This is a genomic window from Streptomyces poriticola (genome assembly GCF_036689765.1).
In the GTDB taxonomy this organism is placed as follows: Bacteria; Actinomycetota; Actinomycetes; order Streptomycetales; family Streptomycetaceae; genus Streptomyces; species Streptomyces poriticola.
The window spans coordinates 1-57,671 of the sequence record NZ_JBAGKH010000032.1 but is presented as its reverse complement, the minus strand read 5'-3'; the positions used below and the strand labels follow the sequence as shown (position 1 = coordinate 57,671).

The window sequence follows — 57,671 nt, the reverse complement described above, 5'->3', positions numbered from 1 at the left end:
GCAAACACAACTGGTCAGGCGGAGACACCAACCTTGATCGCCTCGCTCACCGATGTCCGCGTGAGCGCACCCCGAAGGCCGAAGGCCTCACCAACGGCGCGTCACTGCTCGTGATGTCCCTCGTGCGACTCCGTAGGCGTGCCGCGTTCTCCGCGGAGGCTGTCGGCACCGGTTCCTGCTCCTCGTACACGCTGTGCAACTCCTCCGGGCACAGGTCCGAGGCATACCCCGAGGACCGTGGAGGGCCGTTGACGACGGGGTGACGCCGCGCTGACGGCCGCTCCGTAGCGTCGGACGTGGCGACGAACCTCGACGAGGCCCCGGAACACCTCTACGCCACCAGCACGGCCTCCTCCGGAGTGGAGAACGCCGTGTGGCCCGGAGGCAAGCTCGCGCAATCCGCGGAAGAGCACTCCTGACTACTACGTCAACGACCACGTCGACCGAGTGTCCGGCCCGCAGCATCTGCACGCCGGTTCTTGATCGACCAGGAGGCCCCGATGTCCTGGCGAGTCGCGAACAGCCTGGAGACGCTGAGACGTCAGCTCGACGCACGCTTCCCGGGCCGCAACACCGCCGCCGACGGCAGCATCGGCGACGCGGCCCATCAGGCGCGTGGGAGCGCCAGCGACCACAATCCCTGGTACGGGCCCGGCATCGTCACCGCCCGCGACTTCACCCACGATCCGGCGCACGGTCTCGACATCCAGCAGGTGGCCGACCGGCTCCTCGACAGCCGCGACCCGCGGATCAAGTACGTCATCGCCAACCGTCGCATCGGCACCAACCGCAACTGGCAGTGGGAGCCGTACGACGGCGCCAATCCGCACGAGGCGCACTTCCACCTGTCCGTGGTGGCCGACCCGCGCTGCGACGACGCCCACGACTGGACTCTGCCCGTGCCGGGAGTGGCACCAGACGGTGGTGGCGCCGGTGCGGACGGCACGTTCGTCACCTGGGGCACCGGCGTCAACGTGCGGGCGCAGCCCCGTCTCGACGCTCCGGTCGTCGCGGTGCTGTCCGGACCGACGCGGGTGACGGTGCAGTGCCAGATCCGGGGCGACTCAGTGGACACGGCCGGTCACACCAACGACGCGTGGAGCTTCGTGCCCGCGCTGGGTGGATACGTCTCCAACATCTTCATCGACCACCCGGCGGCCTGGCTTCCGGACATCGGTGAATGCTGAACGGGTGAGTGCTGTATGTCCGAGCCCCAGAAACTCCCCCTCGTCCATGTCCGAGGGTTCGCAGGAGACACGTCCGGGATCAACGAGGTCGTGACGGACCCCTTCCACACCGCTGCACCGATCCTCGGCGCGGACGCCCGGATCCGGCTCACCGTCACGCCCTGGCACTGACGAAAGGAGATCGGCCTTCATGGTTGCTCTGTCCAACGTCCTGTTCGGAGCTCAGCACGTCAGGCCATACGGGAGGCCGCAGTGACCGCCATCGACGACAAATGGAACACCGTCCAGTGGATCGGCCCGCCGTTCGACGCGGGCGCCGGAAGCCATGAGGGACCGAACCCGGACCGGCGCGGCACCTCACGCGACTACAGCAACGGCTCGATCTACTGGTCCCCGGCGACAGGTGCCCACGAGGTGCACGGCGACATCCGGCTCAAGTATGCCCAGGTCGGTGGATCCATCGGCTTCCTCGGCTACCCGGTGACCGACGAGTTGGGCTGCCCGGACGGCGTCGGGCGCTTCAACCACTTCGAGGGCGGCTCGATCTACTGGACCCCGCAGACCGGCGCCCACGAGGTGCACGGCGCCATCCGCGACGCGTGGGCCGGGATCGGCTGGGAGAACAGCTTCCTGCGCTACCCCACCACCGACGAGACCGGCACGGGCAGCAGCCGCTCCCACCGCTTCCAGCACGGACACATCAGCTGGTCACCCACCGAGGGTGCCGTTGCCCACCGCAGCACCCCGATCGACTGAGGGCGGCGAGAAGTCACATGGGCGCCATCCCAGGACTCGAACTGGAGCGGTTCGCCGCCGGTCAGGTTCCCGAAACCGTGGACATCGACGCGCCGCTGCCACCGGTGCGGCTGCGCGGGCGGCTCATGCGGAGCCCCGACTTCAGTCAGCTGTCCGGAGTCCTCAGCGCCTCCCTGCCCGTCGTCACGGCGACCGCGTTCGGGGAGGCCAGGCTCAAGGGGGACGGCAGCCCCTCGTTCCTCGTGCTGCTCGGTGCCTCCTTCCCCGAACCGGGCCTCCAGGTCGGCTTCGGCTTCGCCCTCAGCGGCGTCGGCGGGATCGTCGGCGTCAACCGGCGGGTCGACCGTGAGGCCCTGATCGGTTCCATCGCCGACGGCACCGCCGACGACCTGCTGTTCCCTCCGGACCCCGCCCGGGCGGCGCTGCGGGTCCTGCCCCGGCTGCCGGCGCTCTTCCCCGCCACACCGGGCCGGCTCGTGGTCGGGCCGATGTTCAAGATCTCGTGGGGCGGGCGGATGATCTCCCTGTCGGCTGCCGTGGTCGCCGAACTGCCCGACCCTGTACGGCTCTCCGTGCTCGGGGTGCTCAGAGTGGCCGTACCGGACCCGGCCGTACCGCTGATCGAGCTCAACGCCACGTTCGCCGGCCAGTACGACAGTGCGGAACCGAGCGCCTTCCTCATGGCGAGCCTCAACGGGTCGCACATGGCGGGCATCCCGCTCAACGGAGACGTCCTGGTGCTGAGCCGAGGCGGCCCCGACGCGACCTTCGTGCTCAGCGCCGGAGGTTTCCACCCAGCGTTCACCATCCCCCGGGGCGTGCCGCCGCTGCGCCGACTGAGCATGAACCTCGCGCCGGTGCCGTGGATCCAGCTGCGCTGCGAGGCCTACTTCGCGATCACGAGCAATACCGTGCAGTTCGGCGCGCAGCTCTCCCTGGTCGCCGAGATCGCGGGCTGTGGCCTGCGCGGCCAGTTCGGCCTCGATGTGCTCGTGTACTTCGAGCCCGCCCTGAGATTCACGGCGGCCATGCGGGGCTCCCTCGCCGTGCGGGTCCTCGGCGAGACCCTGCTGGGCATCGCGTTCTCCCTGACCCTCGAGGGCCCCGCTCCCTGGCACGCGGTGGGCCGCGGCAGCATCGACCTCTTCCTCTTCGAGGCATCGTTCGACTTCGACGAGACGTGGGGAAGCCGCCCGCCGCCGCTGCCGACCGCGCCCCCCGACCTGGAGGAAGAGCTGCGCACGGCGTTCCGGCAGCAGAGCGCCTGGACCGTGCTGCCGCCCGGGGACGACCGCACCCCGGTCCGGCTGTCACCTGCCGCGAACCGGCTGCTGGCCGCCGGCGGACGCGTCCACCCGCACGGCAGGCTCGTGGCCCGGCAGCGCGTCCTGCCGTTCGGCGTGGACGTGCAGCGCTTCGGCCGTACCCCGGTCGAGCCCGCCCAGCGCTGGGACGTCGCCGTCGCCAGGCTGGGCGAGGACGACGCCGGCCGTGCCGCCACCTTCGACTCCTTCGCGCCCGGTCTCTTCCTGGGCATGACCGAGGACCAGCAGCTGGGCAGTCCCGCGTTCGAGGACTTCCGCTCGGGCGTCGCCTTCGTCACGGACACCGGTACGCCGGACGACAGCGCGTTCATCACCGCGACGTTCGAATGGGAGACCCGCGTCATCGACGGAGTGCACCTGAAGGTCATGCGGCGGGCCCCCCGGGTGCTCGACCTGGTGGATGCCGAACTCGTGGCTCTGGCTCCCTCCGTGCGCAGCCCGCACTGGTGGCAGCCGGCGCAGCAGTCGATGACTGTCACCGAGCGGCCCGCCATGGCCGTCATGTCGACCTGGTCGATGACCAAGGTCGCCCCCGAGAGCACGGGCGTCGACACCGGGTCGGCGACGGGCGGCGCCCCGGCCGCCGCCGAGCTGCGGCTGCGGCTGGCCGGCCACCGGGACCTGAAGGCAGTGGAGAGTTGGGAGGTGCGGGACTGATGACGGAGGATCTCCAGTTCGCCCCCCACATGCAGAGCTCCATCGGCGCCGCGGTCTCGACCACGATGCCCCACCTCCTGCCGACGCTCAGCCCCGAACTGACCCTCGTCGGGCCGGGCGGCCGGACAGTCACCATGGATCCGCCCGGGACGGGCCTGCAGATGCTCGGACCGGAAGGCGTCGTCGGCATCGACCCGCGCCACATCCTGCGCATGGAGCCGACCCCGGGCAGTGCCGACGTCGAACCGAACTACCTCGCCTGCATCGAGTTCGACCTGCCCGAACTACCCTGGCTGTTCACGCCGGCCCGCGCCGACCAGGGACGGCTGCGCCCCTGGCTGGCCCTCGTCGTCCTCGAGCGCGCCGACCATCAGCCGCAGCCCGGCCGGCCCCTGCCGTTCGTCGACGTCGCCCCGGCCCGGTTGCCGGATCCGGCCTCCTCCTGGGCGTGGGCGCACGTCCAACGGCCCGCGGGCCGCGCCGGTCCACTCACCTCCCGGCTGCTCTGCCCGAGAAGACTCGAGCAGTCCACCCCGTACCTGGCCTGCCTGGTACCGGCGTTCGAGGGCGGACGCGTGGCGGGGCTGACCGACGGAGACCAGCCGGTCGACGCGCTCGGCGACGCCTGGCAGGTCGGCGGCGGCGTCGTACGGCTGCCCGTGTATCACCACTGGGAGTTCACCACCGGCGAAGCAGGGGACTTCGAGCAGCTCGCGAGCGCCGTCGTCCCGCTGAAGAAGGACGAGATCGCGGCCCTGGGCGGCGTGTCCGTCGACATCACCGAACCATGGCGCAACGGTGAACCTCTACGCACCTCGGACGGCACGCCCGCACGGCAGACGATCGTGGTCCAAGGGGTGCTCTCCCTGCACGACCCGCCCGACGACACCGTCGACGCGGCGGCGGTCGAGGACTTCATGACCCGCGTCGCCGACCAGATCAGCCGCGGCGCCGAGGACGACGTCACCCTGCCGTTCTACGGCGGGCACCATCTGGTGCGGCGGGGGATCGACGCCGGGGGCACGGGCTGGCCGGCCGACCTCAACCTGTGGCCGGAACGCCGGATCCCGGCCGCGCTCGGAGCCGAGTGGGTCCGCGAGAACCAGGAGTTCCTCATGGCCCGCGCCTGGGAGCAGGTGGGACCCATCCGGGAGGCCAACCGACTCCGGGCACGTACGGCGTTCTGCACCGAGGTGGCCTCCTCCGTGCACCGCCGCGACATCGGCACCCTGGACCCGGCCGAACTGCTGAGGCTCGCCGGGCCCGTCAACGACCGGGTCATGACCGACAGCGGTCTGCCGCTGCGGACCGAGATCGCCGTGAGCCCCGCCCCGACCGCACTGGCCGACCCCGCCCTGCACCGGTCGGTGCTGCGCTCCCGCGGGCCGACCTCCCGCCGCACCGGAGTACGGCCGGGCTCCTACGTGGCGCGTGCGCTCCGCGGCGAGCTGATTCCGCCCATGCCCGCACCAGTCGTCACCGCCCCGCAGGCCACAGCGCCGCTAGCCGGAGAGGACAGCGATGAACTGGCCGCCCGAGTAGGATCCGCGCTGCGTTCCGACGACTCCCACCGAGCCGGGACCGTCCTCCGGGTCCTGTCCGCGATGGCCGTCTCCGCCGAGGCGAACGGCTTCCCGGACCAGGCACAGGCACTGACCTCGGCCGTCGCGGACCCGGTCCGGCGAATGGTCGGCGAGACATCCGAGGACACACCGGCGGCCGAAGGTACGGACGGGACCATGCCGGCGCTGCGCCTGCTGTCCCTGGAGCGCGCGTTCACCGCCACCACCGTCGCCCCCCTGGTCGGCGATCTCGCCGAGCGTTTCGGCGCGATGTCCGCCGGCCCCGCTCTCAACGTGCCCGTGCTGCACCATGTGCTGGCCTCGGACTCGATGTCGGACGACCCGGGCAGTCACCTTCTCGAACTCGGGGTGCCCGTCGACCAGAGCGCGCTGGGCGCGCGGCTGACGACGGCCCTCGAACCCGGCCCGCTGCTGGCGGCACGGCTGGCGCACCAAGCCTCACCGGAGCCCGGATTTCTCGCCGCCGAGACCCCTGCCCCCACCGACCCCGTCATGATGTGCCCGTCGTTCCCCGCCCCGCTCGCCCTCGCGCTCAAGGAACGCCTGCCGGACTGGTTCCTGCCCGGCTCAGCCCTGATCCCGGACAACCGCGCCGTTCTGCTCAAGGCCAACCCGGAGTTCATCGCCGCCTTCATGGTGGGCGCCAACGACGAGATCAACCGGGAGCTGCGCTGGCGGGAGTATCCCACCGACCTCAGAGGCACTCCGTTCACCCAGTTCTGGCCCCGGACCGACGGGGTGTCCGACGTCCCTCCCCTCCACACCTGGACACCGGACGGCGCCTTGGGGTCCCACCTGGCGGCCGGCGCGGGCGGACTCGACGTCCTGCTGATCCGGGGGCCGCTGGTCCGCCGCTACCCCGACATGACCGTCGCAGCGCTGCCGCCGGAGGCCCGGCACCAGCCCGGTCTCGCCGAGGAGAGCTGGCAGCGCCCCGTCATGATCCTCAACCTCGACGAGCAGACGGCCGCATACGCCTTCGAGCTGCCCGAGGCCACCGTGCACGACTGGTGGTTCGTCCTGGCCGAGAACGCGCACCGGGTGCGGTTCGGCTTCGACACCGCGGAGACAGCGACGGTCCAGCAGGCCGACGAGGAGACCCACGAGGCGCAGCCGCGGCCCCCCTGGAGCGACCTGGACTGGGGCGACGTGGACGGCGGTCGCGGCTTCGCGGAGATCGACGGCCGGGTCCTTCCCTCGCCCGGCACGCCCACTCCGGTGTCCGGCGGACGGTGGAACGCCGCCGAGGTGGCCAACATGGCCCTCCAGCGCCCGTTCCGCATCGTCCGATCCGCCCGCAGCCTGATCGGAGACCCCTGACGTGAACACGGACATCGCGCAGGCACACCGCGCCGTCGCGGACGCCCGCATCGCCCTGGACTGGTCCAGGGCCGGGCTCGCCGGATACGAGAAGAGGCTCCTGGGAAGCGAGGCGAACGACGCGGGCGTGCAGCAGGAGATGCTCGATCAGCGCCAGGAGGTCGCCGACGCCGAGACCCGGCTCCAGCAGGCCCGCGAGGTCTACCGCGAACTGGCCGGCGCGGCACCGCCGCTGTGGCCGGACGGTCCCAAGGACCCGGTGCTACTGCTGCCGCTGCGACTGGAGACCGTGTTCCGCACCTCCGACGGCGGCGAACCCGAACTCTGGATCCGCACCTACCCCGACGAGATACACGTCGACTCCCATGAGACGGCGCTCACCGCCGCGGAACGCACGGCCACCGAGACCTACTGGAAGGCCGTCTGGGCCGCCGGCGGGAACCAGGAACGGCGCTCTGCCGCCTGGCGGCACCTGGTGGCCGTCATCGGCCCCGGGCGGGCCACCTGGGCGACGAAGCACTACCACCTGCAGGGTGAGCCCCCGAGCACCGAGACGCCCGACGGCACCGCGGCCCCCGATCCGGGGCCGTTCACCGATGAGCCACCGACGCGCGAGAGCGCCTGGACCCGGGCGGCCCACACCTACGTCCTCCCGGACCGGCTCGTCTTCTCCGGCTACCAGGTCACCGGAGACGGCCAGATCGGTCTCGTCTGGCGGCAGGAGGGCGCAGCCGTCCCCGGGACCCTGGACGTGGGCCTCGGCCCCACCGCCACCGCGCCACCCCTGTGGCTCACCGACTTCGGAAAGGCCGTCGAGGTCGGCATGGGAGTGCGCGTGCCCCTGACCGGCCTGCCGCAGCACTTCGACCTGCTCACCGTCACCGGCGTCCGCGGCGGCCCGTCGCAGCACACGGCCGGGCTCGTCGGAACCCTCCTGGAAGCTCACCGCTGTACCGACGGCCTCAGTGTGCTGCCCACCGGAACGCCCACCAACAACACCGCCGAGAAGCGGTCGGCATGGCAGTCCCGGAGCCCGCAGGCGGCACCCGAACAACTCGCTGCGCAGCGCGCCGCCTTCGTGCCGGGCAGCCGTCAGGCGGCGGCTCGGATCGCACACGCGCTGGGGCCCGCCGCCGGGTCGGTGCTGACGGACGTCCCCGACGGGCTGACCGAGGACGACCACGACCTCCTGCTCCATCTGCGGACCGCCCTCGGCGCACTGGCCGCCGCCTCCACCAACTGGCGCTCGCTCGACCTGAGGGAGGGAGAAGAGACCAAGATCCACCCTGACCTGCTGTTCCTGGTCTCCCACTACGTCGACCACGTCCACGGGCGGGGCTCGCTGCCCAGCGTGCGCGTGGGCCGCCAGCCCTACGGCATCCTTCCCGCCACCTCGCTCGACCTCTGGCACGGCACGGAGGTCGATCTGCGCATCCTGAATCACCTGCTCGGCTTCCGCACCTTCGCCGAGTCCCAGGGCTGGCGTGCCCCCAGCGTCGTCTCCGGCGGCGACCCGGACGCCACCATCAACGATCTCCTGCACCGCCTCCCCGCCTCCCGGCGCCTGCGCTGCTACCTCCAGACGCCGAAGACCCCGCCGTACGAGCCGCTGCCCGAGACACCCATCGGCACGATCCCGTATCTCAGCGGCTTCACCTGGGCGGAGCGACCCGACCCGGAGGAGGTGCCGCCGGCACCGCCCCTCGAGTTCGACGTACAGCAGGAGACCACCCAGGAGCTGCGCGAGCTGGTGGACCACTCCCCGGTCCGCGGCATGTGGGACTGGTGGCAGGAGACCGCCCCGCTGCTCGCCGCCCAGCACGAGATGACCCCCGAACGCGCAGAGCGCCTCCGTGCCTTCCAGACGATGATCAGCGGAGCCTCGACGGGCAAGCTCGGGCTGTTCTACCACGTGGCGACCATGGTGCTGCGTATGCACCAGGAGGCCCTGCGCCGGCAACTGGAGGACCACGGTGGGCGGGTGGAACCCCGCGTCCGCCTCCTCGACGGTCATCTGACGGCCCCGGCCGGCGTCGCCCCGGACTCCTATGACTGGATCTGCCTCGCCCTCGACCAGCTGTCGGAGGTGGAGGACCGGGCGCACGGGGACCTCCGCCACGTGGAACGACTGCTGTGCGAAGTCCTGGACACCCAGACGCACCGGCTGGACGCGTGGACGACCTCGGCCGCGTCGGCCCGGCTGGCGAGGCTGCGCACCGACAGTCCGGCGGGCACCCACCTCGGCGCATACGGCTGGGTCACCGGCGTCACCCCCCGCGAACAGCAGCAGGCGGACGAACAGGAGACCGGGGTCACGGGCGGTGGGACGACCGACGAGGTGACCGGCGAGGGCACGGAGGAGGCGCACGAGACGGACATCGAGGGGCCCGGCGGCGCCTCAGACCCCCAGGAGACCCATGACGGCTACCTCATCGCTCCGTCGATGCACCACGCCACCACACTCGCCGTGCTGCGCTCGGGCTGGCTCACCCACACGAACCGTCAGGCCTTCGGCATCAACCTCACCTCCAGCCGGGTACGGCGGGCCCTGTCGGCCGTCGACGGCATCCGCTCCGGTCAGACACTGGGCGCACTCCTCGGCTACCGCCTCGAACGCTCCCTGCACGAAGCACGGTTGGACGTGCTCATCCGTCCGCTGCGCGTCAACTACCCCGTTCCCGACCTGGTCGACCCCGGCACGGACGGAAGCGAAGAGGCCCGTACGGCGACGGCCGCACAGTCCGTGGTCGACGGTCAGGCCCTGCTCGACGACTGGCTCGCGCACGGCCGACTCCTGGCCGATCTGGGGCTGGACGTCACGGAAGCGGACCTGCCGCTGCTCGCCCAGGCCGACGGATTCGTCCAGGAGCTGGAGGCGACGGTCGACGCGGTCGGCGATCTGCTTCTCGCGGAGAGCGTGCACCAACTGGTGGGCGACAATCCAGTCAGAGCGGGAGCGGCGGCCGACGGCATCGCCCGGGGAGACAGGCTGCCCGAGGAGTTCGACGTCATCCGCACCCCGCGCTCGGCGGTGGCCGTCACCCACCGCCTCGGCCTGCTCACCCCGGCCGGAGGGACAAACGGATGGGCCACCGGCCGTCCGCTCGCCGCCCTCGAACCGAGCCTGGAACGCTGGTGCCAGATCCGCCTGGGTGACGCCTCGGCCTGGACGTTCGACTTCGGCGACCCCGCGGCACCGCTCACGGTCGCCCTGCCCGAACTGGGCATCTGCGCCCTCGACGCGGTGCTCGGCGCCGGGCCGGCCGACGACCCCGCCGACGACAAGCCCGACGACGCCCCGGCCCGGGACAATGCCTTGGCCCGTCGGCTGCTCCGGCAGGCCGCGGCCCGTTCGGACCCCGGGGCGGCGCCGTCCCGCGTCACCCGCGCCTCCGCCGCCCGCTTCGCCGAACTCCAGCAGCTGTGCCGGTCACTGGCACGTGTGCTCCGCGACGCTCGGCCCCTGCTCACCTCCGACCTCGCCGCCGCCGAGGCCGACAGCTGGGCCGGCGCCGACCTGCGCGAGCTGTGGACCCGGGTGACGACCTGGCTCGACGCGGTCAGGGTGAACCTGGCCTGGGTGCGGGAGCAGGCGAAGCTGCTCCCGGACGGAGCGGAGACGCTGACCCGGTACCTCGACGCCCTCGCGGATCACGGCGTCCACTCCGCCTGCACCCTGGGGCCGCCCGGCGACCCCACGGGCGTGGAAGCCGTCCGCGCGCAAGCCTCCTTCGTGCTCGACCACTTCAACGCCGCGCCCCTCGCCGCCGTGCCCGAACCTCGGCCGGAACCGTCGGCCGCGCTCAAGTGGGTGACCGCGGTGCGCACCGCGGTGGCGGGCGTGCTCGGTGAGTCGCTGCCCGTCCTGCCGGTGCTCGACCTGAGCGGCACCGACGCGGGCACCGCGCTGACGGCCCCGCGGCCCGACGGCGCGGACGACGACGCGGTGACCGACTGGCTGACCGACATGGAACGGGTCAGGCCCCGGGCGCGCACCCTCGGCGACGCACTGGCCGCGTCCGAGGTCCTCGCCTCGGGCCCCCCGAGCGGCTTCACCGTCGCCCAAAGCCCCGGTGGACGGCCGTGGATCGCGCGCGGGCCGGTACCCGCGCCCTCCCGCAGCGAACCGGCGCCGACGCAATGCGCCGTACTGCGGACGGACGCTCCTCCGGACGCCGGCCGCGTCACGGGACTGGTGGTGGACTCCTGGACGGAGACCGCTCCGGAACCCATGGACGAGGAGATGGGGGCGCTCGCCTTCCACTACAACCAGCCCGACGCCCGTGCCCCGCAGGCGTGGCTGCTGGCCGTACCCCCCGATCCGTCGCGCGGCTGGTGCATGGAGGACCTGCACGCCGTGGTGGAGGAGACCTTCGCCCTGGCCAGGGTCCGCGGGATGGACCTCACCGATGTGGCAGAGCTGCGCGGCCTGCTGCCCGTGCAATGGGCCGAACCCCCCACCGGGGGCATCCACTGAAGCCCGTGGAGTAGTCATGGCAATGTTCCGCTATGAACCGGTGCCACGCGACACCGGTGTCGAGGAGGCGCTCGCCGCCGTGACGCACGACGCCGCCTGGTTCCTCGCCCGGCAGTACGCGTTCGGCGAGTTCGGCGGCGACGATGCGGCCTCGCCCGTCGACGTCTCCGTCACCCAGGAGAGGCACCTGCTCGACGGCTGGCACGGTGGCTCCCGGAACGACGCCACCGAGTGGCAGTCGTACGACCCGTCGTCCATGGTGCTGGAGGAACTGGTCGAGGAGGAGAGCCAGGACGGGCCCGATCCCCGGCTGGTGCTGGCCGGCGCCCTGCGCTGGCGGCGCGCCCTGGCCGCGGCGGGGCTCCTCGCCCTGCTGCCCGCCTTCGCCCGTACCTGCGCCTTCGGCCCGTCCGGAGCCCTGGCACCGGACGCCTCCGCGGCGGCGGTACGCGACAGGCTGCCCGACCCGGTCGCCCTGGCGCCCTGGCTGGAACGCCTCGCCGCACGCGACCAGGAGGCTGCTGCACGGTTCGGCGCGGCCGAGGACACCCGTGAAGCCCTCGCGACGGCCGCCGCCGCATGGCTGGCCTGGTGGACCGCGCGCATACCGTCGCAGCCTCACACACCGCCCCGCACCTGGGACCCGCATCGCATGGAGTACTCCTTCTCCGTCCGCGCCTCCACTCTGGCGGACGTGCCGCTGCACGTGGGCGAGTACAACGGGGGACACCTCGACTGGTGGGCCTTCGACGCGGCGCCCGCCCGGACACCGGTGGCCGAGGCCGCACTGTTCCGCGACGAGCGGAAGACCATTCCCGCTCCGGCTCGTTTCGGCGGTATGCCCGTCTCCCGCCTGTGGGAGATGGAGGACGCACTCGTCGACTTCGGCTCGATCGATGCCTCGCCTGCCGACCTGGGGCGGCTGCTGCTCGTGGCCTACGCCACCGTCTACGAGAACGACTGGTTCTGCGCACCCCTGCCCGCTCAGGTCGGCTCGCTGGCCAGGGTCGTCGACTGCACCGTCACCGACGTCTTCGGCGGTGCCACCGTCCTGGCGCCCGCAGCCGCCGAGGACCCCGAGTGGGGCGTGTACGGACTGAGCGAGTCCATGGGAGCCGCGGCGGGCCACAGCGGGGACGGCGAGGCGGGACCGGCCCCCTCCCCGTGGTTCTACCGGCCCGCTTCGCTGCCCGGCGGCCTGGAGAGCCCGCCCATGGAATCCGTGCTGTTCCTGCGCGACGAGGGCATCAACCTGGCGTGGGCCGTCGAGGAGAAGGTCACCGACCGGGCCGGCGAGCCCATCGACCGCTACGCCCGCTGGATCGCCGCGGCGGCCCGTTCCGCGCAGGCGGCCTCTCCTGCGGCGTCCGGCCCGAACGGTGCCGGGGCGGACGGTGCCGGGGCGGACGGTGCCGGGGCGGACGGTGCCGGCCCGGACCGCCCGGTCCGCTACCGGGTGGCCACGACCGTCCCGGCGCACTGGTATCCCCTCGTGCCGGAGCTGCTCGACGGGCAACCCGACCAGGAGCAGTACCGACTCCGCCTGGTCCGCCTGATCAGGGACGCGTGGGCTCCCCCCAGCCCCCTCGGCCGCCTGCTCACCGAGACCGACTGGCTCCACGAGGAGGAGGTGCCGCGCTCCGGTGTACGCGTCGAACGCAGCCGTCAGTTCAGCCGCTGGCGCGACGGCGACGCCCACAGCTGGACCACGCGCCGCAAACGCAGCGGAACCGGAAGCGGCTCGAGCGGCCTGCGTTTCGACGTCCTCGAGGAAACCTAGGAGGCCATCTTCGCGGCGGACGCTGTGGTCGTCGGCCTCCTCCCGCCATTGGCGACCATCCTCGGCCCGCACCAACTCCTTCCCCGGTCCCTCGCTCGCGAGCGGATCCTCACCGTCCGCGTCCCGGCACAGTTCAGGGGACACCCACCCGTCCAGCACTTCCGGCAGCGGCGGCGGGGCGGCCTGGCGCACGTGGTCGAGGGTGAGCAGGATGCCGTCGGGCCGGTCGACGGGGCGTCGTACGGAGTCCGGCGGACTGGCGAGCCACAAACGCTCCCGCGAACGCCGGTCGTCCCGTAGACGCTGGTGGCTGCTTTGGACGGCCTCTCGCAAGAAGCCGATCAGTCCGGTGGTGACGGCCTTGCCCGCCATCACGGCGGTGTTCGGGCCCGCGTACGCCGAGGTCGGCACCCACCCCAGGCGCACCCGGCTGCCGACTGCCGGGAACCGCCGTACCACTTCGTCTCCCGGGTCACGCGTGTCAGGACATCTCAGGGGGACAGGAAGTCACGAGGGACCGCGAGTCTTGATCGCTGCGGAGGCCGCTGATTGGCTGGCCGGCATGAATGATCTCGGACCAGTTGCGTGGCCGCCTGCACCGATCAGGACCGACAGGCTCGTGCTGCGTGAGCCCCAGACCCGGGACCGTGCGGCGTTCATCGAGCTGCTGGCTTCGCCGGAGGTGCACACGTACCTCGGTGGACCCCTCCCGCGTGACGAGCTTGAGCGTGAAATGCCCGAGGTGCCCGAGCGGTGGCCCGGGAGCTTCGTCGTTGATCTGACGGGGCGTTGATCGGCCAGATCCTGCTCAGGAGAGCAACAGGGCACCGTCGCCCGGCTGCCGTGGGGAAGGTCGAACTCGGCTACCTGTTACTGCCGCGGGCGTGGGGGTCCGGCTATGCCGCCGAGGCGTGCGCGGCGGTACTCGACTGGTTCGCCGGCGTCCTTCCCGGCGAGCCGGTGATACTTGCCACCCAGACCGCCAACGCGGGCTCGATGCGCCTCGCGGCAAAGCTGGGGTTCACCGAAGTGGAACGGTTCCGGGCCTGGGACACTGAGCAGCGGCTCGGCATACGGCCCCCGATACCGCCCTCCGATTGAGCCCACGCTCGACGGCTCGGATCTGCCGAAGTGCCGTGGGTGAAGCCGGGCGGGTCTGCCGGTCATGCAGGCGCTCGGACGTTCGGCGGGAAGGCGCGCTGCCCGTCGAGGGGCTGCCGGGTCCCAAGGCAGTGGTGACGTTGTCCGAGGAAGCGGTTGAGCAGGTGGCGCGCCGCCCGGCAGTGTGCGGGCGGGGCGCGAGATCGCCGCGGCGGCCGCCGCGGACCTCAAACGGGTCCATCTCGAACCGGGTGGCAACGCCCCGGTCCTGGTCCATGACGACGCCGACGTCGGGGAGGCCGCGGCGCAGCTGGCCACGGTCGCCTGCTACAACGCCGGGCAGGACTGCACGGCGCCGAGCCGGCTGCTGGTGCAGGCGGACGTCCACGACGCGTTCGTCGACGCGTTCGTCGGGCAGGCCGCGGAGCTCGACGCAGGCACCGCCTTCGGTCCGCTGAGCAACGCCGGGCAGCTCGCCACGGTCGAAGGGGCTGCTGGGCCGGCTTCCGGCACACGGAGGATCGTGCTGGGCGGAGCGGTGACCGGCGGGCCGGGCTTCTACCACGAGCCCACGGTGGTGGCCGGTGTGCGCCGGCATGAGGAGCTGGTACAGGAGGAGATCTTCGGGCCGGTGGTGACCGTTCAGTCGTTCACCGACGAGAGCGAGGCGCTGCGTCGGCGAGCGACGCCCGCTACGGGCGGCTGGCCGCCGACGTCTGGACCACCGAGGCGGGCAGCTCGGGCAGTGCGGTGGCCGCCGCCTTCCCGGGGTCGCCCGGGAAGGCGAACACGAGGCCGTACGCCTCGCGGACGGGGTAGCCGCGCACACCGCGCGGCGGTCGGCCGTCGCCCTTGGACAGATACGGGATCCGGGAGATACGGCCGTCGCCGCGATAGGCCCACGCGTGATAGCGGCAGCGGAGCGTGTCGCCCCCCACCACCCCCATGCTCAGCGGCATCTGCCGTTGGGCGCACCGGTCCTCGACCGCGTGGGCGGTGCCGCTCTCCCCACGGTAGAGGGCGATGCGCTCGCCCGCGAACGCGGTCGCGAGCACCTGCCACCTGCGCAGGCGGCGAGACAGCGCGACCGGATACCAGAAGTCCGGGTGCACGCCGACGCGCCGCAGGTCGTCGACTGCGGAGCCCGGATCGGGGTACCCCAGGACCGGACCGTTCCCGGACCCGTCGGAGTCGACGTCGGTATCCGTCATATGTCTCCCCGTCACCCTCAGGATCCGCCGTTGACCGGACGCTCCCGCTCCCGGCCCGGGCGCGTGGTGTCGAGGTGGCCGGATCGCGGGAAGACTGCGGGACACGGAGGGCTACGTGCCCCGGTTCGGGAGCAGTTGGCTTGTGTCGGACCATTCGTGCGGCGGGGCAGATCGGGGCGTCCTATGAAGATCTTCTTGAGCTGGTCCGGAATGCCGTCCCGGAGGTGCGCCGAACGGCTCGCCTCGTGGCTTCGCTACTTCAGCGACGAGATCGACCCGTTCGTGTCCTCGGAGAGCATCAGGAAGGGCGCACGCGGGCTGGACGAGATCAAGAGACAGCTCGACGAGAGCTCCTTCGGGATCGCGTGCGTCACCCGGGCGAACATCGACGCCCCGTGGATCACCTTCGAGTCAGGCGCCCTGTCCAAAGAGGTCGACGAGCGCAAGGGCCAGCTCGTGCCCTTCCTGCTGGAGGGCAGCCACGACGACCTGGAGGCGGCGAGCAGCCCGCTGCGCCAGTTCCAGTCCGCTCGGGCGCACGACGAGGAGGACGTGCTGAACATGGTCAGGACCATCAACACGGTCCTGCGCGAGTCGGCCAACCGGCCCCCGGACAACAGCCGCGTCGACAGTCTCTTCCGCAAGGTGTGGCCGGAACTGCGCGACGCCCTCGCCGCGATCGACTGCACGGGGGGAATGCGCGATCAGGCACCGCCGCGCCGGTCCGCACAGGAGATCCTGGAGGATCTCACCTCGCTCGTTCGGGAGCAGATCAGCAGGATCACCGATCTGGAACAGGCCGTGGAGGCACTGCGCGACGAACAGAGCGGTCCGCCCCGCAAGAGGACCAGGTTCTCGGGTGTCTACGATGAGCCGACCCGCTCCATGCCCGCCCAGGCGGACGGTACGGGTAATGAGGAGACGGTGTGATCGGGGCGTTCAGGCACCAGCTGCGTACGGTCCTCGGTACCCGTCTCGGCCTGACCACGACCGGCCGCGCCTGCGCCGTCCAGTTCGGTCTGCTCTCGGGGGCCGTCCAGCTGTACCTGACCTTCTGGCCGGACAGCTCCCTGCCGCGCGGAACGGCGTTCCTCGCGGTCGTCGGCCTGTCGCTGGCCGGCGGCATCCTGCGGTCCTGGCCGCGCAAGCAGGTCGGCCACGAGTTCCTGCGACCGGGATTCCGGGTGAACATCGAGGTCGGCGACCTCTTCGCACAGCCGGGCCATCTGGTCATCGGCAGCAACGACGTGTTCGACACCGACACCCGGGACGATCTGCTGATCATTCACGGCAGCGTGCAGGGCCAGTTCCTGCACCGCGTGTACGCGAGCGAGACCGCTCGGCTCGACGAGGAACTCGGCGCCGCGCTCGCCGGGGCGCAGCCGGTCGGGGTGGAGGAGCGGGCGGCGAAACGGGCGGGGAAACTCGTCCGCTACCCCCTCGGCACCGTCGCTGTGCTCGGCCTGCCCGCACGGCGCTACTTCCTCAGTGCCTACGGCACGATGCGCAACGACCTGACGGTCGACTCCGGACCCGACCAGATCTGGAACAGTCTGGGAGGGCTGTGGCAGGCGATCCATCTGCACGCCCGCCGCGAGGCGGTGGCCATGCCGGTGATCGGATCGGGCATGGCCCGCATCGACAGTATGGACCACACCAGTCTCATCAAAATGATCCTGCTGTCCTTCGTCACGAGGTCACGCCGGTCTGTCGTCTGCAAAGAGCTGACGATCGTGGTCCGTCCGGAGGATTATGGACAGGTCGACATGCTCGAGTTGGCCTCGTTCCTGCGGACCCTCTGACCGCCGGACGCGTGGGGAGGGCTTGGTGTGGAACAGGCGACGGAGCGAACGGACCCGCACGTCCCGTACTTCTTCCTCAGCTACGCACACACGCCACGCCACGCGACCGACGGCCCGGATCCGGACATGTGGGTGCGCCGGCTCTACCAGAACCTCTGTGAGCACGTGCTGATGCTGACGGACCTTCCGGCGGGCGAGTCGGTCGGGTTCATGGACCACGCCGTGCGGACGGGCGAGGAGTGGAGTTCGCGCCTGGCCGCCGCGCTGGCCACCTGCCGGGTGTTCGTCCCGCTCTACTCCCCTCGCTACTTCGCCAGCGACCACTGCGGCCGCGAGTGGCAGGCATTCGCGTCGCGCCATGCCCGGGGCCCGACGGCATGGGACACCGCCCCGCCGGCGATCGTGCCGGCGCTGTGGGTGCCGGTGCACGGCGAGCGCCTGCCCCCGACCGCGAGGAGTCTGCACCACGGCCACGAACGGTTCGGCCCGCACTACGCCTCGGAGGGCCTGTACTCCCTGATGAAGCTGCGCCGGTACCGGACCGACTACGAGCAGGCCGTGCTGCTCCTGGCCCAGACGATCGTCACCACAGCCCACGACATCCCGGTGCCCCGGGGCGCCCCCCCGGACCTCGCGGCCCTGCCCAGCGCCTTCGGGTCGCCTCCCGTACTGCGCCGGCTGCGCATCGTGGTGGCGGCGCCCAGCCGGCGCGACCTGCCTCCGGGGCGCTCGGAACGCTGCTACGGTCCCTCCCCGGTCGACTGGAACCCCTACCGGGGGAGCGACGCGGACGCCTCCCGGCCGCTCGCCGACTTCGCGGCGGAGCAGGTCAGCGGGCTCGACTACCTCACCACCGTCGAGCCGCTCGACGAGGCGGTCGGCAGCCTGCTCGCCGAGGAACGGCCGTCGGCGCCGACGGTGATGCTGCTCGACCGCTGGGCGGTGACCGACCCCGGACAGCGGGACCTGCTCACCAGGGTGGACGCGGCGGCTCAGCCGTGGGTCGTGGTCGTCGTGCCGTGGGACCGTTCCGATCCGGACAACGCATCCTCGGGCGCGGATCTGCAGACCGCCCTGGAGAAGACCCTGCCGCGCACGCTCCAGCGAGGCCGCAGCGTCTCCCGGGCCGCGACGGGCGGGGTGCCCTCGCTGGCCGCCTTCGCCGACATCCTCCCGACCGTGATCCAGTGGGCGGCGGCCCAGTTCCTGCGACACGTGGCTCCCGTCTATCCACCCGCCGGACCCCACTTCCCCCGGCCACGGCTGCTCGGCCCCGTCCCGGAGCCGGAATCCGCCCAGGAGACGCGCGATGACCCCCGGACCTGACGGGCAGATCGTCACCTTCTATTCCCAGAAGGGCGGCACCGGCAGGACCATGGCCCTGGCCAACGTCGCCTGGATCCTGGCCTCCAACGGCTACCACGTGCTGGCCGCCGACTGGGATGTGGAGGCGCCGGGGCTGCACCGCTATTTCCACCCGTTCCTCGACACCGCGGCCTCGGCCGCCACCACGGGCGTGCTCAACCTGTTCTCCGGCTACGTCACGGAATGGCGCACGAGGCCGGGTACCGAATCGGCGGCGGACCTGAGGCACCGGCTCGCCCGGGCCCTGCCACACGCCGTCTCCGTCGACTGGACCTTCCCCGACGGCGGGAGCCTCGACTACATGCCCTCGGGGCGGCAGGACGGCGAGTACCTGACGCACCTGATGGACTTCAGCTGGCGGGAGTTCACCGAGCGGTTCGGCGGCGCGCGGTTCCTGGAGGCGCTGCGCCACGACATGAAGAGCCACTACGACTTCACGCTCATCGACAGCCGCTGCGGCGTGAGCGACCTGGTCGGCCTGTGCACCATCGACATGCCGGACGTCCTGGTCAACTGCTTCACCCTGAGCACGCAGAGCATCGAGGGCGCGGCACGCATGGCCCGCTCCATACTCCGGGACGTCCATCCGCGTCCGCTGCGCGTGCTGCCCGTCGCGACACGGGTCGCCGACGGCCGGGACACCCGCCTGGCGGCCGCCCGCGAGCTCGTCCGCGTCAGCTTCCAGGACCTGCCGGCCGACCAGTGGACCGGCCTGGAGGTCCCGCACCGGTCGGAGTACGCCTTCGAGGAGACGCTCGCCACGTTCGCAGACCGGCCGGGGCGGCCGGACAGTCTGCTGGCCGCGTTCGAACGGCTCACGGAGCGGATCACCGAAGGCCGTGTACGACACTTCCCACCCCTCGACGACGAACTGCGCAGACGCCATCTCGCCTCCTTCGTCAGGCAGCTGTCCCCCGTCGCCACGCCACTGCGGCTGTGGTACGTCCCACAGGACCGGATGTGGGCGGACTGGGTCCACTGGCTGCTCACCCGCTCCGGCTTCGAGGTGATCGCCCCCGGCACCGGTGCCGCGTCCGGCGCCCCTCGCACGCTGGCCCTGCTGTCGTCGCCCTTCCTGCGCTCGCCGCAGTGCCGGACGCTGTGGGAGAGCATGGGCGATCCCGGTTCCGGCTCCGCGGGGCAGCTGATCCCGCTGCGGGTCGAGCCCGTCGCGCTCACGCCCCCGTTCAGCGACTACGACCCCGTCGACCTGACCTCCCTCGACGAGCCGCGTACCGCCCAGGCCCTGCTGCGCAGCCTCGGCCTGTCCGGCGAGGCGGCGGACAGGGCTCTGGGACCGGCCCGGCCGCGATTCCCGCGCCGGACGCCGGACATATGGCAGGCACCGCCGCGCAACCCCGTGTTCGTGGGCCGCGACCGGCTCCTGGAGCAGCTCGACGCCACCTTGAAGGTCGGACGTCAACAGGCCGTGGTGCTCCCCGTGGACGGCCTCACGGCCACCGGGCGAACCCAGCTGGCAGCGGAGTACGTCCACCGCTTCCAGGCGGCGTACGACGTGGTGTGGTGGGTTTGCGCACAGAGCCGCGAGTCGGTCCTGCTGTCGCTGGCACGGCTGGCGGAGCGACTGGGCATCGGGGGCGGCGACGGCGTGCCCATGGCCGCGCGCCGGGCCCTCGACGCACTGGATGCCGGCCCCCCGCACGGCCGGTCGCTCCTGGTGTACGACAACGCCGGCGCGGTGCCGGGCTTGTCGGGGCTGTTGCCCACCGGACCGCATGGGCACGTACTGGTGACCTCCCGGGACCGCGCGTGGAGCGAGGTCATGGACCCGGTCTGGGTCGACGCGTTCACCCGGGAGCAGAGCATCGAGCTGCTGCGGCGCAAGGCCCGGACGCTGTCGGCCGCGGACGCGGACCGGATCGCGAACGCCGTGCGGGACACGCCGCTGGCGGTGGCACAGGCCGGATCGTGGCTCGCGCGGTTCCCGTCGGCCGACCACTACCTGGGCCTGCTGGCCGCCCGGAGCGACGACCGGGCCACCACACGTGCGGACGACCCGGCCCCCCCGGCGGTCGCCGCCAGTACCGGCGTGGCCCTGACCGCCCTCGCCGAGCACGCTCCTGCGGCGCTGCGGCTGCTCGCCCTGTGCAGCCATCTCGCGCCGCTGCCGCTGCCGCTGGCCCTGCTGCACACCGACACCGCGTTGCGCCTGCTGCGTCCGCACGACCCCTCGCTGCACGAGCCGATGATGGTCGGCAGTCAGGTGCAGGAACTCGGTCGGCTGGGCCTGGCGGAGGTCGACCAGGCCGGCAAGACGCTGAAGGTGCACCGGATCGTGCAGCGCCTGGTGCTGTCCCGCCTCTCCGCCACCGCGGTGGACGATGTCCGCCACGAGGCACACCGGCTCCTCACCGCTGCCGCTCCCCCACGCGACGGTTCCCCCGCCGGGGCGGACGATTCGGCGTTCGAGCGGCTGTGGCCCCACCTCGACCACGCCGGTGCCGACGCGTGCCGCGACGGCGACACCCGGGCCGTACTGCTGGAACGGCTGCGCCGTACCGCCGAGTTCGGCATGCCGACCCGCGCTCTCGAACTGGGCCGCCGGCTCGACCGGAACTGGTCCGCCGCCGACGGGGGCGGCGACGACGACCAGGTGCTGCGGTCGCGCAACCACCAGGCTGCCGCATTGCGGAGCCTGGGAGCCTATGAGGAGGCGCACGGCCTGGACACCCGTACCCTGGCCCGCCAGCGTGGGCTGCTGCCCCCCGGACACGCACACACCTTGATCACCGCGGCGGGCCTGGCGGAGGACCTGCGGGCGCTGGGCCGGTTCACCGAGGCACTGGAACTGGCCCGCGAGGTGTCCACCGGATTCCACAAGCTGTTCGGGGAAGACCACCCCCGCGCGCTGACCGCCACCGAGGCGCTCGCCCGGTCGCTGCGCCTGGTGGGCGACTACCAGGCCGCGCGGGAGCAGAGCCTGGCCACCTGGCAGCGGCAGTGCCAGGTGTTCGGAGACGGTCATCCGTCGGCCCTCGCGACGGCGCTGAGTCTCGCCCGGGACCTGCGCGAACTGGGCGACTACGCCGGCTCCGTGCGGGTACTGCGCCCCGCCCTGGAGAGTCTGCGCGGCCGGAACAGTCACGGCGCGCTGCGCGCGGCGGTCAGCCTGTCTGTCTCCCTGCGCCGCATCGGACGGCGCGACGAGGCCGACGAACTCGCCGCGGACGCCGAGGAGGGGTACACGACGCGCCGGGACAGGGACGATCCCGACTGGCTGGCGTGCGGCGTCAACCTGGCGGCCCTGACCGCCGGGGCGGGCGACCTGGCCGCCGCGCGCACCGTGATCAGCCGTCTCCAGCACGGTGTCACCCAGATGCGCGGACCCGAACACCCGGACAACGCCGTCTGCGACCACAACCTCGCGGCGTGGCTGCGCACCGCGGGAGAGACCGGTGAAGCGCTGGCGGCGGCCACCCGGACGGTCGGCTCCTTCAGCGAGCACCTGGGCGACGCCCATCCGTACACCCTGTGCGGACGGCTGACGCTGGCCAATGTGCTGGGCGACCTGGAGCAGTTCACCGAAGCCGAGAGCATGGCGCGGTCGTGCGCGGCGACGCTGCGCGCCCGCCTCGGGGACGGCCACCCCGACACCCTGATCGCGGACCTGTCCCTGGCCGTGACCCTGCGCGCGACGGGCCGCACCGAGGAGGCCTCCCGGCTGCACGGCCGCACGGTGACAGCGCTGGACAGACGACTCGGCGCCGGACACCCCTGGACGGCGGCGGGCCGGGCCTGGCGGCGCCTCGACCGGGACCTCGAACTCCTGCTGTCCGCCTGAGGCGGCCCCAACTCGCCCGCGGCGCGGCGGGTCGGCGAGCACAGCGGCCGGCGGTGACGAGAAAGGCACCGTTGCCGCACCGGGCGCCGCACGACGCGTTGCCCACCCTGTGCAGGGCTGCGAAGATGGCAGAGGCATGCTCGGCGGAACGTCCACGCGCACCGTGTCCACTCCAGCCCCGGATCCTCGCCGTCCCCGGTGTGTGGGAGGACGGCCCCGAACCAAGGTGAAGCCGACACAGATGAAGATTCCGGTCACAGAACCCGCAGACCAGCCCCCCACGGAACTGTCGACGCCCGGGAGAACACCACTCGCGGAGATCTGCACCCACGGGTCCAGGGTCGCCACGGCCGTCAGGCGGGCGACCTCGGCCCGAGGAGAAGAATCCGCCAGGAGAACGACCACGTTCAACTCGGCCGTCTGAGCGGCCTCGGATGCTGTCGCGCGGCGCGGTCGGCGAGGAGTGACGGACGTGGCCATCCGGGAACTGGTTCTGAAGATCCACAGTCGATGCGACCTGGCGTGCGACCACTGTTACGTCTACCGGCGCGCGGACCAGAGCTGGCGGAGGAGGCCCGCGCTGATCTCCGAGGAGACGCTCCGTCAGGTCGCCCGCCGCCTCGCCGAGTACGCGCAGGAGCAGCGCATCGAGTCGCTCACGGTCATTCTGCACGGCGGCGAGCCGCTGCTCGCGGGTCCGGCCCGGCTCCGTTCGATCTGCGCGGAACTCGCCCGCGCGCTGGCCCCGACGACCGACCTGGACCTGCACATCCATACCAACGGGGTACGGCTGAGCCGTGCCCACCTCGAGGTTTTCCAGGAGTTCGATGTCAAGGTGGGACTCTCCCTCGACGGCGACCGCGCCGCGAACGACCGGCACCGGCTCGACCACCGGGGACGCAGCAGCCACGACAGGGTGCTGAGAGGACTCGGACTGCTCCGCCTCCCCGCGCACCGGCACCTCTTCCACGGGCTGTTGTGCACGGTCGACGTGGCCAACGACCCGGTCCGCGTCCACGACACGCTGACCGGCCTCGGCCCACCACGGATCGACTACCTCCTGCCGCACGCCACCTGGGACACGCCACCGCCTCCGGGGCAGCCCGGGACGGCCACGCCCTATGCGGACTGGCTCCTCAAGGCCTTCGACCGGTGGGACGAGCAGGGGCGCCCGGTCCCGGTGCGGACCTTCGACTCGGTGCTCAGCACGCTGCGCGGCGGCCCCGCGCTGACCGAGGCCCTGGGACTCGCGCCAGGTGGCATCGCGGTCGTAGAGACCGACGGCACGATCGAGCAGGCCGACTCGCTCAAGATCGCCTACGACGGCGCCCCCGCCACCGGCTACGACGTCTTCCGCCACGGTTTCGCGGAGTTCACCGAGCGGATGGCGGGGCGGGCCCGCCGCACCCCACTCGGCGAGACCTGCCGACGCTGCCCTGTCGTCGCCTCGTGCGGCGGAGGGCTGTACGCGCACCGCTACCGCTCCGGGCGCGGCTTCGACAACCCGTCGGTGTACTGCGCGGACCTGCGCGCCCTGATCGAGGGCATCGCCGAGCGGATCACCGAGCGGGCGCTGGCCCCGGCGGTGACCGGCGCCGCCGAACTCAGACAGGCCCGGCTGCGACTGGACCGCACCCTGCTCGCAGGGGTGAACACGAGGCTCGCCGGCGGCGCGGACTGGGACGAGGCATGGAGACTCCTGGTCCGCCTGGACGCCGACGCGACCACGGCCTACCACCTCGACGCGGTCGTCTCCCATCCCTATCTCCGTCCCGCGTTGACCCGCTCCTGGGACGGCACGGTGGACCGGGCGCGCTTCATGGCGGCCGGCACGGCCGCGGCGCTGCGGGCAGGCGTTCGATCGACGCTGCGCTGGGACCAGCCGAGCCCGGAGGTCCACCTTCCGACCCTGGGCACCGTACGGATGCCGCGGCCGGGACGGGTGGAGTTCCGGGTCGGCGCGGAGGGCTTCCGATTACGCGGCCGGGACCTCCCGGAGAACGGGGCCGGCGACTTCTCCCTCACCCCGCGGTGCTGGCGTCCGCTGGTGTCGGTGGCCCTCGGGCACGGCCGACGGCTACTGATCGACGACGCGGACCCGTTCCGGGACTGCTTCCGCGCCCCGGTTGCCCCGCCGCTCGGACCCGGCCCCCTGGAAGAATTCTGCGGACGGCTGGAGACCGCGTACGGTCTCCTGGACGAGCGCGAACCCGGATGGTGGGAGGGCGTCAACGCTCCCGTCATGACGACGATCACCCCGCTCGTCGCCGGCACCGGACTGCGCCTGGGCACCTGCGGCAGCGGCGCGCTCGGAGTCGCGACGGACTTCGAACCGGAGGACTTCGCCCGCGCCCTGCCCCGGCTCGGCCGCAGGGCGCGGCTCGACGCCCTGCGCGAGGTCGTCGACCTGAACCTGCCGGGCAGTGCGGCCGGGCGACTGCTCGATCTGGCGAGCGAGTACGTCGGCAGGGCCACCTGCCGCTCCCCGGAAGCCCCGTGGGCGCGGGCCTTGGCCGGCCGTGTCCTGGACGAGCTGGCCGGTCTGCCGGACCGGGAACTCACCGAGAGCGGAGCCCATCTGGTGAACGAACTGCGCACGGAGTGGACGGCCTCCCGTGCCTGACGGGGCGGGACTCGTCCGGTTCCTGCACGGGTTGGGTGTCCGGCGCGGCGGAGTTCTGCTGGTGCACGCCTCCCTGAGCGGTACCGGCCTGGCTCCAGCCGAGGTCCGTGACGCCCTCCTCGACGCGGTCGGCCCGCGGGGCACGCTCATCACGCCGGCCTTCACCCCCGAGAACTCCGACACCTCCGACCGACATCGCGCGCTCACCGTCGGGTTGACCGAGAAGTGGCAGGTGGCCGCCTACCGGGCGGGCATGCCGCCGTTCGATCCGGACGTCACTCCGTGCCCGGCGGTCGGCGCGTTGGCCGACTGCGTACGCACGACCCCCGGCGCGGTCCGCAGCGCGCATCCGCAGACCTCGTTCGCCGCGATCGGGCCCCGGTCCCGCGACCTGCTCGCCGGTCACGACCCGCACTGCCATCTCGGGGAGCGGTCCCCCCTGGCGCGGCTCTACGCGGCGAACGCCCAGATCCTGCTGTTCCGGGTGGGGTTCGAGGCGTGCAGCGCGTTCCACCTCGCCGAGTACCGCACGGCACCGCCGCCACCGACGCGGACATACCGCTGCGTGGTGGGCGAGGGGGAGTGGATCGCGTACGAGGACATCGTGCTCGACGACAGCGATTTCGCCTCGATCGGCGTGGCGCTGCCGGGCGGCCCCCAGGGCGAGGGTGATTTCGCGGGAAAGACGGTCACGCTCCTGGAGATGCGGGACACTGTGGACGCCGCTCTGCGCCAGATGTCCGGATACCGGCGGGGAACGGCGCCCAGCGGATGACCCGTCGGCAATCCGGTCATCTGCAGTGCTGATTTCGGCCACCTGACGCCGTCGGACACTCGAGGGCATCGACCGGCATGGAGGTACGCGTGGAGACAGTGGAGACACAGGACCGGGGCGCCGGACGCGAGCCCCGATGCGCGCTCCGCACGGCCCGCGCGCACACGGTCCCGCGACCCCCCGGCGCCGGGGCGGACACCCCCGCGCCGGCTGCGTCCCATCGGCCCGCCCATTCCCTGCATGACGTGTCAGGGGTCGACCACGGAGGAACAACATGACGGCGCGCCGGAGTGGACGTATCATCACGTTCTACTCTTACAAGGGCGGTACGGGCCGCACGATGGCCCTGGCCAACACGGCGTGGATCCTCGCCGCCAACGGCGCACGCGTGCTGGTCGTCGACTGGGATCTCGAAGCCCCCGGCCTCGACCGCTTCTTCCATCCGTTCCTCGACCCCAGCGCCGTCGCGGCCACCACAGGGGTTCTCGACATGATCACCGAGTACTCCTGGGCGGCCGCCAACGGCGTCCCTCGCTCCGGCCCCTGGCACCGGCAGTACGCGCGCGCCGGCCTGCACGCGATCTCCGTCGATCCCGAGCCGCTCGGACTGTCCTTCCCGGGCCAGGGCTCGCTCGACTTCCTGTCCGCCGGGCAGCAGAACCGCGCGTACTCGGCCACGGTGTCCTCCTTCGAATGGGACAACTTCTACGATCGCCTCGGCGGCGGGATCTTCCTGGACGCGCTGCGTGTGGACATGAAGCGGTCGTACGACTACGTCCTCATCGACAGCCGCACCGGCCTGTCCGACAGCGCGGACATCTGCACCATCCAGATGCCCGACGTCCTCGTCGACTGCTTCACGCTCAGCGACCAGGCGCTGGAGGGGGGCGCGGCCGTGGCCCGCACCGTCGAGGCGGGCTACCGCGACCGGTGGATCCGCGTGCTTCCCGTGCCGATGCGGGTCGACGAGGCCGAGAAGGAGAAGGCCGACGCGGGACGGGCGCTGGCCAGGCTGAAGTTCGACGGACTGCCCCGGGGCGAGGACGGCGACCTGCTCGACGCGGCGCAGCTGAACGAGTACTGGGGCGCGGTCGAGATCCCGTACCGTCCGTACTACGCGTACGAGGAGACCCTCGCGGCCATCGGCGACAAGAGCGGAGTCCCGAACTCCCTGCTGTCCGCCTTCGAGCGGCTCACCGCGGTCGTCTCCGACGGAGAGGTGACCCGGATGCCGCCGGTGCCCGAGCCGGTGCGGGTACGCCTGCTGAAGGCCTACACCCGGCGCCGGCCGACGACCCTGGCCGAGGACGTCGTCATCGTGTACGCGGGTGAGGACCGCATGTGGGCGGAATGGCTGGAGGGAATCCTCAAGCCGTTCCGCTCGAAGGTGGCCCTGCACGACGTGTCCATCGGCGTCCCCGAGCGCCCCGACGCGGCCGTGCGCACACTGGTGCTGGCGTCGGACGCCTTCCTGCGGGCACGGTACGGCCGTGCGGCCTGGCGGAAACTCACCGAGTCCGCCCCCGGCCTGCCGCCGGTGGACGTGACCCGGCTGCGGGTGGACCGTGTCCAGATGCCCGGCTCCGAAGCGGACCGGGTCCAGGTGGACCTGAACCACGTGGACGAGACCGAGTGCGTCCGGCGGGTCTTCGACGCACTGAACCTGACGGTCGACCAGTTTCCCGCAGGCTCGACCAGCCCGCGCTTTCCGGGAGAGCGGCCGAAGTTCTTCAACGCCCCCAGCCGCAACACCGTCTTCACCGGCCGGGCCGCGGTCCTCGACCAACTGCGCTCGCAGCTGGGCGAAGGCATCTCCATCGTGCTGCCGCAGCCCCAGACGCTCTTCGGTCTCGGCGGCGTCGGCAAGACGCAGATCGTCCTGGAGTACGTGCACCGCTTCATCGCCGACTACGACCTGGTGTGGTGGATCTCCGCGGAGCACAAGGACGGCATCCTCGCCTCCCTCGCCGAGCTCGGTTCGCGGATCGGCGCGTCCGGTGGCAACGACATGGCGCTCGCCAGTGCCGAAGTCGTCCAGATGCTGGCCTCCGGCACGCCGACCACCCGCTGGCTGCTCGTCTTCGACAACGCCGACGACCCCGAAACGATCAAGAGGTATTTCCCGTCGGGCGGCGGCCACATCCTGGTCACCTCCCGCAACCAGGCGTGGGCACAGCAGGGCGCCTCGCTGTCCGTCGACGTGTTCCCGCGTCAGGAAAGTGTCGAGCACCTCACGCGGCTGGCCCCCGGGCTGAGCACCGGCGAGGCCGACCAGGTGGCGGACGCCGTGGGCGACCTCCCACTGGCCGTCGAACAGGCCGCGGCCTGGCTCGCGGAGACGGCCACCCCCACCGACGAGTACCTCCGGCAGCTCACCGACCAGACCACCGCCGTGCTGGGGCTCAACCACCCCACCTCCTACCCGGAACCGGTGGCCGCCACTTGGAACATCTCCATCACCCGCCTCAACGAGCGGTCACCGGCCTCGGTACGCCTCCTCCAGCTGTGCGCCTTCATGGCGCCGGAACCGATCTCCGCACATGTGCTCTACAGCAAGGAGATGCTGGACGCGCTGCGGTTGTGGGACCCGACCCTCCAGGAAAGCCTGCTCCTCGGGCGGGTCATCCGCGAGATCGGCCGCTTCGCCCTCGCCAAGGTCGACCAGAGCAGCAACAGCATCCAGATCCACCGCCTGGTCCAGGCCGTGATCCGCTCGCAGCTGTCCGCAGCGGAACAGGAACAGGCCCGGCACGTCGTGCACACCGTTCTGGCCAGCACCCGGCCCAACGAAGAGGAGCCCACCGACAGCCCGGCGACCTGGCCGCTCTTCGACTCCATCTGGCCCCACCTGCTCGCCTCCGGCATCCAGAGCTGCGCCGAGCCGGCACCCCGCCGACTGCTGATCGACCGGGTGCGGTATCTGTGGAAGCGGGGAGATCTGACCGGTGCCCGCCAACTGGCCGAAGACGTGCTGGGACAATGGAAGGAGAGCCTCGGCGAGGACGACGTGCAGTACCTCTACCTGCGCTGCCAGCTCGCCAACGTACTGCGCTCCCAAGGGCGCTACGTGGAGGCTCGGGAGATCGACACGGAGGTGCTGGCACGCCAGCGCAGCGTGCTCGGATCCAGCCATCCGCACACCTACATCACAGCGTCGGGTCTCTCCAGCGACCTTGCCGCGCTCGGCGAGTACCAGGACGCGGTGGACATGGCCAAAGCCGCGCACCAGGGATTCCGAGAGATCTTCGACGACTCGCATCCCCGGACCCTCAGCGCGGCCAACAACTTCGCGCTGGCCCTGCGCATGGTGGGCCGCTACCACGACGCCCGGGCCGTGGACCAGGAAGTCTACGAACGCCGCATCGACGTCCTCGGCCCCGAACACCCCCACACCCTCGGCTCTGCCTCCAGCCTCGGCCGCGACCTGCGGGAGGCAGGCCGCTACCAGGAGTCCGTGGTGCTTCTCTCTCATGTGTACAAGAAGCACAAGGATGTCCTGGGCAGGCACCTGCCGCCGACTCTCAGCTGCGCCAAGTCGCTCGCCGTGTCACTGCGGAGAGTGGGACAGGTGGAGGACGGGCTGCGGCTGACGACCTCGACCCTGGCGAGATACCACGACCGGTACACGATGCCGAACCCCGACTGGCTGGCCTGCAATCTGAACCTCGCGTCCGACCTGTACGCCACCGGCAAACGCGAGAAGGCCCGGGACGTCGCCCGTGAGGCGCTGGACGGGTACATGAAGGTCCCCGGCGAGGCCCACCCGTACACCCAGGGCGCGCTCAACAACCTCGGCATCTTCCACTGGGGCTGCGGGGACATGGACGAGGCCGAGAGCCTGTTCCTGCGGGTCCTGCCCCGTCTGACGGAGATCCTCGGCGAGGACCACCCGCACACGCTGATCTCGGGTCTCAACTACGCCAACGTGCTCGCCGACCAGGGCCGCTTCGACGACGCGTACGAGCTGGAAAGGCGGGCAGCCGCCGTCCTGAGAACGGTCCTGGGGCAGCATCACCCGGACACCCTGACCGCGCTCGCCAACTCGGCGCTGACGCTGCGCTCCCTCGGTAGCCCGGAGGCGGAGCGTCTGCGCGAGGAGACATTGGCCGAGCTGGAGCGGCGGCTCGGCGAGAACGCCACGATCCTCCGGACCGCGCGCCAGGAACGACGGATCTACCGCGACCTGGAACCGCTGGCGGTGTGAGGCGACGAGGCGGCCCCGTCCTCCTGGAACGGCACCGCCTCGCCCGGAGAGGTGCCGAGAGACCACCTCAGTACGTCGGGCAGTGCGCGCAGCGCCCCGAAATGGGCCGCGGACGGTTCGATCTTGAAAGTGGCGCGTGGAATGCGCGCGGCGAGCCAGGACGAGTGGGTCACCGGGGAGAAGGCGTCACGCGCGCCGTGCCACAGCAGCACCGGCACCTGGATGCAGGCCGGATCGAACCCCCAGGGCACGGTCAGGGCGTACGAGTCGTCGATCCACCCGTACGGTGAACTCCGCAACGCCTCACAGTAGTTGCGCAGCAGCATCGAGCGAACGCCGCTGTCCGAGACGATCTTACGGTCATCCTCGGTCATCTCGCTGCGCAGTTCCTCCAGCAGTTGGGCCGGGTCCGAGCGGATGGAGGCGCTTCGCGGGATGAGCCGTGCCTCGTACTCCTCGGGGTCGGCGGCCGCGGTGCTGAACTCGTCGATGTTGGAGGGTGCCATTCCGGCGAACCAGTCGAGTCCCTCTGCGTCACGCGGCGCGAGGGTGACGAGGGCGGCTGCCCGGGTCACCCGGTGCGGCAGCCGGGCCGCGCAGGCCAGCGCGTGCGGGGCGCCGCCGGAACGTCCGACGACCGCGAAGTGGTGCATGCCCAGGGCGTCGGCCACCGCCGCCACGTCCTGCGCGACATCCACGACGCGGCGGCCGGGCAGGCGGTCGGATCCCCCGTAACCAGGACGGTCGTAGCTGATCAGCAGTACTCCGCGCTGGTACAGGTACATGGGGCGCGGCCGAGGGCCGACCCGGCTGCCCGGTGTGCCGTGGAGCAGGAACACCGGCCGGCCGCACGGGTCCCCCGAGCACTCGACGCGTAGCCGTCTCCCGTCCGCCGTCCGGACATAGTCCAACGTCGACGCCAGGTCCTGCACGGTGTGTCCCTTCTCGCTGCCACAGACCAGGTCCCAAGCTGCCGGAACCTGCCCTCACACGTCCAGCCGACGCCACCGCTTTCGGCTCCGCACCGGACAGCTTCGCCAACCCCGACGACGAAGTCGCGCAACGGCGGCGCGCCGTCGACTACGCGAAGCGGCACGCTCTGGAATCAGACGGCAGGCGCACCGAGAAGGTCCGCTTCGCCGAACCGGCCGGCCCAGGCTCGCCGAGAGCTCCAGCGGCCCCACGTCGGAGCCTTCACCGGCCCCACTGGCACCTTCCAGCAGGTCACCGGCCTGACCAAGCCGCAGACCGACCTACTCGCCAAGCTCAACATCCCCCACCCCGAACAGGGGCTCGGCCTTCAGCCGCACCCTGCTGACCAGCCAGAACACCACCGCCTAGAGAAACGCCCTCCAGGTGGCCACACCTATGTCCGCAGGTGAAACCCCAGACTCAGCTCTCCAGGCCGCTGAATTACGCGGAACGCGGGCTCGTGCGACGCCTGGTCGATCACGGGGGAGCTCCAGGTGGAGCGTGGACCCCGAACAGGTACAGGCCCTTGCTGCCCACAGCGGCGAGGAGGTCGCCGGCGGGGGACCAGGAGCATCCGCGGAGCCGGTCACCGGTGCGCAGCACAGCCGCCGGCTGCCGGGTCCGCACGTGCCACAAGCGCAGTGCCCCGTCGTCGCTGACGGCGGCCAGCACGCTTCCGTCGGGGGCGAACGCCACGCCGGTCACCTTGGTTCGGTCGCTTTCCAGGATGACCGGCCTGCTCCGCTCGTTCTGTGACGGAATGTACAGGCGCACGGTCCCGTCGCTTACTGCGGCGGCGAACACGGCGCTGTCCGGGGAGGCCGCCACCGCAGTCACCGTGTAGTCATAGCCGATCAGCGTCGCATGCCGCTCGAGGCCCTGCGGATTCCACGTGCACACGTTCACGTAGTGGCTGCCGGCCACGGTGAACCAGGTGCCGTCCGGGGCGAACGCTGCGTCCGTGACCGCGGAGTTGGCCACAAGCAGCTCTGCAGCCAGCTTCTGGCGGTCATCCGAGCCATACCGGCACCACGGACACCTCAGCCCGGTTCCGCAGCCAGCACGCTGTCACGGCCAATGCGCTGGTCGCCCCGCTTCCAGCAGATGCCTGCTGAGGTGCTCCCACAGGTAGGGTTCGCGGTCCGGCATTTGCCACCATGCCGGTTCGGAGCTCCACGGAGCGTCCGACCCTCGGTCGGCAGTGGGCGGTGCCGTGGTGGGAAGACCATCGGCCACGGCTTCCACCAGCACGGTGTTGAGAGCGACGGCGTTCGGGGCCGAGTTCGGCCCGCAGAAATTCACGGACCACGTCGTGCAGGGTGAAGCTGCCCTGATCGACGAAGGTGACCAGGGAAAGATCCGCCATGTCCTGCAGGAGCTGGCGGCTGGTCAGGAAATCCAGGCTGGCCGTGGCCCGCCAGAGGCGCAGCGGCAGGGTCGCCGGGACCGGTTCGTCCTCGGCGAAGACCGCCAGTTCCGCCAGACGCTCGTGGCCGCCTTGCGGGAGGAGCTCGGTGCCTGCCTCGACGCTTGCCCGCGCCAACCGCGCCAACCGCGCCAACCGCGCCAACCGCGCCAACCGCGCCAACCGCGTCAACCGCGTCAACCGCGTCAACCGCGTCAACCGCGCCAACCGCGCCCGCCGGACCGGATCGTCCATGTCAGGCCCGTTCGCCTCGCCGCGATCGAGCCCGGCAGGCCCGGCTGCCCGGAGACGTGCCAGGACCTCCCGCGCCGCGGTGTCGGTCCGGCCGGAAGCCGCTCCAGCGGCCAGGTACCGGTTGACCAACCGCAGCAGCAGCGGCCACCGACCCGTGGCCGCCACAAGCGCGTCCACCGCGGCATCATCCAGCGGGCCGATGCCCCAGGCGAGCATCTGCCGCGCCTGTGCTTCGGACATCTCGTCCACCCCGATGCTCACCGCATCGGTCGGCAGCAGGGCGGGCACGCGGGTGGTGACCAACCGCAGGCAGCGGCGTCCGCCGTGCAGGAAGGGCGTCAGCTGCTCCTCCTCCCACACGTCCCGGAAGTCAAGGCTTTTCACGCCATGTCAATATCCGTCAGCCTGCCCGATCCCCGTCGGTGGACAGCGCTGATCTTCATCTCCCTCGCACAATTGATGGTCGTCCTGGACGTCATCACATCGCCCTGCCCTCGCTCGAGTCGGACCTGGGCATCTCCTCCGCCAATCGGCAGTGGGTCATCGCCTTCTACGCCCTGCCTTCGGCGGACTGCTGCTTCTGTGCGGGCGCATCTCCGGGCTGCCGGGCGGCAGGTCCTTCTTCCTCGCCGGCCCGGTCCCGCGCACCTGTGCGGTTCACTGGGCAGGCGGACTCGGAGCCTTGTCGCCCCGACGGCCGAGCGACCGCGCGGGCGACCTCACCCCTACGGCTGGGCCGACGGTGAGACCGAGCCGGCTGATGATGTCGGAGGAACAGAAGACCCCTCGGTTGCCGAGTTCTGGCGCGCGCTGGTTCAGCAGACGGTCGCGGAATACGCGAAGCAACTGCGGGCTTCTCGAGCCGCCGGGTGGCAGAGTGCTCCGTGGGTGAGCACGGAAACAGCTCCATCGATGGGGCCGTCATCGCCCGCCTCGGATAGGGAGAGGGTTGAACTCCATCTGACCAGTCATGGTCGAGCGCTCCCGAGACGAGTTGGAGAAGCGCGGGGTCGGTTGCGGAACCCAGGAGAAGGTGCTGACTGCCGCTGACGATGAGCTCGCGCCGGAACTCGTCACGATGTGCTGCTTGCGCAATGGTGAGGCTGGGCGGTTCAACGTCACGCGTGTAAGCAGACGACGGGCGCGCCGTCAGAAAGTCAGCAACGGGTCAGTGTGAGTCCTCAAACACCCGGCGACACCTGACCGCACATGCGAAACGTTGTAGCCTCCGGACATCGCCCTTGACCTGCAAGAAGCAAGCAGGGAGCAGACAAACCGGGAGTTTCTTCGTGTTTCGTACAGTATTCAAGTCCAAGATCTAGCGTTTGGGTATTTCCGCAGGTCAGGTCCCTGATCGTGGCCTCCAGGTCAGCAAACGGTCAGCATCGGGTCGGTCGGTGTCCGGCTTGCTGACCTGCTCCTGTGGCAGGGGCCTGCTGTGCCGCCCGGCGCCCTGCTCGGAAGGCTTGATGCGTGGCTCGACAGCTCGCTCATGGGATGGGGTCGTTCTTCAAGGAGTGCGGTTGTTCCAGGCCGACCCGCTGCCCGCACCCGTACACGATTCGGTTCCGGGACGCTCTCGGCAAGCAACGTGAAGAAGCCGGCTACGACACGCAGGACGATGCGATCGAGCGTCTCACGCAGATTTACGCGGAGAAGAAGACAACGGCACCATCCGTCGCCGAGGTTCGCCGCGAACTCGGTCAGCAGACGATCGTGGAATACGCGAAGCAATGGCGTCCTCGTCAGCGCAAGATGACGGAGTACTCGACGGGATGTCACGTGGACAGCTCCATCAACGTGCACATCATTCCGCGTCTCGGGTCGCGGAAACTGAACTCGGTTACGCCCATTGTGGTCGAGCGCTTCCTGGACGAGTTGGAGACGGACGGGGTGGGGCGCGGAAACCAGATGAACATCTTCCGCGTCCTCAAGGCGATCCTCCGGGACGCGTATGGCAAGGGTGCCATGGCGGACGACCCTGTGAGGGGCGTCCAGGAACCGGAATACGTCCGCGAAAAGGTGGTCATCCCATCCCTCGCCTACGTGAAGAAGGCACTGGCAGCAGCTGACGAACATCTCGCGCTTGAGATCGTCATGATGGTGGGCTGCGGCTTGCGGAACGGGGAAGCCCGGGCAGTGAACGTCAACAACGTTGTGGCGGATGACGTCTACCGGGTGCATGAGCAGATCCATTCCAACACGCACAGGCTGGCGAAGCTGAAGCATCGCAGGGCGGGGGAGTTCCGGGAGGTTCCTCTGCCGCGCTCGGTGCGGGAGGCGATGGAGCGGTACGAGGAGAAGCGTGGCACCACGAAGGAGGGCTATCTGCTGCGCGGTCCGAGCGGCTACTACACCGAGCCGATGGAACGCCGCCGCGTGCAGAAGCTCTTCAAGGACCTGCCTGCAAAGGACGGTGTCGGCATGTACGGCTTCCGGCACTACTTCGCCTCGAACGCGCTCGGGAACGGGATACCGATCACCGACGTGGCGGAATGGATGGGCCACAAGTCGATCGAGGAGACGTACCGCACCTACCGGCATCTGATGCCGGGGAGCATCACCAAGGCCGCCCGCATCCTGGACGCCGGCCTGTGGGACGCGGCCTGAGGCCGCAGCAAAGCCTGTCGGGGCTGCCCTCCGGTTTGGGCTGCAGCGGCACCACATGGCACAGGTTGTAGAGACCCTTCAGGGGCGTCTATGCCGGTCCAACGCGGGCATGGAATTGCAGGGCAGAGCCACTTGGTCCGGGAACGTCTGCCCAGTTGGTGATGGCTGTGTGATACGCGGGTGATACGGAGAGGCTCCCCTCGAGGTCCGTCCTGGCGGGATCTCTGCGCGGATCAGTGAGACGGCGAAGCCGCACCGGAGCACTCCGGTGCGGCTTCGCCGTGTGATCGAACGCGCTGGCGCGCACGACGCGGTCGGTGACTCGTGCGGTCCGTGTGACTGTGGCTCTTTCGTGTGCCTGATTTGCGAACACATCCGCTCATCCGTCCGTACGAGGGGAGCGCGCCCCTTCCAGCGCGACCGGATCGTGTGAGCGCAGGAGCGGGAATGGCCGGATCGACTAGGTTCTGTCTCTTTGGTCAGCGTCGGGTCCAGATGAGGATGCCCGCGAGGTGGAGTGCGGCCTGGTAGGCGATCGCGAGCTTGTCGGTTCGTGTGGCCAGGCCGCGCCACTGCTTGAGACGGTTGATGCACCGCTCGACGCTGTTCCGCTGCTTGTATGCCTCGTTGCCGAAGCCGGGCGGACGGCCACCGAGTCGGCCTCGCCGCAGGCGGTGGCCGACTTGGTCGGACGGTTGCGGGATGACCGCACGGATGCCCCGGCGCCGCAGGTGGGCGCGGATGGCACGGGAGGAATACGCGCGGTCGGCGAGAACGGCCAGGGGCCGGGTCCGGGGCCTGCCCGGGCCGGTGCGGGGCACGCGGATGCGGGACATCACCGTCTCGAAGGCGGGCGCGTCACCTGCCTGGCCTGCGGTGACGGTGAAGGCGAGGGGCCGTGCGCGGCCGTCCGCGGCCAGGTGGACCTTGGTGCTCAGCCCGCTGCGGGAGCGTCCGAGCGCGTGATCGGCGGGCTCGCCGCAGTGAGCCGCCCCCTTTTGAGTGCTCCGGCGGCGTGCTGGTGGGCCCGGACGACCGTGGAGTCCACCGACACCGTCCAGTCGATGTCGTCGTCGGCGTCCGCCGCCGCCAGGACGGCGGCGAGGATCATCTCCCAGGTGCCGTCGACGGCCCATCTGATCAGCCGCTTGTGAGCGGTCTGAAATGAGCCGAGCTCGTCGGGCAGGTCCCGCCAGGGCGAGTTGGTGCGGTACTTCCACGCGATGGCCTCGAGCGTGCGGCGGTGGTCGTCCCACCGCCGTCCGCGGACCGGATCGGCCGGCATCAGCGGCTCGATCCGGTCCCACATCGCATCACTGATCACTAATCGGACAGACACATCCGATCAACTGACCAACCCATCAAAGAGACACGCGCTAGCCCTACGGCAAGCTGCGCGGGCATCTCTCGCGGGGCAACCCGATCTGTGAGGCGCTGGCCTGCACGTCGAGGTGGTGGTGGCGTTCCTGGGCCCCAGCGCCTACATCTCGCCCGACCACTACGCCTCCCAGCCGCACTTCCCGACCTGGGCGTACGCGGCCGTGCACGTCACGGGTCGGCCGCGGCTGCTGGACGAGGTGCGCACCATGCGCCAGCTGGACGACCTGATCGAGGACCAGGAGAGCCGGCTCGCACCGAAGCAGCCCTGGTCGCTGCCGCGCCGGGCGAGCGCGCTGTTCGACGAGTACCTGCGGCTCATCCAGGGTTCGAGATCCCGATCGGGCACATCGACGGCGTGTACAAGCTTGGCCAGAACAAGTCCCCGGCCGACATGGCCTCCCAGGCACGGGCCTTCCGGGAGCGCGGCACGGACAGCATGAACCGGCTGGCCGACTACATCGAGCGGCACAACAACCTGCCCAGGCAGGAGCCCGGCCATGGCCCGGATCACCCGGCGGACGCGGCCGGCTGATCCGGCGTCCGTCGTCATCGGCGGTTTCACTTCTGGGCGGCTGCCCCCGCCAGGCCCTGGCGCAGCAGGGCGTAGGCGTGGTCGGCGTCGGCCACCGCCTCGGGGTAGACCTCGTCAGCGGACCGGCCGGCGACGATGCGCTGCCAGTTCACCGACGCCAGGATGCGCTCGGTGGCGATGACCTGGCCGGCCAGCAGGGCGGCCGTGATCTCGCGGTCGGAGTCCAGCGCGTCGACCAGGGCCTGGGCGAGCGCCTCCTCGGCCTGGGCCAGGTACTGGCTGACGCGTGCCACCAGGCTCGGCGTGGAGTACACGAGGTGGTGGAAGGCGAGGACGTCCTCGTCGTCGTTGAGCCCCGTGATGGGGTCCCGGGCCGCCAGCCCGTCCAGGAAGTGCTGGTGCAGGGCGTCGATCGCGGACACCCCGGGCGGCCGCTCCGCGACGACGGTGCTGCTCACCGTCTGGTGGTCGGCGAAGCGGTGGACGACCAGGTCTTCCTTGGTGGGGAAGTACTTGAACAGCGTGGGTTTGGAGACCTCGGCGACGGCCGCGATGTCGACGACCGAGACCTGGTCGAACCCGTGCTCAAGGAAGAGCGTGATCGCCGTGTCGGAGATCGTCTCTCGCGTTCGCTGTTTCTTGCGCTCCCGCAAGCCCATCGGCGCATTCACCAGGCCATCCTAGCACATCCCCTTACCCGGGCAATCAGGTGACCGAGTCTGTGAATTGACTTGGTTAAGAAATCTGTTCTAGTGTCCGCCAGCGGAAGACGGACGGGCCGGACTGAGCGCCGCCCGCGGTGAGGGAAGGACATCAGGACATGGCACAGGCAACAGCGGCCTCCACCGAGAGGTCGGTGCGCTACCGGTGGTGGGGGCTGGGGGTGATCGCCCTGGCTCAGCTGATGGTCATGCTGGACATGACCATCGTGAACATCGCCCTCCCGTGGGCCCAGCAGGACACCGGGATGTCGGACGCGAGCCGGCAGTGGGTGGTCACCGCCTACACCCTCGCCTTCGGTGCCCTGCTGCTGCTCGGCGGACGGGTCGGCGATCTCGTGGGCCGCAGGCGCGCCTTCGTGGCCGGCGCCGTCGGCTTCGCCGTCGCCTCGGTGGCGGGCGGCGCCGCGCCGAACGCCGAGGTGCTCGTCGGCGCCCGCGCGGCGCAGGGCGTGTTCGCCGCGCTGCTCGTGCCCTCGACCCTGGCCATGCTCGCCACCACGTTCACCGAACCGCGCGAACGCGCCAAGGCGTTCGGTGTCTTCAGCTCGGTCGCCAGCGCCGGCGGCGCCATCGGCCTGCTGGGCGGCGGCGTGATCACCGAGTACCTCGACTGGCGCTGGTGCTTCTACGTCAACGTGCCGATCGGCGCGGCCGTGGTGGCCGGGGCCTTGCTGCTGCTGCCGGCGATGCCCGCCAACCGCCAGCGCGTGGACGTCCCCGGCGCGGTGCTCTCCGCGTGCGGCATGCTCGCCCTCGTCTACGCCTTCGACCAGGCGGCGACCCACAGCTGGACCTCGCCCCGCGTCCTCGGCTGCCTCGCGGCCGCCGTGGTCCTGCTCGCCGCGTTCGGCCTCACCCAGGCCAGGGGGCCGGCTCCGCTGCTCCCGCTGCGGCTGGTCGCCGACCGCAACCGGGCGGGAGCGAGCCTGACCATCGCCCTGGCCATGGTCAGCCTGTTCGGCCTGTTCCTGATCCTCACCTACCAGTTGCAGGTGGTGATGGACTTCTCGCCGCTGCGCACGGGCCTGGCGATCCTGCCGGCGACCGTGGCGACGGTGCTCACCTCCACCCAGATCGCCGCCCGGCTGGTGCCCCGCGTCCCGCTGCGCCTGCTGGTCGTGCCGGGCCTGCTCATCGCCATGCTGGGCCTGCTCAACCTCGGCCGGCTCACCCCCGACAGCTCCTACGCCTCGACGCTGATGCCCACCCAGATCCTGCTCGGCATCGGTGTCGGACTGGTGATCTCGCCGTGCATCAGCGCCGCCACCTACCGCGTGCCGCCGCAGGAGGTGGGCGTGGTGTCGGCCTTCGTCTCCACCTCTCAGCAGCTGGGCGGCTCCATCGGCACGGCCCTGCTCAACGCCATCGCCACCAGCGTGACCGCCGACCGGATCGCGGGCGGCGGCCGCGCTGAACGGGCCGTGACCGAGGCGACCGTCCACGGCTACGCCGTCGCGAGCCTGTGGGCCGCGGGCATCACCGCCCTCGCCGCCGTACTCGCCGGCCTGCTGATCACCATCGACCTGCGCAAGCCCGCCCAGGCTCCCCCGGAGCAGGCGCGGGCCACGGAAGGCGACCTGGCGCCCAGCAACTGACCGCGCCCCCACCGGACCAGCAGCCGCCGGGCGACCTCCCCCGGCCTGGTGGCTGCGCCCCGACCAGCAGCTGCCGGGTGATTTCCCCCGGCCTGGTGGCTGCGCCCGACCAGCAGTCGCCGGGTGACCTCCCCCGGCCCGGAGGCTGCTCCGGCCGCCCGCCGGAACCCACTGAACGGACCCGGCGGGCGGCCCCTATCAGGCCCCTACACCCCCTCATCTCGCCGCAGATCAGGCCCGGCCACCAGAGGCGTACATAGGCTCAGCGCCACCCGCGAACGGCCCGGAGCCCTCACTTTCGAGGATGTGCCCATGCTTCAGGATTCAGTCCCTCTGGAACTCGACGACGCGTTCATGCAGGACCCGCACTCCGTGTACGCACGGCTCAACGCCGAAGGCTCGGCGCACCGGGTGATGATGCCTCCCGGGGTCCCCGTGTGCGGCGGACTACCGGTCTGGCTGATCACCGGCTACGAGGAGGTGCGGTCGGCGCTGGCGGACCCCCGGCTGAGCACCGACCTCAACCGGACGGATCGGCTGTTCGCGCAGAACGAGCCGGACCGCAACAAGCGTGGCGCCTTCTCCTCCGCCCTCGCCACCCACATGCTGCACTCCGACCCGCCGGACCACACCCGGCTGCGCAAGCTGGTGAACAAGGCGTTCACCAGCCGCGCCATCGAAAAGCTCCGGCCGGAGATCGAGCAGATCACCGGCGAACTGCTCGCCGCCCTGCCGGACGAGGACCCGGTGGACCTGCTGGACGCGTTCGCGTTCCCGCTGCCGATCCGGGTGATCTGCCTGCTGCTGGGCGTGCCGCTGGAGGAGCAGGAGAACTTCAAGTCCTGGTCCAAGGCGCTCGTCTCCGGCGACTCGCCTGCGGCGACCGCCGCCGCGTCGACCGCGATGATCGAGTACCTCGGCGACCTCATCGAGCGCAAGCGCCGTACGCCCACCGACGATGTGCTCGCCGCGCTGGTCTCGGCCCGTGACGTCGACGACCGGCTCACCGAGACCGAACTGGTTTCGATGGCCTTCCTGCTGTTCATCGGGGGCCACGAGACCACCGTCAACACCCTCGGCAACGGCACGCTGCACCTGATGCGGAACCTGGACCAGTGGGAGGCGCTGCGCCAGGACCGCTCCCTCCTGCCCGGCGCGGTCGAGGAGTTCCTGCGGTTGGAGAGCCCGCTGAAACACGCCACCTTCCGCTGCGCCACCGAGGACCTGCGCATCGGTGACACCGCGATCCCGGCTGGCGACTTCGTACTGCTGGCACTGGCCTCCGCCAACCGGGACCCCGAGCGCTTCGGGGATCCGCACACACTGGACGTCCGCAGGCCCACCGGCGGCCATGTCGCCTTCGGGCACGGCATCCACTACTGCCTCGGGGCGCCGCTGGCCAGGATGGAGGCGCAGGTGGCGTTCGGCGTGCTGCTCGACACCTTCCCCGCCATGCGGCTCGCGGTCGATCCCGAGGACATGCGGTGGCGCACCAGCACCCTCATCCGCGGGCTGCACTCACTGCCGGTGCGGCTGAACCGCCCATAGTGTCCAGGCCCTGCGGCAGTTCGTCACGGCGGGACAGGTTGAGCTTGCGCAGGACACGTGTCATGTGCTGCTCGACCGTGCTGACCGTGATGAACAGCCGACGGGCGATCTCCCGGTTGGTGTGGCCCTCCGCCGCGAGGGCGGCCACCCGCAGCTCGGCCTCGGACAACACGTCATGCACCTGCTCCGAGACCTCATGCCCGGCAGCGCAGCGCCGTCCCTCGGCCGCCCGCTCCGCGTCCGGCAGCAGGTTCTGGCTGAGCGGCTCGGCATGGCACTTCTTCGCCATCCGGTAGGCACGCCGGACGATCACCCGGGCCCGGTTGGACTGCCCGAGCAGATGGTAGACACGGCCCAGATCACCCAGGGCGTGCGCCAGCAGCCAGTCGCTGCCGGAGGCCTGGAGTTCGTCCACGGCCTCCTGCAGCGCCTGCAGCCGCTGCCGGGGCTTCATCGTCGAGGCCAGCAGGCGCAGGGCGTTGCCGTGCACCCGGGGACTGCTCTTGTGCCGGGCCAGTTCCTCCTGCAGGTAAGTGACGGCCTGGTCCGGCTCGCCCAGGCGCAGCCGGGCTTCAGCCACCCCGGTGCGCCACGGGATAAGCGTGGTGTCGCCCACTCCCCAGCTCTCCAGGGCCTTGCCGCATGCCAGGAGATCTCCGAGGGCGGCCTGAAGACGTCCGGTAGCCAGATGGAACTGGCCTCGGGAGTACAGGTAGTGCTGGCCGAAAACGGTCTGGAAGACCGCCTTGGGCACCGGGCGGCAGAGCCGGGCCCGCGCCTCGTCATACCGGCCCATGGCGGTCAGCGCGTACACCGAACTCGCCAGCGGTAGGGCGATGCTCAGCCCCCAGCCCTGCGACGACATCCGCGACAGGGCCAGGTCGCTGTGGGTCTCCGCCTCCAGCAGCCGGCCCTGCCGGATGAGGTTCGCAGCCCGTAGGGAGGACAGCAGTGCGATGTTCCGCTCGCGGCCCGCGTCCAGCAGCGTGGTGCACCACGCGTCGACCTGTTCCGTGCGCTCGGCATAGAACAGGGTCATCAGCGCCAGCGGGATGGTTTCCAGGGTCGGCGTCAGACTGGACATCTCCAATACGTGGGCGGCGCCGACCACTGCCTCCTCCGCCTCACCGCCCCGTAGTACGACGGACAGAGCGGCGGCTGCTTGAAGGCGCGGCTGCGCTGCGATGGCCGCAGGAGTGAACTCCTCGGTGATGTCGGGGGTCACCTCACCGAACATGCGCCGGTGGAACGGCGGGCACAGCACGGACAGCCACTGCTGCAGCGCGCGGGCCTCGGCAAGGCCCTGCTCGTCCGGCTCGTCGGCCAGTTGCCGGTCGACCAGCTGCAGCATCTCCGCCGCCTCGTCGACGTAGCCGTGCCAGACCAGATTCTTGATCAGGGACATCGCGCCGGACAGGGCCGTGAGGTGCCCGGCTTGGAGGGCCTCCTTCAGCTCCGGGAGCCGGCGCATGGCCTTGGCCGGGTCGACCTGCCAGGCGGACAGGGTGTGCTGGAACAGGATGGACGCCCGCAGAGGCCCGTCCGGGCAGATGGCGTGGGCCAGATCGAACAGCCGCATCGCCTTGGGGAACTCGTCCTGCGCGAGCGCCTCGATCGCGGCTTCCCGGAGCAGTGGGGGAGCCCAGGATTCCGCGATACCTCCCGCCGCCACGATGTGTTCGGCCACCGTGGCCGGATGCGCGCCGTTGTCGTGCAGCAGTACGGCGGCCCGCCCGTGAAGCCGCGCCCGCTCCTCGGCGGAGACCTCACCTCCCAGCACGGTGTGCATCCTCGGGTGACGGAAGTCCGGTCCCGCCAGCAGGCCGGCCTGGGTCAGCTCCTGAAGGTGCCGGGTGGGCGGGTTCGTGCTGTCGCGGTCGAGCAGCACCGACAGCGCGTCCGGCCCCAGCACCGCCAGGTGCCGGGCGAGATCGGCCGCGGGCGCGCTGACCCGGTGGACGCAGTCGACCACCGCGGAGTCGAACATCTCCCCGGCGACCGGCCGTAACGCGGCCGCGCTCGTGTACGTGCCCTGCAGGGCGTTGCAGGTGTCCTCGACCAGCGCCCGCGTCAGCAGCGGGCTGCCCCCGCTCGCCGCGTGGAACTCCGCGGCGCCAGCCTCGTCGACGGGCACGCCCAGCCGCTCGGTGAGCAGCAGCCGGATGTCGCCGACGGTCAGCGGGCCGACCCGCAGCTGATGGAACCCGGGCTGCCGGGCGAACTCGGCCCGGGCGGCGGCGTACGGGGGCAGGGCCTGCGGCCGGTCGGTGAACACCGCCAGGACCCGGGAGGCGACCATACGGCGGGCGAGGTGCCCGAGGCAGCCCAGCGACTCGGGGTCGGCCTCGTGGATGTCGTCGACGGCGAGGACGAGGGGATGGTCGTCGGCCAATTCCATGACGGCCGCGCAGAATTCGTCCATGGCCTTGTCGCGTTCACCTTCCGGCGCCCGGGTGACCGCCGCAAGGCTGCGGCCGACGGCTGCGAGCGTGTCACTCGTACGCTGTGAAGCTCCTTTGAATCGCCCTGTACGCCACAGGAGTTGATGGACCACGCCCCAGGAGTTGGCGCGCTCTCGCGGGGAACAGGCTGCTCTCAGGACGAGGGAACCGGATTTCGCCGCGCTCTGGGTGAATTCGTGGAGGAGGGCGGTCTTACCGATCCCCACAGGGCCACTGACCAGGGCGATCGGACCCGCTCCGCGGTCGCGTGCGGTCAGCAGGTCATGCAATTGGGTGAGTTGTATGTCCCGTCCGACGATGGACATCCGCAGGTGCTCCTATGGTGCCGAGGCTTCGGTATGTCTTCAGCCATCCTGCAACTTCAGACAGTCTGCGGGGCCTTCAGTGATCATCGCCACAGGGATTTGGCGCAAGTGCGACCGTCGGCAACGGCAATTCGGCCAACTTCGAAAGGCAGGGCAATTTTCCGCCTTCGGGTTCTTCAAAGAGGCGTAAAGAAAATGCGGCCCGGGGGAGTCCCCGGGCCGCACCTCTCGGACAGGTCTCGACCGTTCTCGGACGGTGCGCGCCTCAGGCGGCGAGCGGCTCCGGCAGCGGCCGGGCGTGCAGGACGTCGAGACGGGACACCGCACGCGTCACCACGACGTACAGCCGGTGCAGTCCGCGCGGCTCGGACTCGACGATCGCGGCCGGCTCCACCACGACGACATGGTCGTACTCCAGGCCCTTGACGACCGTCGCGGGCAGCACGGTCACCCGGGCGGCCGTGCCGACCTCCTCGGCCGTCGCCGTCTCGATGCCCGCCCGGCGCAGCGCCGCCGAGGTGGCGGCGACCGCGTCGTCGGCGGCGATGACGGCGACCGACCCCTCGCGGCCGAGGGCCGCGCGGACGGCGGACACGGTGGCGGACGCCAGGTCGTCGACGGCGCTGACCGTCAACTCGCCGTCGTGGCGCAGGGAGCGGGCCGGCGGCACGTCCACGCCCAGGGCGCCCACCAGCCGGTTGGCCAGCTCCATCACCGCGGCGGGCACACGGAAGCCGGTGGTCAGCGGGACGACCGTGGCCTGCGCCTTGCCCAGGTGCGTCAGCTGCTCCTGCCAGGTCCGCGCCGACCACGGCGCCGTCGCCTGGGCCAGGTCGCCCAGCACCGTGATGGAGCCGAACGCGCTGCGCCGGGCGATCGCCCGGCACTGCATCGGCGACAGGTCCTGGGCCTCGTCCACGACGACATGGCCGTAGCCCTCGGGGCGTTCGATGAGCCCCGCGACCTCGTCGAGCAGCAGCATGTCCTCGACCGACCAGGTGGCGCTCTTCTCCGACCGCGGAGGCTTCGCCCACAGCAGGGCCCGCTGCTCGGCGGCGTCGAACACCCCGTCCGCCGCAGCCTCCATCACCGCCGGATCGCTCAGCAGCGTGGCCACGACCTCCTCCGGCCGCGCGACCGGCCACGCCGCCTCCAGCAGCGCGGCGACCGGCTTCGAACGGCCGATCTTGCGCGCCCAGGTCACGCTTTTCGGGCCGGCCCGCCGCTCGGCCTGCTGCTGGATCAGCGTGACCACCCGCGAACGCACATGCTCGCGGCCGATCCCGTACGGCACCCCCATGCCCCGCACCTCGTCGATGACCCGTGCCAGGTCGTACGAGTCCACCCGCCAGCGGTACGAGCCGTCGGTGACCGCGATGGACTCCTCCGGGTGCCTCACCCGGGCGTACAGCGCGCGCTCAAGGACGGTGGCCATACGGTCGCTGTGCTTCAGGACGCTGACGTCCTCGGAGTCCGCCCGCCGCACTGGGTGCCGTGCGACGACGTCCTCCACCGTCAGCTGTGCGATGTCGATCTCGCCCAGCGACGGCAGCACCTCGGAGATGTAGCGCAGGAAGGTGCGGTTCGGGCCGATGATCAGCAGACCGCTGCGCTGCAACCGCTCGGGGAACGTGTAGAGGAGATATGCGGCGCGGTGCAGGCCGACGGCGGTCTTGCCGCTGCCCGGGGCGCCCTGCACACAGACCGACTCGTTCAGCTCGCTGCGGACCAGGTTGTCCTGTTCCGGCTGGATGGTGGCGACGATGTCGCGCATCGGGCCGAGGCGGGGCCGCTCGATCTCGGCGGCGACGATCGCGCTCGCCGCGTCGCCGCCGTCGTCGCCGCGGGCGTGGTCGAGGTGCTCGTCCTCAAATCCGGTGAGGTCCTCGGGAGCGCCGTGGCTCCACGGCGCCCACCCGAAGCGCCGCCGCACCGCGACGCCGCGCGGCTCCAGGGCGCTCGCCTGGTAGTAGGTGCGGGAGACCGGCGCACGCCAGTCGATCACCAGGGGCGGTGCGGCCGGGTGTTCCGAGACCCGCCTGCGGCCGATGTAGTACCGCTGCCGCCGGTGGTCCCCCGCCTCCTCGGAGTCCTCGAAGTCGAGCCGGCCGAAGAACAGCGGGCTGTCGGGCTCCTCCGCCATCTGCCGTGCGCGGGTGCGCAGGTAGCGGCCGAGCGCCTCGGCACTCGCGCCGTCACCTGACACGTCCTCGCCCGCGACGACCTGGTACTGGGCATCGTCCACCTGCCGGGTCATCGCCTCGCGGCACACCGCGACGTACGCACGCTCCAGGGCCAGCTCGTCGTCGAGTCCGACGGCCTCCTGGGTGCCGTACGTGTCCTGGACGTGTGACGTCATCGATCGACCTTTCCGAAGCGACGGCCTTGCGCGCCGCCCGACGAGGCCGAACGGCGAATTCCGGGTCCCAGCATAACTGAACCCGGTTAATAGACTGGCTGAGTTGTGTTATTGCTGGCCGGATAAAGACGGCCTACGCGCAGTGCTCGGAGCGGGTGCGTACGGCTGGGCGCGACCAGCGCTCCGCGCGGCCGGTGTGGACCGGGCTGCGGCCGGAGATGCCGTGGGTCTGCTGCCGCCGGGTCGCGGTCACGTTCCGAGCGGCCGGTTGTCGCCGGGCGTGCCCAGTGCTCCGGGGGCTGTTTGCCGTCGGCCGCAACCAACGCTTCGCGGCGCCGGTGTCGCGGCCCGGGGCCACGCGTTTCTGGCGGCCGGTAGCCGCCGGGCGTGCCTAGTGCTTCGAGAGGCCGGGCACCGCCGGGTGGGACCAGCGATGCCGGCGCAGCCGGCGGCTGGTGACCGCCGGCCGCCGACAGCGCTTCGGTGGCCCGTTACCGCCTGGCCGCGATCAGTGCGCCCAGCACCGCCGCGTGGACCAGATGGCCGGGGGCGTACAGCTCCTTGCCGATCCACAGTGGGGGGTGGTGTTCGGCGTCCAGGCCCTGCTTCAGGAGGAAGGCGCAGCCTCGGTGCACGGCCTGGGTCGCCTCCTCGGAGCGGGCGTCGCCGTCGGCGGTGAGTTCCAGCAGGGTGCGTATCGCGTAGGCGGTCTCCTCCGGTGTGCCGTCCCAGCGGCCCCAGGAGCCGTCCTCGTGCTGCCGGTGCAGGAGCCAGTCGACGGACCTGCCGAGGGCTTCGGCCGACGCCGGGCCGGCGTACCGGTGCAGGGCCAGGGCGCAGCGCATCGTCGCGAAGTAGGGCGAGGCGTGCCACTTGTCGGACCAGCTGCCGTCCGGCCCCTGGCGGTCGCGCAGCCACGACGCGATCCGGGCGACGGCGTCCCGGTACCGGTCCCCCTCAGCAGGACCGTCGGCCAGGTGGCAGCCCAGCGCCTCCAGGATGTGCGCGTTGGTGGTCGTGGACGGCTCGTGCTCCGGGATGGTGGACATGAAGTGGCTGCCCGCGTCGTACTGCCACAGGTACTCCGGCTCCTGCGGCGCCCCCAGGCGGGCCAGGGCCGTCAGGACGATCGCGCTGGTCTCCGCCTCGTACGCGAACCCCGGCGCGGTCGGCGCCCCGGACCGGCCGACGTCACCCGGCAGCTCCTTCAGCAGCGGAGCGAGCACCTCGCGCTCCACCCCCGCCGTCGCCAGGTTTCCGGCGATCCACGCCCGCTCGTAGTACACGATCGAGGTCATCGCGGCGACCGCGGCGGATCCCCGCTCCTGGGCCTGCCGCAGGAAGCGCACCGAGGGGTGCGCGGGGTCGGCCGGCTCCCGCGGGCCGAGCCAGGCGGCGGTCGCGGCAGCGGAACAGCCGACGACCCCGTCGACCGGCTCCATCTCGGCGGCGCCGACGGCCGCCGGGCCCACGATCTCCAGGTAGTGACCGGCGAGCGGGTTGCGCCAGGCACCCCCGCGCAGCCCACGCAGCGCCTCGTCGGTCAGCCCGTGCGGCAGCGCCAGCGGCTGCACCGGTCCGCCCCCGAGGACGGCGAGCCGGGCGTTGATCCCCTCCACCAGAGCGGGGATGACCATGAAGAACACGACCGTCGACGGCACCGGCTCCTCGGCGCTGCACGCCACCAGCGCGGCCGCCGCCGCGAGCCCCCGCCGCGCGGCCTCGACGAGCGCCGCGGGCGGCAGCGGCAACTCGCCGCCCTCCCGGCCCAGCACGGCCAGCAGCGCCTCCGTCGCGCTCAGCGTCGGCACGAGGGCGTACCCGCCGGGGCCGCCCCAACTGCCGTCGGACCGCTGCTCGTCGAGGAGATACCGGACCCGGGCGGCGTCCCCGTCCAGCCACGGGGCCAGCGACACCAGCCGGGCCGTCTCGTACACCGAGGGACCCAGCGCGCCGGTCGGGTCGTCCAGCACCCGCTCGACCAGCTCGGCGACGAGCCTGTCGAAGTCCACGTCCGTGGGCGCGCTCACGCGGGGAGCTCTTCGGAGACGGTGATGCTGTCGACGAGCAGCGACGACGGCAGCGTCGCCGGGTCGGGGTCGCCCGGCAGGACCGGGCCGCCGGGGCTGCCGATAATGATCGCCAGACAGAAGTACACCGGCTGGTCGAACAGCCAGCCCTTCGGAGTGGTGTCCTGCGGGGTCAGCTTCAGGTACTCGCGGCCGTCCAGGTACCAGGTGATCGAGTCGGGGCCGCGCCGCCAGACCGCCGAGTAGGTGTGGAAGTCCGCGCTGAGCGGGCTGCCGTCCTCCGCGGTCGTACGGGCGCCCATGCCCAGGGACGGGATCTGGTGGCACTCGGGGGAGTGGACGGCACCCCACACCGAGTCCGGCTCGGAGCCGAGCGCCTCCAGGACGTCGATCTCCCCGGCCCGGTACCACGCCTGCACCGGGTCCTCGTCGCCCCGGTGCCGCAACTGCGTGCCCCAGGCCCACAGCGCGCAGTCCAGGCCCGGACCCGCTGCGGTCTTCACCCGGGCGTCCAGGCGCAGCGCGCCGCCGGGCCGCGGCACGAAGTCCTCGCGCCGGGTCTCCAGCCACGCCGCCCGGTACTCCCCGTCCTCGTGCGTGGCGGTGATCCGCAGGTGCCCGGCGCCGTCGAGGCCGACGTTCGCGGGGTCGTCCGTGTGGAACTCGATGCCGGCGCCGAACGGCTGCCCGGTGACGACCTGCCACAGGGCGGGGTGGGGCGGGGACCCGGCCGGGCCCTCGAACGTGTCCTGCCACAGGACCTTCCACGATGGCGGCGCGGTCGCGGCGGCCGGGGCGGTGGCGTGCTTCTGGTTCACGGTCTCCATGTCTTTCTCGGGCTCCGTCTTCCTCAGTTGCCCGGGGCCGACGGTGCGGCGGCGTCCGGATCGAGATGCTCGGCCATGGCGAGCGGGGTGGGATGGGCGAACAGGTCGGCCAGGCGCACAGGCACACCCAGCGTCTTCTCGATGCGCTGCACGAGCTGCGCGCCGAGCAGCGAATGCCCGCCGCTGTCGAAGAAGTTGGCGTGCGGGCCGAGGTCGGTCCGGCCGAGCGTGCTCTGCCACAGGGCGAGCAGCCGCCCGGCCGTCCCCGACTGCGCCTCGGGCGCGGCCTGCGCCGATTCCGCGGCCGCACTGCGCTCGGAGCGGCGCTGCTCGGCGAGGCGGGTCAGCGCGAGATGGTCCCGCTTCTCGTTGGCGGTGGTCGGCAGCGACTCCAGCACGACGATCTCCTGGGGTACGGCGGCGGAGGGCAGCAGGGACCGGGCATGGGCCGTCAGCCCGGCGGTGTCCACCTCGGCCGCACCGTCCCCTCCCTCCCCTTCTTCCGCGCCGTGTGCCGGTTTCACGAACGCGACCAGGGCGGCGTCCGGCCCGCCGCGCCCCACCACGACGACGGCGACGTCCCGTACGTCCGGACGGTCGAGCAGCACCGCCTCCACCTCGCCCAGTTCGATCCGGTGGCCGCGCAGCTTGATCTGGCGGTCGGTGCGGCCCAGCAGCTCGACGCTGCCGTCGGGCCGCAGCCGGGCCAGGTCGCCGGTGCGGTAGTGGCGCCCGTACGCGGGATGGTCGCGGAAGCGGTCCGCCGTCAGTTCGGGGCGGTTGTGGTAGCCCAGCGCGACGCCCGACCGGGCGATGCACAGCTCGCCCTGCACACCGACCGGCAGCTCCCGGCCGTCCGGGTCGACGACGAACACCTGGGTGTTGGCGATCGGACGGCCCACGTCCACGCGGACCACCTCGTCCGGCACCGGCCCCGAGGTGGACCAGATGGTCGTCTCGGAGGGGCCGTACACATTGAGCAGTGAGCCGCCCGAGGCGGCCAGCGTGCGGGCCAGCGCCGGTGGCAGCGGCTCCCCGCCGCAGACCAGGCGCCGGCCGGCGAGCTGCCCGTCCGCCGCGTCGGCGACGACCCGCCAGGTCGTCGGGGTGGCCTGCACGACGCCGACGTCGTGCGCGACGACCTCGGCGAGCAGGGCGCGGCCGTCGGTGCGGGCCTCGTCGGAGGCCACGACCAGCCGTCCGCCGCACACCAGCGGCAGGAACAGCTCCAGGGCGGAGATGTCGAAGGCGAAGGTCGTCAGCCACAGCACGGCGTCGTCCGCCGTGACCTTCAGCTCCTCGGCGAAGTGCTGGACCACGTTGGCGAGGCTGCGGTGGCCGACCAGGGTGCCCTTCGGCTTCCCCGTCGATCCGGACGTGTAGATCAGGTAGGCGCAGGAGTCCGGATCCGGGCCGCCCGCACCGGGGTCCGGCAGCGGGCCGGAGCCGTCCGGCGCGAGCGGTTCCAGCGCAAGCACACGCGCCCGGACCCCCTCGGGCAGCTCCACGCCCGGCGCCGTGAGCACGGCCTGCGCGCCGGAGTCCTCCAGGACGTACGCCAGGCGCTGCACGGGGTGCTCCGGATCGACGGGCAGATACACCGCTCCGGCCAGCCACACCCCGAGGGCCGCGGCCGCGAGTTCGGGACCCCGGGGCGCGGCCAGCGCGACGATGTCACCGGCCCTCACCCCGGCGTCCGCCAGGACGTCCCTGGTGTCCTCGGCGGCCCGCCACAGCTCGGCGTACGTCGTGCTGCGACCGTCGCCCACGACGGCCGGCGCGGACGGCGTCAGCGCCACCCGCTCCCGCACCGCCGCGAGCACGCTGGGCGGATCCACCGGGCGCGCGGTGTCGTTGCTCGCGGCCAGCACCGCGAGGTCGGAAGGCCCGGACAGCGGCAGTTCGCCCATCGGCCGGTCCGGCCCCTCCGCGGCCGCGAGCAGCAGCGCCTCGAAGCGTTCGAGCAGCCCCTGTACGTCGGCCCGGTCCAGCACCTGCGTGTAGTACGCGGCCCGGACGGTCACCTTGTCCGCCGAGGACAGGAAGAAGAACTCCAGGTCGAACTTGCTGAAGCCGTTCTCCACCGGGAGCCTGCGGGCCGTGGTGTCGCCGAGGGGGAAGCTCGTACGGCCGTCGTCCGGAACGTAGTTGAACAGATGGCGGAAGACGGTGTTGCGCCAGGAGGCGCCGCCGTCCCTGCGCAGTTCCGGCAGCAGGACGTCGACCGGCACATCGGCGTGGGCGACCGCCCCGAGGAACGCGACGCGGGCGGTCCGCACCAGGTCACGGAAGCCGCCGCCGAGGTCGACGGGTATGCGCAGCGGCAGGGTGTTGACGTGATAGCCGACGGCCCTGGACGCCTCGCGCGCCCGGACGTTGACCGGGGTGCCCACCACCAGGTCGGGACCCGCGCCGTGCCGGGCCAGCAGCAGGCCATACGCGGCCAGCAGCACCACCGCCTCCGGCGCGCGCAGCTCCTTCTGCAGCCGGCGCAGCACCTCGGTCGCCCGCGGGGACAGGTCGGCCGTGATCTGGTCACCGGTGAGGGTCGGCTCGGGAAGATCCTCGCTGCCACACCACAGGGCGAGGCCCGCGGCGTCGGCCCCGGCCAGCTGCCCGCGCCAGTACTCCACGGCAGCCGCGCGGGGAGAGGGCTCCCGGTACGGCGGCTGCGCGGCCAGCAGCTCCGCGGGTGGCGCGGCACCGGCCGCGAGCGCCCTGTACCCGGCGGTGAACTCCTCCAGCAGGACCGCGCCGGAGACCGTGTCGAAGACCAGGTGGTGGACGGCGAGACAGAACGCGTCGCCGTCCGCGCACCTCACCCGCGCGGCCCGCACCAGCGGCCGCCCGTCGATGTCGAAGGGACGCGCGATGAACTCACCGACGACAGCGGCCACTTCACCCGGCTCCGCCGCCAGCTGCTCGACCTCGATCCGCAGGGCGGCGGGGTCGAGTACCTCCTTGACGAGGCCCGCCTGCTCCTGCCGGAACACCGTGCGCAGCGCCTCGTGCCGGCGCAGCAGCAGATCGACCGTGCCCTGGAGCGCCGGGCCGAGCAGCGGCCCGTCGGCCTGAAGGGCGACGGAGAGGTTGTTGACCCCCTTGACGGGCACGAGCTCGTCCAGGAGCCAGAGGGCGTGCTCCTTGCTGTCGGCCGGGCGGGACCGGACTTCCGTTGCTTCTGGCATTCCAACCGTTCCGTGGGGTCGCGGGAATTCGCGGTGGGGCGTACGTACGGGATACGCGAGTACGGGAATCGCGCGTACGAGACTTGTGCGTACGGGACTTGCGCGTACGTGACTTCTCAGGCGGGACTGTCCGCGCCCAGCAGCTCGGTCACCGTGCGGGTGACACCCGGGTCGCGCAGCAGGTCGACGTGCGGGACGTCGACGCGCAGTTCCCGGCCCACGGCGATGTCCTGGCCGGCCGCCCGGGAGCCGTTCAGACCGCTCGTGGGCGACGAGGACGTGACGACGACGGCCTCCCGCCACGCGGGCAGCGGGTCGATGTCCGCGGCCGCGATCAGATAGCCGACGAACGACGCGAAGACCGCGGTGATCTCCTCCGTCCGCCTGTCGTCCAGCTCCAGCCGGTCGAAGGCGGGCTTGGCGGTACGCCGGTACACGTCGAGGAGTTCGGCGCCCAGCGCGGCCATCGTCGTGTGCTGCTCGTGCGCCCGCCGCGCCTCGTCCGCCGCCTGCGCGGTCTCCTCGGCACTCAGCAGGGCGGACATGGAGTCGAGGACCTTGTGGAACTGCGAGTACAGGGTCAGCGGGCCGGACTGCTCGGGGTCGAACAGCACCAGCGCGGGCGCCTGTTCCTGCCGGGCGGCGAGGCGCTGCGCGATCGCGCCCGCGTAGACGCCGCCGACACAGAAGCCGAACACCGCGCGGACCGGGCGGCCGTCGGCCGCCACCTCCTCCAGCCACCGCTCGACGGGATCGGCATCGCCGGCACCGGTCCCGGCCTCCTGGGGAATCGTCTCCCAGATCGAGCAGGGCAGCAGGTCACCCAGACCCGAGGCCAGATCGGTGAAGCGGCCCTCGGCCCGGCCGGTGGCGTCGAAGTCCACGGCGAGCACGAGCTCCTGCGCGTCCGCGTTGCCGAGAACCCGCCACGTCTGCGGATCGGTCATGGTTCGGGATCCCCCATGGTCTGTGGAAAACACTGCGTTCGGTTCGGTGGAAAACGGTGGACTCGCGTTCGTGGAGAACGGTGAATGCACGTCCGAGGACGGTGGATTCGTGTTCGAGGACGGTGAATTCGCGTCCGTGGAATACGGAGAATGCGCGGTCACGCTAACTTCGCCTCCTGGCTCGGATAACCCCTAGCCGACCCCTGCGACCCCCAGCCGCGTGGCCAGCACCTCGGCGACCGCGTCGGTCTGCTCCGAGACGTAGAAGTGACCGCCGCCGAAGACCCGCAGGTCGAACGGTCCGGTGGTGTGCTCCTGCCAGGCCCGGGCCTCCTCCACGGTGGTCTTCGGGTCGTTGTCGCCGGTCAGCGCGACGACGGGGCAGCCGACGGCCGCGCCCGGCGCGCTGCGGTAGCGCTCGATCGCCTTGTAGTCGGCCCGCAGGGACGGCAGGAACATCCGGACGATGTCCTCGTCGTCCAGCGCCGCCTGCGCGGTGCCGTCCAGGGCGCGGATCTCCCGCAGCAGCGCGTCGTCGCCCTTGCGGTGCAGGTCCTCGCTGCGATGCCGGGAGGGGGCCCGGCGCCCCGACACGAACAGGGACACGGGCGTCACGCCCGCCCGCTGCTCCAGCCGCGCGGCCACCTCGAAGGCGACGGACGCGCCCATGCTGTGCCCGAACAGGGCGAGCGGGCGGTCGGTGCCGACGGCCTCGACGACCGCGTCGAACGCGGCGTCGGCCAGTTCGTCCAGATCCTCGAAGGCGGGCTCCCGGTGCCGGTCCTGACGGCCAGGATACTGCACGGCCACCACGTCCAGCCGCCCGGCGAGCGCCCGGGACAGCGCGTGGAAGGACGTGGCCGAGCCGCCGGCGTGCGGGAAGCACACCAGGGTGACACCGTCGGCGGGCGCCGGCTGGTAGCGGCGGATCCAGGGGCTCTCGACGGGTGCGGTACGTGTGGGGGTCATGACGCGGTCCTCTTCGTTTCCTCGTGCAGGTGCGCGGCGAGCTCCGCCGGCGTGGGGTGGTCGTAGATCAGCGTGGGCGGCAGGTCGAGGCCCGTGACCTTGGTGAGCCGGGCGCTCAGCTCGACGGCCGTCAGTGAGGCGAACCCGGCGTCCAGGAAGTCCTGTTCGGTCGGCAGAGCGTGCGGGTCGGCGTGCCCGAGCACCGCGGACGCGGCCGACCGCACCGCCTCCAGCAGCAGCGCCGGCCGCTCGTCCTCGGACGCCTCGGCCAGGGCCCGCGCCAGGTCCCCGTCTTCCCCGGACGGCTGGGTGTCCTCCGGCGCCTGCGTGGCGGCGGGGGCGCGGCTGTGGTCCCACGCCGACAGCAGCGACAGCACCGTGTTCAGGGAGTCGGCCTCACGGGCGGAGTCGACGTCGAGCAGCGCGGCCAGAGCACCGACGTCCCGGCTGTCGACAGCGCGCCAGAACCGCCGCTCCAGGTCGCTGCCGCCGGCCGGCGCCTGCTGCGGCCCCGACGGCAGCCAGTACGCCGTGCGCTGGAAGGCGTACGTCGGCAGCTCCACCGTACGGGCGCCGGTCGGGGCGAACACCGCCGCCCAGTCCGGGGACACACCGTGGACGTGCAGTTCGGCGACGGCCGTGGCCAGCGCCCGGGCGTCGGCGCGGTCGCGCCGCTGGACGGGCACCACCAGCGCCTGACCGCCGAGGCACTCCCGGGCCATCGCGGCCAGCACCGCGTCCGGGCCGACCTCGACGTACGCGGTGACGCCCTCCTTCTCCAGATGCGTCAGCTGATCGGCGAAACGCACCGCCTCCCGCGCGTGCCGCACCCAGTAGCCGGGATCCTGGAGCAGCCCGTCCGACGCCGTCTCCCCGGTGACGTCGGAGACGACCGGGATACGCGGCGCCCGGTACGACACCTCGCGCGCGACCGCCGCGAACTCGTCGAGCACCGGATTAAGCAGCGGCGAGTGGAAGGCGTGACTGACCCGCAGCCGCCGGGTCCTGCGGCCCAGACCCTTGAAGTGCGCGGCGATCTCCTCGACCGCGCCCTCACGGCCCGACACGACCACGGCCGACGGCCCGTTGACCGCGGCCACCTCCACCTCGTGCGTCCGCCCGGACAGCAGCGGCAGCACCTCACCCTCGGCCGCCTGCAGCGAGGCCATGGCCCCGTTCGCGGGCAGCGACTGCATCAGCCGGCCACGGGCCGCCACGAGCCGCGCCGCGTCGGGCAGGTCGAAGACCCCGGCGACATGGGCCGCCGCCAGCTCACCGATCGAGTGCCCCGCCAGCAGCTCGGGTCGCAGCCCCCACGCCTCAAGCAGCCGGAACAGCGCCACCTCGACGGCGAACAGGGCGGGCTGTGCGTACTCGGTGCGGTCCAGCAGCTCCGCCTCCGGGGAGCCGGTCTCCGCGAACACCACCTTGGCCAGGGGCCGTTCCAGCAGCGGTCCGAACTGCGCGCAGACCTCGTCGAACGCCGCCGCGAACACCTCGGACGAGGCGTACAGCTCCCGGCACATCCCGGGTCGCTGGGTGCCCTGCCCCGAGAACAGGAAGGCGACCTTGTGACCGCCCGCGGCGGCACCCGTCACCACGGACGGCGAACCCTCGCCCTGGGCCAGCGCCTCAAGCGCCGCGAGCCGCTCCGCCGGGTCGTCGCCGAGCACCGCACCCCGGTACGCGAAGGCGGACCGGGTCGTGGCCAGCGACAGCCCGACCTGCGCGGCAGTCAGCTCCGGCCGCTCCTGTACGAAGTCCCGCAGCCGGGCGGCCTGGGCGCGAAGGGCCTGCGGACTTCTGCCGGACAGCACCCACGGCAGAGCGACGACCTCGCCCGGCTCGCCCTCCTCGGTCCCGGTCTCGTCCGGCGCGGCCTGCTCCAGGACGACATGGGCGTTGGTCCCGCTGATCCCGAACGACGACACGGCCGCCCGCCGGGCACGGCCGGTCTCCGGCCACTCGGTGGTCTCCGACAGCAGCGAGACGGCTCCGCAGTCCCAGTCGACGTGGGTGGAGGGGGTGTCGACGTGGAGAGTCCGGGGGAGGAGGCCGTGGCGCATGGCCATGACCATCTTGATGACGCCGCCGACACCGGCGGCGGCCTGGGTGTGACCGACGTTGGACTTCAACGAGCCCAGCCACAGCGGCTGTTCGTCGGTGTGCTCCTGCCCGTACGTCGCCAGCAGCGCCTGGGCCTCGATGGGGTCGCCGAGGCTGGTGCCGGTGCCGTGGGCCTCGACCGCGTCGACGTCCGCTCCGGTCAGCCCCGCACTGGACAGCGCCTGGCGGATCACCCGCTGCTGCGCGGGACCGTTGGGGGCGGTGAGACCGTTGCTCGCGCCGTCCTGGTTCACCGCGCTGCCCCGCACCACCGCCAGCACCGGGTGGCCGTTGCGGCGCGCGTCCGACAGCCGCTCCAGCAGCACGACACCCGCGCCCTCGCCCCAGCCCGTGCCGTCCGCGGAGTCCGCGAACGCCTTGCACCGCCCGTCGCGGGCCAGCCCCCGCTGCCGGCTGAACCCGATGAACGTACCGGGCGTGGTCATCACGGTCACGCCGCCCGCGAGCGCCAGCGAGCACTCGCCGTTGCGCAGCGACTGCGCGGCCAGATGAAGGGCCACCAGCGAGGAGGAACAGGCCGTGTCGACCGTGATGGCCGGGCCTTCCAGACCCAGGTGGTACGCCACCCGGCCGGAGGCGATGCTGCCGGAACTGCCGTTGCCGAGGAACGCCTCCAGCCCCTCCGGCACCTCGGTGACCTGCGTGCCGTAGTCGTGGTACATGACGCCGGCGAAGACGCCCGTACGGCTGCCCCGCAGGGTCCGCGGGTCGATGCCGGCCCGCTCCACGGCCTCCCAGGAGGTCTCAAGGAGCAGGCGCTGCTGCGGGTCCATGGCGAGCGCCTCGCGGGGCGAGATCCCGAAGAACCCCGCGTCGAACTCGGCGGCGTCGTACACGAATCCGCCTTCCACCGCGTACGTCGTGCCGGGGTGGTCGGGGTTCGGGTGGTACAACGCCTCCGTGTCCCAGCCGCGGTCGGCCGGGAACCCGGAGACCGCGTCGCCACCGGAGCGCACCAGCCGCCACAGGTCCTCCGGAGTGCGCACCCCGCCCGGATAACGGCAGGCCATGGCCACGACGGCCACCGCGTCCTCGTCCGGGTCCTGGTCGCTGCGCCGAGCCGGGCCGGCCGCGGTGCCGGGCTCGTCACCGAGGGCCTCGGTGAGCAGATACCGGGCCAGTTCGACCGGGCTCGGGTGGTCGAACACCAGCGTGGCGGGCAGCCGCAGCCCCGTGGCCGAGGCCAGCCGGTTGCGCAGCTCGATGCCCGTCAGCGAGTCGAACCCCAGGTCCCTGAAGCTGAGTTCCGCCTCGACGCCCCCGGCGCCGGCATACCCCAGGATCCCTGCGGTGTGCTCCCGCACCAGGCCGAGCACGAACGCCATCCGCTCGGCAGGTTCCAACTCGATCAGCCGGGCGGCCAGGGAACGGCCCTGCGGTTCGGCTCCCTCCCGGGCGGCGGCGCGGCGCACCTGGCGGCGGACCAGCCCGCGCAGCAACGCCGGCACGGGCTCCTCCGCGCCGAGGGAA

At 71.7% G+C, this 57,671-nt stretch carries 33 protein-coding genes and 5 pseudogenes; 23 read left to right on the top strand and 15 right to left on the bottom strand.

The genetic code is table 11. The features are described from left to right. Positions 1 to 296 precede the first annotated feature (296 nt). The 9 genes and pseudogenes from V5O46_RS27355 (at position 297) to V5O46_RS27315 (ending at position 14,186) form a co-directional block, all read left to right on the top strand. Positions 297 to 419 carry a hypothetical protein gene (locus V5O46_RS27355; protein WP_332887379.1) on the top strand — a complete coding sequence of 41 codons (123 nt, stop codon included), beginning with the start codon at positions 297 to 299 and terminating at the stop codon, positions 417 to 419. A gap of 81 nt (positions 420 to 500) precedes the next feature. Then, positions 501 to 1,187, top strand: coding sequence for a hypothetical protein (locus tag V5O46_RS27350; RefSeq protein ID WP_332887378.1), 687 nt, complete (start codon positions 501 to 503; stop codon positions 1,185 to 1,187). A gap of 15 nt (positions 1,188 to 1,202) precedes the next feature. Beyond that, complete coding sequence (locus tag V5O46_RS27345) at positions 1,203 to 1,358, top strand: hypothetical protein (protein WP_332887377.1); 156 nt, start codon at positions 1,203 to 1,205, stop codon at positions 1,356 to 1,358. Between the two features lie 81 nt (positions 1,359 to 1,439). Further along, entirely contained in the window at positions 1,440 to 1,943 is a 504-nt protein-coding gene (locus V5O46_RS27340) for an LGFP repeat-containing protein (protein ID WP_332887376.1), read from the top strand. Between the two features lie 17 nt (positions 1,944 to 1,960). Further along, positions 1,961 to 3,925: a DUF6603 domain-containing protein gene (locus V5O46_RS27335; protein ID WP_332887375.1), complete on the top strand. Its 1,965-nt coding sequence runs from the start codon at positions 1,961 to 1,963 to the stop codon at positions 3,923 to 3,925. Continuing rightward, positions 3,925 to 6,828 (top strand): hypothetical protein, encoded by a 2,904-nt coding sequence (locus V5O46_RS27330; protein ID WP_332887374.1) that lies wholly within the window; start codon positions 3,925 to 3,927, stop codon positions 6,826 to 6,828. The genes V5O46_RS27335 and V5O46_RS27330 overlap by 1 nt, the downstream gene beginning before the upstream one ends. Position 6,829: 1 nt before the next feature. Continuing rightward, positions 6,830 to 11,305: a hypothetical protein gene (locus V5O46_RS27325; RefSeq protein WP_332887373.1), complete on the top strand. Its 4,476-nt coding sequence runs from the start codon at positions 6,830 to 6,832 to the stop codon at positions 11,303 to 11,305. Between the two features lie 16 nt (positions 11,306 to 11,321). Next, positions 11,322 to 13,085: a hypothetical protein gene (locus V5O46_RS27320; protein WP_332887372.1), complete on the top strand. Its 1,764-nt coding sequence runs from the start codon at positions 11,322 to 11,324 to the stop codon at positions 13,083 to 13,085. Positions 13,086 to 13,647: 562 nt separating this feature from the next. Continuing rightward, positions 13,648 to 14,186: pseudogene (locus tag V5O46_RS27315) on the top strand (GNAT family N-acetyltransferase). Between the two features lie 62 nt (positions 14,187 to 14,248). Here the strand turns inward: V5O46_RS27315 and V5O46_RS32020 are convergent. Beyond that, a pseudogene (locus V5O46_RS32020) lies at positions 14,249 to 14,395 on the bottom strand (IS110 family transposase); the annotation flags it as partial. Here V5O46_RS32020 and V5O46_RS27310 point away from each other — a divergent pair. Continuing rightward, positions 14,371 to 14,805: pseudogene (locus tag V5O46_RS27310) on the top strand (aldehyde dehydrogenase family protein); the annotation flags it as partial. The pseudogenes V5O46_RS32020 and V5O46_RS27310 overlap by 25 nt on opposite strands. Positions 14,806 to 14,914: 109 nt before the next feature. On the opposite strand, the pseudogene V5O46_RS27305 reads toward V5O46_RS27310, so the two are convergent. Further along, positions 14,915 to 15,397: pseudogene (locus V5O46_RS27305) on the bottom strand (Rieske 2Fe-2S domain-containing protein); the annotation flags it as partial. Between the two features lie 195 nt (positions 15,398 to 15,592). On the opposite strand from V5O46_RS27305, the gene V5O46_RS27300 reads away from it, so the two are divergent. The 7 genes from V5O46_RS27300 to fxsT (V5O46_RS27270) all read left to right on the top strand — a co-directional run bounded on the left by V5O46_RS27300 (position 15,593) and on the right by fxsT (V5O46_RS27270) (position 29,968). Beyond that, positions 15,593 to 16,327 (top strand): toll/interleukin-1 receptor domain-containing protein, encoded by a 735-nt coding sequence (locus V5O46_RS27300; RefSeq protein ID WP_332887371.1) that lies wholly within the window; start codon positions 15,593 to 15,595, stop codon positions 16,325 to 16,327. Further along, complete coding sequence (locus tag V5O46_RS27295; protein WP_332887370.1) at positions 16,324 to 17,199, top strand: macro domain-containing protein; 876 nt, start codon at positions 16,324 to 16,326, stop codon at positions 17,197 to 17,199. The genes V5O46_RS27300 and V5O46_RS27295 overlap by 4 nt, the downstream gene beginning before the upstream one ends. Positions 17,200 to 17,226: 27 nt before the next feature. Next, positions 17,227 to 18,525, top strand: a complete 1,299-nt coding sequence (locus tag V5O46_RS27290; protein WP_332887369.1) for a TIR-like protein FxsC — start codon at positions 17,227 to 17,229, stop codon at positions 18,523 to 18,525. Further along, entirely contained in the window at positions 18,509 to 22,366 is a 3,858-nt protein-coding gene (gene fxsT, locus V5O46_RS27285) for an FxSxx-COOH system tetratricopeptide repeat protein (RefSeq protein WP_332887368.1), read from the top strand. Before V5O46_RS27290 ends, fxsT (V5O46_RS27285) begins: the two co-directional genes overlap by 17 nt. A 463-nt stretch (positions 22,367 to 22,829) precedes the next feature. After that, positions 22,830 to 24,989, top strand: coding sequence for a radical SAM/SPASM protein FxsBH, inactivated beta-hydroxylase extension form (gene fxsBH, locus V5O46_RS27280; RefSeq protein ID WP_332887367.1), 2,160 nt, complete (start codon positions 22,830 to 22,832; stop codon positions 24,987 to 24,989). Then, positions 24,982 to 25,764, top strand: coding sequence for an aminoglycoside N(3)-acetyltransferase (locus V5O46_RS27275; RefSeq protein WP_332887366.1), 783 nt, complete (start codon positions 24,982 to 24,984; stop codon positions 25,762 to 25,764). Before fxsBH ends, V5O46_RS27275 begins: the two co-directional genes overlap by 8 nt. 274 nt (positions 25,765 to 26,038) lie before the next feature. Then, positions 26,039 to 29,968 carry an FxSxx-COOH system tetratricopeptide repeat protein gene (gene fxsT / locus V5O46_RS27270; protein WP_332887365.1) on the top strand — a complete coding sequence of 1,310 codons (3,930 nt, stop codon included), beginning with the start codon at positions 26,039 to 26,041 and terminating at the stop codon, positions 29,966 to 29,968. Here the strand turns inward: fxsT (V5O46_RS27270) and V5O46_RS27265 are convergent. The 3 genes from V5O46_RS27265 to V5O46_RS27255 form a co-directional block, all read right to left on the bottom strand. Then, the gene (locus V5O46_RS27265; protein WP_332887364.1) at positions 29,938 to 30,900 is read right to left on the bottom strand and encodes an alpha/beta fold hydrolase; all 963 of its coding nucleotides are present in this window, start codon (positions 30,898 to 30,900) and stop codon (positions 29,938 to 29,940) included. The genes fxsT (V5O46_RS27270) and V5O46_RS27265 overlap by 31 nt on opposite strands. Before the next feature lie 517 nt (positions 30,901 to 31,417). Continuing rightward, positions 31,418 to 31,921 carry a WD40 repeat domain-containing protein gene (locus tag V5O46_RS27260; RefSeq protein ID WP_332887363.1) on the bottom strand — a complete coding sequence of 168 codons (504 nt, stop codon included), beginning with the start codon at positions 31,919 to 31,921 and terminating at the stop codon, positions 31,418 to 31,420. A 28-nt stretch (positions 31,922 to 31,949) separates the two neighbouring features. After that, entirely contained in the window at positions 31,950 to 32,984 is a 1,035-nt protein-coding gene (locus tag V5O46_RS27255) for a hypothetical protein (protein ID WP_332887362.1), read from the bottom strand. 3 nt (positions 32,985 to 32,987) lie between these two features. On the opposite strand from V5O46_RS27255, the pseudogene V5O46_RS27250 reads away from it, so the two are divergent. Next, positions 32,988 to 33,240: pseudogene (locus V5O46_RS27250) on the top strand (hypothetical protein); the annotation flags it as partial. Positions 33,241 to 34,097: 857 nt separating this feature from the next. Then, entirely contained in the window at positions 34,098 to 35,210 is a 1,113-nt protein-coding gene (locus V5O46_RS27245) for a tyrosine-type recombinase/integrase (RefSeq protein WP_456300727.1), read from the top strand. A 479-nt stretch (positions 35,211 to 35,689) separates the two neighbouring features. On the opposite strand, the gene V5O46_RS27240 is transcribed toward V5O46_RS27245, so the two are convergent. Further along, positions 35,690 to 36,519, bottom strand: a protein-coding gene (locus V5O46_RS27240; protein WP_123190085.1) for an IS5 family transposase whose coding sequence is annotated in 2 segments (ribosomal slippage) — positions 35,690 to 36,199 and positions 36,202 to 36,519 — 828 coding nt in all. Because the reading frame shifts where the segments join, the coding sequence is not laid out codon by codon here. A gap of 142 nt (positions 36,520 to 36,661) precedes the next feature. Here V5O46_RS27240 and V5O46_RS32015 point away from each other — a divergent pair. Together V5O46_RS32015 and V5O46_RS27230 are read left to right on the top strand one after the other, a co-directional pair. Continuing rightward, on the top strand, positions 36,662 to 37,030 hold the full coding sequence (locus tag V5O46_RS32015; protein WP_386458614.1) for an FMN-binding negative transcriptional regulator: 369 nt from the start codon (positions 36,662 to 36,664) through the stop codon (positions 37,028 to 37,030). Beyond that, on the top strand, positions 36,946 to 37,122 hold the full coding sequence (locus V5O46_RS27230; protein ID WP_167455458.1) for a hypothetical protein: 177 nt from the start codon (positions 36,946 to 36,948) through the stop codon (positions 37,120 to 37,122). The genes V5O46_RS32015 and V5O46_RS27230 overlap by 85 nt, the downstream gene beginning before the upstream one ends. Positions 37,123 to 37,148: 26 nt before the next feature. On the opposite strand, the gene V5O46_RS27225 is transcribed toward V5O46_RS27230, so the two are convergent. Next, complete coding sequence (locus V5O46_RS27225) at positions 37,149 to 37,793, bottom strand: TetR family transcriptional regulator (RefSeq protein ID WP_123190087.1); 645 nt, start codon at positions 37,791 to 37,793, stop codon at positions 37,149 to 37,151. A 149-nt stretch (positions 37,794 to 37,942) separates the two neighbouring features. Here V5O46_RS27225 and V5O46_RS27220 point away from each other — a divergent pair, with 149 nt between their 5' ends. Both V5O46_RS27220 and V5O46_RS27215 read left to right on the top strand, forming a co-directional pair. After that, positions 37,943 to 39,439, top strand: coding sequence for an MFS transporter (locus tag V5O46_RS27220; RefSeq protein ID WP_332887360.1), 1,497 nt, complete (start codon positions 37,943 to 37,945; stop codon positions 39,437 to 39,439). Positions 39,440 to 39,751: 312 nt separating this feature from the next. Continuing rightward, positions 39,752 to 40,987 carry a cytochrome P450 family protein gene (locus tag V5O46_RS27215; protein ID WP_108908226.1) on the top strand — a complete coding sequence of 412 codons (1,236 nt, stop codon included), beginning with the start codon at positions 39,752 to 39,754 and terminating at the stop codon, positions 40,985 to 40,987. On the opposite strand, the gene V5O46_RS27210 is transcribed toward V5O46_RS27215, so the two are convergent. The 8 genes from V5O46_RS27210 to V5O46_RS27175 form a co-directional block, all read right to left on the bottom strand. Next, the gene (locus V5O46_RS27210; protein ID WP_332887359.1) at positions 40,941 to 43,754 is read right to left on the bottom strand and encodes a helix-turn-helix transcriptional regulator; all 2,814 of its coding nucleotides are present in this window, start codon (positions 43,752 to 43,754) and stop codon (positions 40,941 to 40,943) included. The genes V5O46_RS27215 and V5O46_RS27210 overlap by 47 nt on opposite strands. 265 nt (positions 43,755 to 44,019) lie before the next feature. After that, entirely contained in the window at positions 44,020 to 46,113 is a 2,094-nt protein-coding gene (locus V5O46_RS27205) for a HelD family protein (protein WP_408649068.1), read from the bottom strand. Positions 46,114 to 46,604: 491 nt separating this feature from the next. Beyond that, positions 46,605 to 48,143, bottom strand: a complete 1,539-nt coding sequence (locus V5O46_RS27200) for a prenyltransferase/squalene oxidase repeat-containing protein (RefSeq protein ID WP_332887358.1) — start codon at positions 48,141 to 48,143, stop codon at positions 46,605 to 46,607. Further along, positions 48,140 to 48,970, bottom strand: coding sequence for a glycoside hydrolase family 16 protein (locus V5O46_RS27195; RefSeq protein ID WP_332887357.1), 831 nt, complete (start codon positions 48,968 to 48,970; stop codon positions 48,140 to 48,142). The genes V5O46_RS27200 and V5O46_RS27195 overlap by 4 nt, the downstream gene beginning before the upstream one ends. Before the next feature lie 23 nt (positions 48,971 to 48,993). Next, complete coding sequence (locus V5O46_RS27190; protein ID WP_332887356.1) at positions 48,994 to 52,158, bottom strand: non-ribosomal peptide synthetase; 3,165 nt, start codon at positions 52,156 to 52,158, stop codon at positions 48,994 to 48,996. Between the two features lie 116 nt (positions 52,159 to 52,274). Next, on the bottom strand, positions 52,275 to 53,105 hold the full coding sequence (locus V5O46_RS27185; RefSeq protein WP_332887355.1) for a hypothetical protein: 831 nt from the start codon (positions 53,103 to 53,105) through the stop codon (positions 52,275 to 52,277). Between the two features lie 192 nt (positions 53,106 to 53,297). Next, positions 53,298 to 54,074: a thioesterase II family protein gene (locus V5O46_RS27180; protein ID WP_123190095.1), complete on the bottom strand. Its 777-nt coding sequence runs from the start codon at positions 54,072 to 54,074 to the stop codon at positions 53,298 to 53,300. Then, positions 54,071 to 57,671: type I polyketide synthase (locus V5O46_RS27175; protein ID WP_332887354.1), on the bottom strand; the 3,601-nt coding region annotated here is incomplete at its 5' end. The genes V5O46_RS27180 and V5O46_RS27175, both read right to left, overlap by 4 nt.

What these genes read in the sequence shown, in the direction of transcription:
- V5O46_RS27330 (WP_332887374.1), top strand. Translation starts at nt 3,925, where the DNA reads ATGACGGAGGATCTCCAGTTCGCCCCCCACATGCAGAGCTCCATCGGC.
- V5O46_RS27245 (WP_456300727.1), top strand. Translation starts at nt 34,098, where the DNA reads ATGGGGTCGTTCTTCAAGGAGTGCGGTTGTTCCAGGCCGACCCGCTGC.
- V5O46_RS27190 (WP_332887356.1), bottom strand. Translation starts at nt 52,158, where the DNA reads ATGCCAGAAGCAACGGAAGTCCGGTCCCGCCCGGCCGACAGCAAGGAG.
- V5O46_RS27210 (WP_332887359.1), bottom strand. Translation starts at nt 43,754, where the DNA reads ATGTCCATCGTCGGACGGGACATACAACTCACCCAATTGCATGACCTG.
- V5O46_RS27205 (WP_408649068.1), bottom strand. Translation starts at nt 46,113, where the DNA reads ATGACGTCACACGTCCAGGACACGTACGGCACCCAGGAGGCCGTCGGA.
- V5O46_RS27195 (WP_332887357.1), bottom strand. Translation starts at nt 48,970, where the DNA reads ATGGAGACCGTGAACCAGAAGCACGCCACCGCCCCGGCCGCCGCGACC.
- V5O46_RS27350 (WP_332887378.1), top strand. Translation starts at nt 501, where the DNA reads ATGTCCTGGCGAGTCGCGAACAGCCTGGAGACGCTGAGACGTCAGCTC.
- V5O46_RS27180 (WP_123190095.1), bottom strand. Translation starts at nt 54,074, where the DNA reads ATGACCCCCACACGTACCGCACCCGTCGAGAGCCCCTGGATCCGCCGC.
- fxsT (WP_332887368.1), top strand. Translation starts at nt 18,509, where the DNA reads ATGACCCCCGGACCTGACGGGCAGATCGTCACCTTCTATTCCCAGAAG.
- V5O46_RS27215 (WP_108908226.1), top strand. Translation starts at nt 39,752, where the DNA reads ATGCTTCAGGATTCAGTCCCTCTGGAACTCGACGACGCGTTCATGCAG.
- V5O46_RS27335 (WP_332887375.1), top strand. Translation starts at nt 1,961, where the DNA reads ATGGGCGCCATCCCAGGACTCGAACTGGAGCGGTTCGCCGCCGGTCAG.
- V5O46_RS27220 (WP_332887360.1), top strand. Translation starts at nt 37,943, where the DNA reads ATGGCACAGGCAACAGCGGCCTCCACCGAGAGGTCGGTGCGCTACCGG.
- V5O46_RS27345 (WP_332887377.1), top strand. Translation starts at nt 1,203, where the DNA reads ATGTCCGAGCCCCAGAAACTCCCCCTCGTCCATGTCCGAGGGTTCGCA.
- V5O46_RS27185 (WP_332887355.1), bottom strand. Translation starts at nt 53,105, where the DNA reads ATGACCGATCCGCAGACGTGGCGGGTTCTCGGCAACGCGGACGCGCAG.
- V5O46_RS27320 (WP_332887372.1), top strand. Translation starts at nt 11,322, where the DNA reads ATGGCAATGTTCCGCTATGAACCGGTGCCACGCGACACCGGTGTCGAG.
- fxsT (WP_332887365.1), top strand. Translation starts at nt 26,039, where the DNA reads ATGACGGCGCGCCGGAGTGGACGTATCATCACGTTCTACTCTTACAAG.